The following is a 56,038-nucleotide window of genomic DNA, read 5'->3' as shown; positions in this document are numbered from 1 at the left end:
CGCGATGAAATCGACGAGAAAGATCATGTGCGGCACGAGCCCGACGGCGTTGAGCGCATATTCGAGATAAAGCGCGCGCAGCGTCGCGGTTGGCCTGGGATGCGCCTGCGCCGCTGGCGTCGGCGTATGTTCGGGCCAGCCGTTCCATGCGGCGAGCGTCAGCAGGCAAGACAGAATGCCAAGCCCGATCCACGCCTCCGTCAGCCCCTGCCGCAGCAATATCGGGACGAGCGTACCCGATGCGGCGATGCCGGCCCCGACCCCCATGAAGATCAGGCCGCCGGCGAAGCCGCGCCGCGCCGCAGGCACGAGCGGCAGGACGGTCGGTGCGGCGAGCACCATCAGCGCCCCGCCGCTGAGTCCCGCGATGAACCGCCAGACGAAAAACCAGAGAAACGAAACCGGATGCGCGCAGGCCAAGAAGGCCGCCGTCGCCAGCGTCATCATCAGCCGCAGGATGAGCGGGGCGGCGAAGCGCGCGGCGAGCGACCGACCGAGCAGGGCACCCGCGAGATATCCGGCGAGATTGGCGGCGCCGAGATAGGCCCCCGCCGAGGCTGCGAACCAATGCGCACTGATAATCGCCGGCAGCAGCGGCGTATAGGCGAACCGCGCCAACCCGATGCCAACGAGGCTGGCGCAAAAGGCCGAGAGCGTTGCCCGCCAGGGCAGCGCGCCGCGCGTGCGGCTGTTTTCGCGGCGGTCCTCTTCTGCGTGCATCAGGCCCTCTGAATCCCGGGTTGACGCGGGCGACCGTAGGCGCCTAGGCTTATCATTAGAAATGAATAGTTATGATAACTGCTATCTCATTTTGAGATAAGATGAGGCGCGGACGAGCGATGGATTTTGCCGACCTGAAAGTGTTCGAAGCCGTGTCGCGCCTCGGCAGCATGAACCGCGCGGCCGCCGAGCTTCATACCGTGCAATCCAATGTGACGGCGCGCGTCCGTGGTCTGGAGGAAGAGCTGGGCATCGCGCTCTTTCAGCGCCATGCGCGCGGCGTCACGATAACACCGGCCGGCCAGCGGCTGTTGCCCTTCGTCGGACGTATCGCCAAGCTCTTCGCCGATGCCGAAGCCGCGGCGAAAGACGAAGGCGTGCCAAACGGCGCGCTGCGTCTCGGCAGCATGGAGACGACGGCCGCGCTGCGCTTGTCGCCCGTACTCGGCCAATTCGCCAATACCTATCCCAAGGTCCGTCTCGTGCTGACGACCGGAACGACGTCGCGTCTCCTGGAGGACGTCATCGAAGGCCGGGTCGAAGGCGCCTTCGTTGCCGGCCCCGTCAGCCATCCCGATCTGCATCAGGAGGTGATCTTTCACGAGGAGCTTGTCCTGGTGACGGCGCGCAATGTCGCTACGCTCGGCGATTTGACGAAGATCGCTGATCTGCGGACGATCGTTTTCCAGCTCGGCTGCTCTTATCGCCAGCGGCTCGAAGCTGTTCTGGCGGATTTGGGAATAGCCGTCGCCAAGCCGATGGAATTCGGCTCGCTCGACACGATCATCAGTTGTGTTGCAGCCGGTGTCGGCGTGACGCTGTTGCCGAAGGGCGTGGTCGCGGCAGCTTCGCGGGAGGGCAGGGTCGGCGTGCATGAGCTGCCGCCAAAACGCGCGCTGGTCGAGACGCTGCTCGTGCGCCGTCGCGACGCCTATCTTTCAAGCGCGATGACGGCCTTTCTCGATCTTGCACGTTCGCACTATGGCGTGGCGCAAACTGATCGATCGCGCGGTGAATCTCCCGCCGACTTCAAGAAGATTGGGAAGAAGCCGGCGGGGTCGTTTTCTTGCTGATGCCACCAAGCTCGCCAGCAAGTCCGACAGACGATCCGCCGCGCGGCAGGATCGCTCTCGAATCTGCCGGCGTCGTCATCAGGTCAAATTGCTGGCGATCGCGTTGAACTTGGCCGACACGTTTGTGCCGAGGAGCCCCAGCGCACCGATGATCACGACGGCGATCAGACCGGCGATCAGGCCATATTCGATGGCCGTGGCGCCGGACTCGTCCTTGAAGAAGGATAAAGCGAGCTTTGTCATATTTAACGCACCTATGAAACGAAATGATTCAGGCTGCTCCGAGAGCGTGACTTTTATAAAGGAAATTTCTCTGCATCTTTCCTAATCCGCTGGGGCCAATAGTAGAAAATGCGGTGACCTTCTATTTACTTGCTGCATTATCTTTAAATACGCGCTCAAGAATGATTGAGCCGCTTAAGTGCACATTCATCCTGGCATTGCAGTCAGCGCCGAAGCATCAATGGCTTAAGCCAAACGGAAATTGTCTCGCGCCGGCATTTTGTGAACTGCTTTGCAATTGGTGTCACGCCCCGTGAGCGATGAGATAGCGGTGGCCAAGCGTCGATCTTGGTTAAAATCGCGGGCGTCTTGATACGTTCGTGCCCTACGCCGTTGCGCCCGAGTTTTTGGGACAATCGGTGCTCGATGATTTCAATCATCAAACCAATGAAGACTGAACGCAGGTCGCGCGGCCCGGTACGCGCGTCGCATATCCTTACGTTATCCATTCGATCTTTTTGCACCCGCAAGCGGCAGTATCGGCCTGCCTGTTTCGCCGCTAAATATAGCCGGGAAATCGAGAGGCAAGATTTGATTGAACATCCGGCGAGCGACTGTGCATACTGGGCTCTACGCCATCCCTAATCGCGAGGGTCGCGTTGCGTATTTGTGGCCTGGGCTCCGGGACGCGCCAAACCTCCCGGCAGGTATTGCGTTCAAGCAAAGGAGATTCGGCTGACCTGCCGCTTATGCGGCGGGCTCATTGTTGTGGTGCGGTGTTTTCAAGAAAAAGGAATTTGAGGATGCCTTCAGCATATCCAATCCCCCAGGAATTGAAGGTCGCTTTCGATCATGCGCTCAGCGCTTTCGATAATTGGTCTTATGGTGCCCCCGCTCCGGTCGTCACCATCGATAGAGACGCCTATACGATCGAAACAATCTCCGACTTTGTCATGAACTTTCGAGACAGCGCTCCGAAGGCGACTTACGATCATGTCGTCGAGCTCGCCAAAGCTTTTCGCAGTGGTCGGCAAGCTTCAACCGATGAATTTGCGGACCCGAAAGATTACACGTACCAAGAGATAGGACAGTGCCTGTTCAAGCTTTGCTCGGCGCGGCGCGATTATTTCCGCCAGGCGGTCCATAGCGGAATCTAGGTCCGGGGCGCCGGTGGCGTGAGTTCAGCCACAGCGACGAATCCATCGGTCACGTAGCGGTTGACGCGTCCGATGGACAGGTGCTCGGTCGGATTATACGACGCGACATTCGCGACGACGCCGCACTGCTGAAGCGCGGCGATGATGAAGTCGCGCTCCTCGTTGGTGTCGGCATCCGTCGCGTGAGTAATCTGGAAGCTGAGGCGGGTCAGCGAAAATCCGGTGTCCTTCGTTCCGGCGCCGACCCAGAGCACTGGTCTGTCCTCGAGCGGGCGCGGTGTCTTGATCCAGAAAGACGGCGTGTCCAGGGTCTCCTCGGCATATTTGAGGGATAATCCCCAAAAGCGAATGTGGTGCCGCTTGCGCGGGCTGTCGCCAATCGGCTGCTGGAAGCCGACATCCTGACCTCGGCCAAACAGGTAGAGCGTGCTGAAGGGAGCCTTCGGATAGGGCTCGTTCAGGACGAAGGCGCGGACCATTCGCCAGGAACTGACAAGATTGAGTGTATCGGCCTGCGACCAGCCTGCCGTTGCGAAAGCGCTCTGAAGCTGATGCAGCGTGCCGATCAGGGCGACGTTGACGGGATCGCCCGGCAATCCGTCGCCGGTGATCGTATAGCTCGGCACATGGCCTTGCTGAAGAATCCATGCTCCCATTCGGATGGCGCGCGGCAGGATCACATAGGCCGCAAGGCCGTAGGTGAAGGCGACGGCGAGCGCCACGGGAAGGTGCTGGTCGGCGCGCGTGAATATCACGAAGGCGATGAGCCAAACGACGGCGGCGCCAAGCGCCAAGACCAGGAAACGCCGTAAGAGAAGCTTGAAAAACCTCACCGTGACCTCCCGTTCTCGCGCGTAAATAAAGCTTAGAACACGCTGCGAACAAGAGGGCTAGCCGCCGGCGTCAAGGGCAGATTTGACGGACGAAGCTGGAGATCGGCGGCGAGCGCGCTGAGTCACGACGCCATCGCTGTCCGGCGAACTTTCCAATGGAATAGATGATAGCAGGGAACGGACGACGTGCGCGCTTGTTAAGGGGGCCTCGTGGCGTGAATCCGCCGGAGCGGCTGTTCGCACGGAGGCGACAAACGGAGGCATCAGGATGACGAAGCAACCCAAGGACCTCAACGTCCTGTTTTATGAGACGTTGAAGGATATCTACTACGCCGAGAAGCAGATTCTTCGCGCTCTTCCAAAGATGGCAAAAAGCGCCCAATCGCACGAGCTTCGCCAGGCTTTTGAGACGCATCGCGACCAGACGGAAGGCCATATCGAGCGCCTCGACCAGGTATTCGAGCTGATCGGCAAGCCGGCGCGCGGCAAGACCTGTGAAGCGATCAATGGAATCATCGAAGAGGGCAAGGAGATTATGGAAGATTTCGCCGAGTCCTCGGCTCTCGATCCGGGCCTGCTCTCGGCCGCACAGGCCGTTGAGCATTACGAGATCAGCCGCTACGGCACATTGAAGACATGGGCCAATGAACTTGGTCTCAAGACCATCGTCCCATTGTTGGATGCGACCCTGGCGGAGGAGAAAAAGACCGACGAACTGCTGTCGAAGATCGCGGCTCAATCCGTCAATCGTAAAGCCGCAGCCTGACAAGGATAGGGCGGCACCCTGTCCATCCGAGGTGTGCCGCCCATTCTTGCTTTGGTTTTAGCAGAAGCGCTTTCTCAACGTCACCGCACGAAGATAGTTCCCGATTTCAGGAATCTGCGGCGGTCCCGGCAAGCACCGGGTTGCCATCAACCAATGCGACATTGGCTGATCGTCCTATGAGCAGCGTTCACACCGCGCCGTAAAATTCACGATTGGCGCGGATACGCCGAACGGTGGCAGTCACGGCCGCCGCTGACGCGCGCGCGGCGAATTGCTTTTGATGTCGCGGCCAGTCGTTTTGTCCAGCTTCCCGCTAGATTATCTTGTCGCCAACAAACTATTGTTGCTGCTCGCGTCATACGCTATACTATCTAATGAAAGTTTTAAGCGTTTTTTGGACAAGTTGGATGAGTAAAGTTATCGACTCCAACAATCTGCCCCGCACCAAGGTTTGGGGTGAAAGCGACGCGGCTGTTCGTTGGCAGGGAGCGTTCGCTCTTTGCGGCGGAAACGGATCAACGGCGTCGTCGACCATAGTATACGAGATTGAGCCCGGTGGACGCCTCGGCTGGCATACGGATGCCACCGAAGAGACCCAATACATCATTTCGGGAACCGGCTTGTTATATTTGGAAGACGGCACGACGCACCCGGTTGCACCTGGCAGCGTGTTTGTGTTGCCGACGCCTCTGCGCCACGATCTTGAGAACACTGGCAACGAAACCCTTCGCGCGGTCGCCTTCTTCGCGGCCGCGATGTTCACGCAGACCTTCGATCAAGTGATGTTGCCGCCGAAAACCCACGTCCTCGGCACTCCGAACCGCGAAGGACAGGTCGCCTATTGATTGTCGGGCGAAGTCGCTCCTCATCTTCCGGGTTGGGCTGCGTCATTTCTTTAGGCTCGTGCGGCGGTTCTTGGCCTGCAATCTGACGCCAGCGCCCCGTCCTTGCCTTTGGGGATCTCTGCGGGTATTGGCGGCGATGCCGAAAATCGCCCTCGCTTCGATAATCTTGGCCGTCGCGCTAGCCGCGCCCGCTCAAGCCGCCCAGGAAAACTTTATCCCTCGGCTTCTCGTGGCCAGGCACAACTACCTCCAGGCAGTTGAAGTCTGCCTTCGGCGCGTTATCGCCGCCTCGCCGGTCGTGGGCGTGAGGCCCGAACATATTGCGAAGGCCGCGATCAAGACGTGTCGGGAGAAGGACTCTGCCGTTCGGGCGACGAGAAAGCGCGTGTATGGATTCCCGAGTGTAGACAACTTCATGGCCGGCGTTGATGACACGATATTCGCGTTCGGCGTAAAACTGGCAGACGCCCACATCGCAAGCTTGGGCCTTAAGTAGGCGCCTTCAACGCCACGCCTTGGCTGTCAGCTCCGCCAGGTGGCTCACCTGCGTGACGTCCGCGGAAGCTTCGAAATACCAGGCGCAAGTGCATCGCCTGCCAGCATCAGAATTTTTCAATCGAAGGACGCGCGACGATCACCTTGGTAACGTTGTAGCGCTTCATGCGTCGGTACAACGTTGCCCGGCTCATGCCAAGCGCCGCCGCTGTCTTGGCAATATCGAAGTTGTTGTTCTCGAGCTGCTTGAGGACGACGGACCGCTCCGCGGCGGCAATTGTCGAACCCGGCTGGCCCTCGCCCGGGGCATCGGCATTTTCATGCTTGACGGCGACGACATCAATATCACGTGCCGTGATGATCTGATTGCTGCATGACGCTGCGGCGACGTGGAGAACGAGGCCAAGCTCGCGAATGTTGCCCGGCCATGTGTAGTTCATCAGCAGTTGCAGGGCATCGTCGCTGAGGTGAAGCTGGGGATCGACTTCCTGCAAAAGCCGCTTGATCAACGCAGGCTTTTCGTGCCGGCTGCGCAACGGCGGCAGCTCCAACGTTGCGCCTCTGAGAATATAATAGAGATCGGATCGGAAAGATCCGTTCCGCACCTTGTCCTCGATGTCAGCGCGGCTGGCGCTGATGATTCGAGCGGGACGCCCTTTGCATTTGTCCACTTGCAAAGGGCGCTCTTCGAGTAAGAAATCGAGAAGCCGCGTTTGCGCAGATGAGGGTAGGGCCCCGAGGCAATCGAGAAAGAGTGTGCCGCTTTCCGCGGCACGCACTCTCTCTTCAAAGTCGTCGCACTTATCATTTTCGCAGTTCCGCATCGTGCCGGCAAAGGCCTCGCAGTCGAAGCGGATGAAAGGCTCGCCCGGCGCGGCGAGGTAAGCATGGAGCGCCCGAGCGAACCGTTCTTTTCCTGTGCCTGTTTCCCCGAATATGAGCGCCGGGATACCCTGGCGAACGCTGGAGACGACGCGACGGATAGAGTCGCTGGTCTGCGCGCCGCCGCCTGCAAGCGCCACGAGATCGCTCGGCGCGGGTTCCAGCGCGCCGGGGCGCGGGCGCGAACGCGGAAACTCGATTTGCGCGGACCGGTCGATGACCAGGGCAGATGATCCATCGACCTCGACGAGTTGCTGCTGCGCGTTCAGGGGGAAGTCGCGAAAGCCCGCCTCGACGATTTCGATGCCGCGCTGGATCCTATCGTCGTCGAGGCCCAGCAGCGTGCGCGCCAACCTGTTGGCGCCGACGAGCTGACGGTCCTTGTTGAATGCGATAAGCGCACACCCCTCGGGTGACTCCGCGATCGAAGCGATCCAGCAATTCTTGTAGGTGTGACGAAAAAGCTCGCTCTCGAGCCGTGCGGCCGTTTGATTCGTAGCCGCTTGGGCGAAGGCGATGACGAGCTCGTCAATACGCGAATCGCCCGAGGAAATGTCGAGGCCGCCGATGAGCCGCCCGACCGGATCGAAAATGGGTGTGACCGAGCAGGTCAGGCCGACATAGCTGGAGCGAAAATGCTCTTCGCGATGGACCGTAATTGGACGCCTTTCGGCGAGGCAGACGCCGACGCCGTTGGTGCCCTCGTTCTGCTCGCTCCAGATCGCGCCGGTGGCCAGACCCCACCTGCCAAATGGCGTGGTATCCCCGGCGGCCTTGGTGTTCAGCACGACACCTGTCGCATCCGTTAGCATGACGATGTAGCCGGCGGCCGCCACCTGGCGGCTGAGCTCCATCAGGGGCTGCTCGGCGATCGACAGAAGATAATCGAGAGGATCGCGCGCTTCGCGCAGCTCGAGGCTCGTCAGAATATGGATCGGCTCTTTCCGCTCAGGGTCGAGCCGATACACTTCGAGGCAGCGTTGCCAGGAAGTAGCGATGTCCTTGGCCCGGTGTCCGCGCGTGGCGAGCGCCAGAACCTGGCTTGCATGGTGCCTTTTGATTGAAGGCGAATTCATCAACCTGTTCCCGTCACGGGCCAAGGACATCAAGCCACTTCTCATATACTCCAATCCAGGGCGGTCGCCGTGGACATTGCTAGACCCTAAAAGAAAGGACGACGCAGGGCGTCGTCAAGTTGGAAAGAGGCTCCTGCGGGGGGACTTCCAGAATATTTGCAGCAGCCTCTTTCTTCGCACGCGCAGTCCGAGCTACGCTGAGCGATCGACAAAATCCTCGATAAGCGCATTGACCTCCGCCGCACGCTCCATGTGTGGCATATGTCCGCTCGCCTCAAGCGAGTGAAAGGCGATTTTGGTCGGCAGATATGCAACATCGGGCGGGGCCAAAATCTCGTCCTTCGCACCTGCAATAATCTGAACTGGCATCGGCAATTCCCCCAGCCGAGGCAGGAATATGACCGATTGTTTTGCATCGCGGAAATTGGCCGCAGCAATAGCTGACAGCGCGGCTTTGGCACCGTCGAGGCGTTTGAACTTGATGAACTCTTCGATCATGTCGCGGCTCACCAGGCTTTTGTTGACGAACAGCTTCTGCAGCACGGGCTCGAGCGTTTTGCGCCGATCCGCCTCCACCATCCCGGCAATGAAATCACCGTCGATCGTCTCGCTGAGCCCTGCGGGCGCGATCAGCGTCAACGAGGCGACCTGTGCCGGATTGGTCAGGCCCATTTGCAGAGCGATTGCCGCGCCCAGCGAATGCCCCACGAGATGGGCGCGGGCGACGGAAAGTTCCGCCAGCGTGTTGCTGACCGCGGCCGCGAGTTCGGCGATCGTCGCCGGGGCGTCTTTGCTGGAGCCGCCATGGCCAGGAAGGTCAATGGCGAGCGTGCGGTGATGCGCGGCGATTGCCGGCTGTGTGAACAGCCAATTGTTGAGATCGCCGCCGAAGCCGTGAATGAAAACGACCGGCGCTCCCTCCCCCGAGCCGAGGTCAAGATAGCGGATGCGCTGCCCGTTCGTCTCGATAGTCTTTGGTTCGGGCGCTGCCGGGGCGCCCGAATTATCCTGATCGACGCTGAATTCCGCCTGAAAGCGCGCGACGAATTCATCGATCTCGGCGTCCGCCGTTTTGGCGTCCGCGACCACGGCGATAAGCGCGCCGACCGGAAGGTCTTCATCCCGCTTGGCGATATGCCGCCGCAGAACGCCCTTCACCGGGCTTTCAAAGGCGTTGGTGATCTTTGTTGTTTCAATATCGACGAGATCGTCGCCGACATTGACCTCATCGCCTTCACGCTTCGACCAGCCGACGATCTTGCCCTCGGTCATCGAGAGCCCGAACTTCGGCATTGTGATAGCCGTAATTCCACTCATCACACGGTCTCCCGGACGCGATAGTTCATCGCGGCCTTCACCGCCTTTTCGATGCGGTCAGCGTTGGGGATGTATATGTCCTCAAGGTTCGGCGCGAACGGCACCGGCGTGTGCGGCGGGCTCACCATCTTGATTGGCGCCTTGAGAGCGCCGAAAGCCTCTTGCGCGACCAGCGCGGAGATGTCGGTCGCCATATTGCAGCGCGGGCTGGCTTCGTCGACGATGACCAGGCGCCCGGTTTGCTCCACGCATTCCAGAATCGTGTCGGTGTCCAGCGGCGACGTCGTGCGCGGATCGACCACGGTACAGGAAATGCCCTGTTTCTCGAGCCGGTCGGCCGCCTCGTTCGCGATCTTCACCATCCGGCCGAAAGCAACGATGGTTACGTCATCGCCTTCACGGGTCAGATTGGCTTCTCCGAAAGGGATCGTATACGGCTCGTCCGGCACGTCCTCGATATCGTCGTATTGCACCTTGTTCTCGAAGAAGATCACCGGATCGTTGTCGCGGATCGCTTGGATCAGGAGCCCCTTTGCGTCATAGGCGGAGGAGGGCAGCACGACCTTCAGCCCGGGTATGTGGGTGAAGATGGGATAGAGGCATTGGCTGTGCTGGCTCGCGGCGCGGAAGCCGGCGCCATACATCGTGCGGATGACGAGCGGTGTCTCGGCCTTGCCGCCGAACATGTAGCGGAATTTCGCCGCCTGATTGAAAATCTGGTCGAAGCAGACCCCCATGAAATCGACGAACATCAGCTCGGCGATCGGCCGCAGGCCGGTCGCGGCGGCGCCGGCGGCGGCGCCGACATAGGCGCTCTCGCTGAGCGGCGTGTCGAGTACGCGCTCGCGGCCGAATTCCGTGACGAGACCCTTGGTCACGCCGAGCACACCGCCCCAAGCGTCCTGATCACCGGGCGTGCCCGCGCCGCCAGCGACGTCCTCGCCCATAAGGATGACACGGGGGTCGCGCCGCATTTCCGAGGCGATCGCCTCGTTGATGGCCTGGCGATAACTTTTCTTGCTCATGATCTTGAACCCTCAATACGAAACATAAACATCGGCGAGCAGATCGGCTTCGGTCGGCAGCGGCGCCGCCTTCGCATGCACCACGGCATCGTCGATCAGCTTTTCAACCTCGCCATCGATGGCATCGAGTTCGTGTGCTTCGAGCAGAGACGCCTCGGTCACGCGATTTCTGAACCGCTTCAGGCAGTCGTGTTCCGCACGCAGACGGTCGACTTCGCCAGGCGCCCGGTAGGTCGTCGCATCGCCTTCGAAGTGCCCATAGTAGCGGCCCAATTTGAGATGCAGGAGGCTCGGGCCGCCGCCATTGCGCGCGTGCTCGATTGCCTCACGTGCCGCGTCATAGATGGCAAAGAAGTCATTGCCGTCGACGACGACGCCAGGGATACCAAAGCCTTCAGCCCGCTTGACCTGAGAGCCGCCGACCGCATAGCTCGCCGCCGTCGCTTCCGCGTAGCCGTTGTCCTCGCAGACAAAAAGAATCGGCAGATTCCAGATTTTCGCGAGATTGAGGCTTTCGAGCGTCGTGCCTTGGTTTGAGCCGCCGTCGCCATAGAAGGCGACAGCAACGCCGCGGTTGCCCAGAATCTTCGCGGTGAGCGCTGCGCCGCAGATGAGCGGCGGCCCGCCACCGACGATGCCGTTGGCACCGAGCATGCCTTTGGAGATTTCGGCGATGTGCATCGAACCGCCCTTGCCGCCACAGACACCATCCTTGCGGCCGTAAATCTCGCTCATCATCGGGAGCACATCGACGCCCTTCGCGATGCAATGGCCGTGGCCGCGATGCGTGCTCGCGAGCTTATCGACTTCGGTCAGGTGCATGCAGATGCCGACGGCGGAGGCTTCCTCGCCAGCGTAAAGATGAACGAAGCCAGGGATTTCCCCGGACGCGAATTCGAGATGCAGGCGCTCCTCGAAGGCCCGGATCGTTCGCATGGTGCGATACGCGGACAAAAGATCGCCGCGGCTGAGCTGCATGGCATTTCCCCCTGTTTGGACCGCGTTGCTGCGGCGCGAAATTTCAATAAGTATATGCATGTGATAAAAACGACGCAATACTTGTAGACTAGCGAAAAAGTACAATAGCTAAGAATAAAACCGTCTCAAATGTGAGACGTCGCGTCTCAAATGTGAGAACATGTGTCAGAACCGAGACCAGTGTATACTCGTTTATCATCACTGATACACTTAGTATGCCAGGCATTTGGACTATAAGTCGATTGACAATACACTGGACACTTGTAGCTTTTTGCCGGTTGCAAAGTGGTCAGCGCGATTTCCCTTGCGGGATTTTCACAGGCCGCCGCGCCCTCGAGGGGAACGGGGACGGTGGACTGGAGCGCGCCGACGAAAAAGATTTGTCTATTTCGGGGGAAAACAAAATGCTGAAGATTCGAGCCGTAAAGGCGAAGGCTGCGTCGTGGCCGGGCAATTCGCCGACCTCAAACAGCGCCAGCCGCCGCATCGGAAGAGCCAGTGTATTTGCCGCGGTAATGGCCGGGCTCCTCGCGTCGCACGGCGTGGCGAAAGCGGAAGACATTACCTTCGCGGTGATCGGACCGCACGAATATGACCTGCCGGTCAATTTCCAGCCGTTCAACGTCTTTGTTCAATACGGGGAGTTTCAATCCTCTTCGCAAGAGTTCAATTCGAACGGCAACGTGGTCTCCGGACCGAAACAGGACTTGCTGGTCGGTCTAAGCAAGTACGTCCACTTCTGGACTTTCTCGCAAATCCCGGGTGTCGGCTTCGCCTACGAAGTCATCGTGCCGGAGATCCGTATCGCGACCCAGGGCGCGCCTGCGGCCGATGGCATTGGCGATACGCTGACTGGCCCGGCCGTGTGGATCAAGCCGACGCCCGATTCGACGCTCGGCTTCCAATCCTTTTTCACCGCGCCGATCGGCACCGAGCAGGTCACCAACAATTACTTCTCGAACAATTCGAGCCTGTTCTACGACTATCAGGCCAAGTGGTGGGACATGACCGGCAATACGGGCGCGGTTTTCCGCACCGACCGGCGTGGTCCGGGACTCGACCCTATACGTGAAGGCACGACCTTCTTCTCCAACATCCGTATCGGCATCAAGATTCCGGGGCCTGTCGAGCCATTTGCCGCCGTCGACTATGGCGCGACATCCGGCAGCTACGATCTCGTAGCTCACACCCCGGTCGCCTATTCCAACAATCACGACCTCGCGGTTGGCGGCGGCGTCATGTTGAACATGCGAAAGGATATCAGTCTCACACTGCGCTATTCGCATAGCGTCGCCGGCCAGAACACTTACGAGACCAACGCCGGTTATCTCAAGTTCGTCTATCTGTTCTGAAAATCAGAGATCAGGCGAAAGCCCAAAACAAAAAAAGGAATGTCTTGGATGAAACGCTCATCGAAACACGCCATCGCGTTCGCGTTGGTAGGCGCCTTCCTGTCGCTGGAGGCGTCGGCGCTCAGGGCCGATTCACTCGCAGTAGGGAATGCGGACCCCGACAATTGGTCTCAATATCACCGGACCTGGAATGCGTGGCGCTATAGCCCGCTCGCCCAGATCAACGCCGGGAATGTCAAGCGCCTTAAGGTTGCCTGGCTGCATCAGGCGGGCGACATTACCAACGGCCTGTTGTCCACGCCGTTGGTCGAAAACGGTGTCATGTATTACATCGCGCCGAACAATAATGTCTTCGCGCTCGATGCGACAAATGGCAAGACGATCTGGCACTATCAGCCGAAGCTCAATCCGATTGCCAATGAGAGCTTCTACGCATTTCAGAGTCGCAACATCACCCTCGGCAAGGACTACGTCTATGTCGGCACGCTCGACGGACGGGTCGTCGCTGTCGACAAGAAGACCGGCAACGAGGTCTGGTCCACACAATTGACAGATCTCAAGACCTGTTACGGCTGCCTGTTCTCATCGACGCCAATGCTCGCCGGCAATGTCCTTATCGGCGGCACCACGGGTGGTGACCAGCCGATTGCCGGACGAATTTTCGGCGTGGATGCGACGACTGGAAAGCTTCTGTGGACGCTGCGTACCACCAAGGATGATCCGAAAAGCTGGCCGGGAGATACGTGGAAAGTTGGCGGTTCGGCGGCCTGGAATGTTGGAACCTATGACCCGGAGACTGACACGGCCTATATCGGTGTCGGCAATGCGGCGCCGGACTTCTTCTATAACGATCGTCATGGCGATAATCTCTATGCCGCGACGTTGCTCGCGCTCGATCCCAAGACTGGTTCCATCAAATGGCACCGTCAGGAGATTCCTGGCGATCACTACGATTATGACTCGACTTATGAAGCCGTCGTGATCGACGACGGCAAACGCGAAGATATCGTCCATCTGAATAAGAGCGGATTTGTCTTCGTCATGAACAAGGCGAACGGAAAGCTTGTCAACGTCTGGCCGATGGTCAAGCATTACAACTTCGCCAAGACAATCGATCCGAAGACCGGGGCGCTCATCGGCCAGGTCCTGGATTATCCCGAGGATAAGGAAACCACAGTTTGTCCCTACCTTCTTGGCGAACGCAGCTGGAATCCCGGCGCCTATAATCCCAAGACCAGGCTCTGGTACAATAATGCGATGGAAGTCTGCGAGGTTCTCAAGCCGGCGCGGCAGGACGTCTCGAAGATCGGTATCGCCGGCCTTTATCTTGGTGTCGAGAAGCTTGAAGCCGTGCCACCGCCCGGCGAAGCGGCGAGCGCACGTCTTGAAGCGCGCGATCCGTTGACCGGTAAGTTGGTTTGGGAAGTGCCCTATGCGTTGCCCGGCCTTGGCGGTGTGTTGACGACGGGCGGCGACCTCGTCTTCAACGGCGATCCCGAGGGTTTGGTGCATGCTTATAATGCCGGCACGGGCAAGGAGCTGTGGTCGTTCCAGACGGGCTCGGGTATCCGGGCGGGCATCATCAGCTACGCCGTCAATGGCCGCCAATATATTGCGGTTCCGAGCGGCTGGGGTTCTCTGGCACCAGGCTTCATGGCCAGCGTTTTCCCGCAGGCGGCAAAAATCCCGGGTGGCGCGACCATGGTCGTATTTACGCTCGACTCGGAAAAATGAGAAAAGACCCTGCGGTCCTCGCCGGCCGCAGGGATAATTTCGGGAGGAAAATGGAATGAGGTCCGGTTTTGTCCGGTTCGCGAGAACGTTGCTTGTGGTGTTCTTCGCGGCGAATGCGCTTGAGAGTTGTTTGCTGTCTCCTGCCCTGGCGCAGAGCGCCGAACCAGATCTCACCTCGCCCAAATTGATCGACGCCGGTCGCGTTCAGTTTGCGGAAAACTGCGTTTATTGCCACGGCGATTCGGGAAGCGGCGGTAAGGCCGGCCCGCTGGCGGGCCGCACCGATCTGACAGCGGATTACGTCTTCCAGACCATCACCAACGGCAAGCGGGTGGGATCGCTGGTGATGCCAACTTGGGGCCTTTCGCTCGATAAGCCGACGATCTGGTCGCTGACGGCTTACGTCATGTCGTTGCAGGCCAAGAAATGAGCCCGCTCCGGCGTCTGCTTCTCTGTGGGTTCGCGGCCTGTGTGCTGGCAACGCCAGCCAAAAGCCGTCCGTTGGAGGATATTCTCGCTTCCGGCACATTCGATATTTGTGTGCAGGAGGACAGCGCGCCATTTTCCGATCAGGCAAGCGGCACGGGCATTTTCATCGATCTCGGCCGCCTCATCGCCCAGCATCTCGGCGTCCAGCTGACCGAGACTTGGATCTTTTCGGCAGAATATGCGCGCAAAACATCTTGCGACGCGCTTCCGGCAGTCGCCGCCATCCCGGGCGACGATCCGCTGCGGCTGACGATACCTTATCTCAAAGTACGCACCGCGCTCGTCACGCGTGCGAGCGCGGCGCCCGTAAACACCTTTGCGGATATTGCGAACAGCCGCGTTGCGGTTCTGGCTAATTCCTATGCGCGGCACGACCTTAACAAGCGCGGTATCAACCTCTCCGTCGCGTTTCTGGAAAACAAGGACATTCTATCGGCCGTCGATCGCGGCGATGACAGCGCGGGCGTCGTCACACTCTTCAGTCTGGAATGGTATGTTCATCAGAACGATGCGCTGTTGCGCGCAAATTTCCAACCGCTTGGCGCGGTCTATGACTATGACGCGGCGATCGGGCTGCGGCACGCCGATCCGCCTCTGCTCAAGAAGATCAATATCATTTTGCAGACCGCGATGGGCGATGGCGCCTTGGCTGACATTTTTGAAAAATATGGCTTGCAGTATGAATCACCGAAATAATTGCGACGTTCAAGTCCCGCTGACTTTGTTGGGCATTTAGCATGGCGAATGCTTACGATGTGATTGTGATTGGCGGTGGGCCTGGCGGCTATGTGGCGGCGATCCGCGCGGCGCAATTGGGCCTGAAGACGGCGGTGGTGGAGCGCGAGCATCTCGGCGGCATCTGCCTCAACTGGGGCTGCATCCCGACCAAGGCGCTGCTGCGCTCGGCCGAGATTTATCATTACGCCCGGCACGCGAAGGATTACGGCCTCAGGATCGAGGGCAAGATCGGCTATGACGCCGAGGCGATCAAGGACCGTTCGCGCAAGATCTCGGCGCAGCTCAATGCCGGGGTCGGCTTCCTGCTGAAGAAGAACAAGGTCGATGTGATCTGGGGCGAGGCGCAATTGACCAAGCCCGGCGAGGTCCGGGTCGGCAAGCCGTCGAAGCCGGCGCATCAGCCGCAGGCGGCGCTGCCCAAGGGCGTATTGGGCGAGGGCACCTATCAGGCAAAACACATCATCGTCGCCACCGGAGCGCGGCCGCGCGTCCTGCCCGGGCTGGAGCCGGACGGCAAGCTCATCTGGACCTATTTCGAGGCGATGATGCCGGACGCGATCCCCAAAAGCCTGATCGTCGTCGGCTCGGGCGCCATCGGCGTCGAGTTCGCTTCGTTCTATCGCGACTTCGGCGCCGAGGTGACGCTGATCGAGGTTCTGCCGCGTATCCTGCCGGCCGAGGATGCCGAGATCGCGGCGCTGGCGCAGAAGAGGTTCGAGAAGCGCGGCATCAAGGTCCTCACCGGCACGAAGATCACCAAGGTCGAAAAGGGCGCCAACGGCGTCACCGCCCTTGCGGAAGATGCCAACGGCCAGCCGCAGACCTTGAAAGCCGAGCGGCTGATCTCCGCCGTTGGCGTCATCGGCAATGTCGAGACCCTCGGCCTCGAGGCGCTCGGGGTGAAGACCGAGCGCGGCATCATCGTCACGGACGGGCTCGGCCGCACCAATGTGGCGGGCGTCTATGCCATCGGCGATGTCGCCGGCCCGCCCATGCTGGCGCACAAGGCCGAGCATGAGGGCGTCATCTGCGTCGAGGCCATCGCCGGCCAGCATCCGCATCCGCTTGACCGCGACAGGGTCCCCGGCTGCACCTATTGCAATCCGCAGATCGCCTCGGTCGGCCTGACCGAGGAAAAGGCCAAGGCGGCGGGCTATCAGCTCAGGATCGGCCGGTTCCCGTTCATCGGCAATGGCAAGGCGATTGCCCTGGGGGAGCCCGAGGGCCTGACCAAGACGATCTTCGACGTGGCGACGGGGCGCCTCCTCGGCGCCCATATGATCGGCGCGGAAGTCACCGAACTCATTCAGGGTTTTGTCGTCGCCATGAACTGCGAGACGACCGAGGCGGAGCTGATCGGCACGATCTTCCCGCATCCGACCCTGTCGGAGACGATGCACGAGAGCGTGCTCGACGCTTACGGCCGCGCTATCCATATCTAGGCGGGCCGCTAGTCTTCGTTTGCGACCCAGCGGTCGCCGGCCTTGTGATAGTGTTTTTTGACCGCCGCCCAGGCAATGCGGAAAGCAGCCTCTTCCTGGCGCGGATCGTTCTCGTGTTCGGCATGGGCCGCGTTGAAGGCAGCCCGGAAGATATCCTGGGCGTGGGCTGGCAGATGATCACGGACTTGGGGCGGAAGATCTTCGTTGCTGGAATAAGGCAAGACCGGCTCCTGTCAGTCGGATTCAGTGAGTCCTGGGAAAACCAGGACGATATTTGGTGAAGACCATGACTTTAGCACCGCCCTTACCCTCCACCATCTCCGCGCGTCACCCGGAGAAAGCCCACCGGCCGGACCAGCCGGTGGCGAAGAAGCCGGACTGGATCCGCGTCAAGGCGCCGGGCTCGCCCGCCTGGCGCGAGACCGCCGCGATCGTCAAAGAGCACCGGCTCGTCACCGTCTGCGAGGAAGCCGGCTGCCCCAATATCGGCGAGTGCTGGGAGAAAAAGCACGCGACCTTCATGATCCTGGGGGATACCTGCACCCGCGCGTGCGCCTTCTGCAATGTCAGGACCGGGCTGCCGGGTGCGGTCAATCCGCGTGAGCCGGGGCAGGTGGCGGAGGCGGTCGCCAAACTCGGCCTCGCCCATGTCGTCGTCACCTCGGTCGACCGCGATGATCTCGACGACGGCGGGGCGCGGCACTTCGCGGCGGTGATCGGCGCCATCCGCACGGCCAGCCCGCACACGACGATCGAAGTGCTGACCCCGGATTTTCTGCGCAAGCCCGGCGCGCTGGAGATCGTCGTCGAAGCCAAGCCCGATGTCTTCAACCACAATCTCGAGACGGTGCCGTCGAAATATCCGAGCGTGCGGCCCGGGGCGCGTTACTTCCATTCGGTGCGGCTGCTGCAGCGGGCGAAGGAACTCGACCCGCAGCTCTTCACCAAGTCCGGCATCATGGTCGGCCTCGGCGAGACGCGCGACGAGATTTTGCAACTGATGGACGATCTGCGCAGCGCCGATGTCGATTTTCTCACCATCGGCCAATATCTGCAGCCGACGCGCAAGCATCATCCGGTGATCGCATTCCCGGCGCCGCAGGAGTTCAGCGCGCTGCAGGAGATCGCTCTCGCCAAGGGCTTCCTGCTCGCCTCAGCCTCGCCGCTCACCCGCTCCTCCTATCACGCCGCCGAGGACTTCGCTAAACTCAAAGCCAAACGCGCCAGCAAAACCTGATCAATCTTGCCGCAAGACAAACCGCGGCGCCGCTGTTACCGCTAATGCCTGCATCGCAAGGCTCACGACCAATTCCCGGACGTAGTTGTAGAGCGGCGTTTATATCGCTGCTGCGGCGCTCGGCAGGACACTCGCGGGTTGCGGCTCCCCGCCAAGTGAATTAACGCCAGCGCCACGGCAACTCGCGTTGAGGATTTTCTTGATCTCAGCGCGGCAGGAGCCGCAATTGGTGCCGGCCTGCGTCGCTTGCCCGACCGCCTCGACGCTGGCGCAGCCCTCCGCAATGGCGGCGGTAATCTGGTTGATGCCGACGCTGAAGCAGGAACAGACGGTCGCACCGCGATCCGTGCCTCCGGCGCCGGGCCGCCCGGCGATGATTGCCAGACGGCTGCGCGGCTGTGCGAAGTCGGCACGCAATTGATCGACCGCCCAATCGCGCGAAACGCGAACGGGCTCGGCGCCAAGAAACAAGGCGCCGGCGAGCCGGTCATCCGCGAAGAAAGCGAAGCGCTTTTGGCCCGTTGTCGCATCCTGGTAGAGTAGAATGTCGGCATCGATAGAGCATCCGAACAGCTCGGCGGCAAAGGCGCGCCAATCGCGCGCGGCGCTGGCAAAAGCGAATTCGACACGCCAGCCATCGCGGCATTTGGCGAGAGCCCAATAATCGGCATCGGATGCCGCGGGCTTTTCGCGCAGCACAGCGAAACCATAAAGCGCGGCGTCGAAACGCGAGAGCTGCACCGGAACGTGCTTGAACGCCGGCTGGCCCGAGACGGCATCGGTCGTGGATGGCACGACACAATTGATTCGCGCAGCGCTGGCGAATTGACCGTTCCAATGCATCGGCACGAAAACGCTGCCGCGTGCCTGTGTGGGCGTGATAAAGGCCCGCACGAGAACGGACCCGGCGCCGATAGAAAGACAAGCGATGTCGGCATCGCAGATGCCGAGACGACGCGCGTCTCTGGGGTGGATTTCCGCGAAGGGTTCCGCGAGATGTTGCGACAACCGCGGGCTTCTGCCGGTCCGCGTCATCGTATGCCAATGATCGCGCACGCGGCCGGTGTTGAGCACCAATGGGTAGGCGTCGCTCGTGCGTGTCTCGGGCTTCGGTAAGGTCGCGACGAAGCGTGCCTTGCTGTCCGCGGTGAAGAATTGGCCGTCAGCGAAAAACCGGCTCCGTTGCCTTGCCTGTCCAGAAGGCGAGGGCCATTGGAACGGCGCGAGCTTCTCAAATTGCGCAATATCGAGTCCGGCATAAGCGCCGATATCGAAATCGCGCGTACCTTCGTTTTCAAAGGCCGAAAGCGCCGCGTGCTCGGCGAATATTTCGGCGGCCGACGCGTAGGAGAAAGCCTTGCCGAAACCCATACGCTGCGCCACGTCGCAGACGATCTCCCAATCGGGCCGCGCCTCGCCCGGCGACGGCAAAAAAGGCCGCTGGCGCGAGACGCGCCGCTCGGAATTGGTGACGGTGCCATCCTTCTCGCCCCAGGCTGCCGCGGGCAATTTGATATGGGCAAGCCGCAGCGTATCGGTCTCCGAGACGACATCCGAGACGACGACAAAGGGGCAGGTTTTCAACGCCGCTTCGACAAGGCCGACCTCCGGCATCGAGACGACGGGATTCGTCCCCATGATCCAGATCGCCTTGACGCGTCCACCCGCCACGGCGCGGAACATCTCGACCGCTTTGAGGCCCGCCTGCGAAGCGATGCGCGGCGCCCCCCAGAAGCGTTGTACGCGATCACGATGTTCGGGATTCTCAATCTCCATATGGGCCGCCAGCATATTGGCGAGGCCGCCGACTTCGCGGCCGCCCATCGCATTGGGCTGACCTGTCACCGAAAACGGACCTGTGCCGGGTTTGCCGATCCGTCCCGTAGCGAGATGGCAATTGATGATGGCGTTGACCTTGTCGGTCCCGGCCGAGGATTGGTTGACGCCCTGGCTATAGACGGTCACGGCCTTTTCGGTGTGCGCGAAGAGCGTGTAGAAGGCTCTCAGTTCGTCGGCCGGAACGCCGGTTTGGTCTGCGATTTCATCGAGCGATAATGCTTTCGCCACGGCGACAGCGTCGTCAAAGCCGTTCGTATGCGCGGCGATGAAGGCACGGTCGAGCGCATCGTGATCGGCGAGCCAGGCGAGCAAACCCGTGAACAATGCGACATCGCCATCGGGACGCACGGCGAGGTGGATATCCGCAATATCGGCGGTCATCGTCCGGCGCGGATCGATGAGCACGATGCGCATCTGCGGCCGCTTCTGCTTCGCCGCGGCGATGCGCTGATAGAGTACGGGATGACACCAGGCGAGATTGGAGCCGACGAGAACGACCAGATCGCCCAGTTCGAGGTCTTCATAAGTCCCGGGCACCGTGTCCGCCCCGAAGGCCCGGCGGTGCCCGGCGACGGAGGAGGCCATGCAGAGCCGCGAATTGGTGTCGATATTGGCCGAGCCGATGAAGCCCTTCATCAGCTTGTTGGCGACATAATAATCCTCGTTGAGCAATTGGCCCGAGACATAGAAGGCAACGGAGTCCGGCCCATGTTCGGCGATCGTCCGTGAGAAGGTCGCGGCAACAAGATCGAGCGCCTCGTTCCAGTTCGCGCGGCGGCCGTTGATCTGTGGCGCAAGGAGTCTGTCTTCGAAGCCGACTGTTTCGCCGAGCGCCGAACCCTTGGAGCAGAGCCGGCCGAAATTCGCCGGGTGTTCGGTGTCGCCACGCACCGTCACTGTACCGTCGGCGTTCCGTGCCACGAGCACGCCGCAGCCAACGCCGCAATAGGGGCAGGTGGTTCTCGTTGCCGGGGCGTCCATCTACCCGGCCCGCCGCAACGCCCTTTCCAGCGCGAGGAAAAGTCTTTCACCCTCACGCCGGAGCGGGATCGTTGGCACGCTACCCTCGTCGGCCCCGAGCGCCTTGCCGGTCTCGAGCGAGATGACCCAATTGTGCAGCGGGCAAGTGACTGCGGTGCCGTGCACGATGCCCTGGCTCAGCGGGCCGCCCTTGTGCGGGCAGCGGTCCTCGGTCGCGAAGAATTGGTCGTCCATCGTACGGAAGACGGCGATCCGCCCTTGCGGTGTCTCGACGCAGCGCGCGCCGCGGCGCGGGATGTCGGTGGTGGAGCCGATTTCGATCCAGGTCATCTGTCACTCCGCCGCTACGAAATCGAGGACCGCCATAGGCTTGAATTCGTGCTTGTGCTTGCGCGACACGCGCTCCGACCAGGGATCGACCTGCGCGAATTGCTGCGAGAAGACGAAGCGATCGAAATAGGCCTTGCGCTTGCCGGTATCTTCCAGAGCCTGGCGGCGGATTTCAGCGATGCCGACGCGCTTTGTCCATTTGTAGATGCGCTCGAGATAGCGCGCCTGCTCGCGGTACATCTGCACGAGCGCAACGATGACCTCCAGGGCCTCGCCCTCGGTCCTGACGAGGCCGAGAACTTCGGTGCCCTTGATGTCGAGCCCCGCGGCGCCGGCGAAATGGATTTCGTAACCGGAATCGACGCAGATGACGCCGACATCCTTGCAAGTCGATTCGGCGCAATTGCGCGGGCAGCCGGAGACCGCCATCTTCACTTTCGCCGGCGTCCATGAGCCCCACATGAATTTCTCGATGCGGATGCCGAGCCCGGTCGAATCCTGCGTGCCGAAGCGGCACCATTCCGAGCCGACGCAAGTCTTCACCGTGCGGATGCCCTTCGCATAGGCGTGGCCGGAGACGAAGCCTGCCTTGCCGAGATCAGCCCAGACAGCGGGCAAATCCTCCTTCTTGACGCCGAGCATGTCGATGCGCTGGCCGCCGGTGACCTTCACGGTCGGGATGGCGAATTTGTCGACGACATCAGCGATAGCGCGCAATTCCGCCGCGCTGGTAACGCCGCCCCACATCCGCGGCACGACGGAATAGGTGCCGTCCTTCTGGATGTTGGCGTGGGCACGCTCGTTGATGAAGCGCGATTGATAATCGTCGGCATATTCGCCCGGCCATTCGCAGACGAGGTAATAGTTGAGCGCGGGCCGGCATTTGGCGCAGCCGCAGGAGGTCTTCCATTCGAGTTCCTGCATCAATGCCGGGATCGTCTTGAGGCCCTTGGCGCGGATGAGCCGGCGCACGTCGTCATGGCCGAGATCGGTGCAGCCGCACATCGGCTGGACCGCGGCGGGATTATAGGACTCGCCGAGGCTGAGCTTCAGCAATTGCTCGACAAGTCCGGTGCAGGAGCCGCAGGAGGCCGAGGCCTTGGTATGGGCGCGGACGTCGTCGAGCGAGGTCAGGCTCTTTTCAACGATGGCGCCGGTGATCTGGCTCTTGCACACGCCGTTGCAGCCGCAGATTTCTGCGTCATCCGGTAAGGCTGCAACGGCCGCCGTAGGGTCCAGCGGGGCACCTCCCTGATAGGCCTGGCCAAAGATGAGCGTTTCGCGCATCTCCGAAATATCGACGCTTTTCTTCTTGAGATCGGCGAACCAGGCGCCATCGCCCGTTTCGCCGAAGAGAACCGTGCCAATGATCCGGTTTTCCTTGATCACAAGGCGCTTGTAGATGCCGGCCGAGGCGTGGCGCAGCACGATCTCCTGACGATCTTCGCCATCGGCAAAATCGCCGACCGAGAAAAGGTCAATGCCGGTCACTTTCAATTTGGTCGGCGTGTCGTTGTGGACGAAGCCCGGCGCTTCGCGCCCGGCGAGCCGCGCCGCCAGCACGCGCGCCATCTCGTAGAGTGGTGCGACAAGGCCGTAGGTATGGCCCCCGACCTCAGCGCATTCTCCAAGCGCAAAAATGTCTGGATCGGAGGTCTGCATATGCGCATCGACGAGGATGCCGCGATTGACGTCGAGGCCCGCGCGCTTCGCCAGAGCTGCGTTGGGGCGGATGCCCGCGGCCATGACGACGAGCGTCGCGGGAATGATCGTGCCGTCCGCCAATTCGAGCGCCTCGACCTTGCCGGTGCCGTGGATCGCCTTGGTATTGGCCTGAGTGAAAATCTTGATGCCGCGCGCCTCGACTGCCTGCTGCAGCAGATAGCCCGCCGCCGGGTCGAGCTGGCGCTCCATCAGCGTCGGCATCAGATGCAGCACGGTCACATCCATGCCGTGCGATTTAAGCCCCGCCGCCGCCTCGAGGCCGAGCAAGCCGCCGCCGATGACGATGGCCCTGGCACGCGATTGCGCTGCGAGCAGCATGGCGTTGACGTCGTCGAGATCACGGAAGGTCAGGACGCCAGCGAGGTCATGGCCCGGAACCGGCAGGATGATCGGCGTCGAACCGGTCGCGATCACGAGCTTGTCGTAAGGTTCGGTCACGCCGTGGTCGGATGTGACCGTCTTCGCCGCGCGGTCGATCGCGACGATCTTGTGGCCCTTGTAGAGGGTGATGTCGTTCTTGATGTACCAGCCGTCGCCGTGGATGACGATCTGCTCATAGTCTTTTTCGCCCGAGAGCACGGGTGAGAGCATGATGCGATCATAATTGACGCGCGGCTCGGCGTTGAAGATCGTGATCTGATAGCGTCCCGGCGCTTCCTGAAGCAGATGCTCCAGCATCCGGCCGGGGGCCATGCCGTTGCCGACGACGACAAGCCGCGACATGGTTTGCGCAAACGCCGGCTGGGATTTTTCGTCTTGAAACATCTTCGGTCCGTCAGGCTTCGGAGGGAGAATGGGCGGCCTCGATCATCGCGCCGCTGAGCAGGCCATAGGCTGTGCCCCAGGCTTCGGCCGTCTCGGGTGTGAAGGCATCGCCCAACCCCTGCTTCAGCGTCCACAGAAGCGCCGCGCCGACCGGCTCGTAGTGCTGCGGCTTGACGCCGTAGTCCACGTGACGGGCGGCGAGCGTCTTCACGGCGGGCATGACGGCATCGAGCCGGTCGAGGCTGCGCACGACAGTGCCGAGCGTCGCCATCAGTTTTCTGCCCTGTTCGCTCATGTTGGTCTTGAACAGCGGCCGGACATCCGGCGCGATCTCGAAGAGGCGCTGGTAGAACAGCGCCGCCGCGGTATCGGCAATCGGTACGACCTTTTCAAAGCTCGTCTGGACGAGCACGATCTGTGCAGGCGTCATCTGCGATCTCCTCGATCAATGCTTGCCGGGAAAGCCGCCTAGACCGTGGAAGGTCATGAACAGCGAATAGGCGCTCACCGCGATGGCGATGACCATCTCGATCGTGAGGAAGGCGACCCCGTATTTGTACCAGGGCTCGTAGGCTTCCTGCGTGATGGATTGCGTGGGCATATGCATGGGAACCTCGTGGGTTTGGGGATCAGGCCTTGTCGATGGCAAGGGCGCTGGTGAAGATGCCGTGCTCCTCGGGGTGGCGCTCATAACGCGCCGCCCAGAAGTAGAAGAGGATGATCGGCACGAAGATGTAGAGGGCGACATAGAGATAGCCCATGTGGATATTCGGACCCGCCGCGAAGATCAGCGGATAGACGATGCCGCCCACGGTGGAGACGCCGCCGATGAAGCCCGCGGCGGCGCCGGGTCGATCCGGGAACAGTAAGGGCACGAGCGCGAATGTGCCGCCGGTTCCGAACGAGATGAAGATGCCGAGCGCGACCAGCGTGATGACCGAGAGGTGTAGCGATCCGGTCAGGCCCGCGAAGGTGAGCCCGCCCATCGCGAAAGTGATGAGGATCAGCGCGATGGCAAGCCAGTGCAGCCGTGGCGCGTAAGGCAGCGACTTGGCGATGAAGGGCAGCGGCGTCCAGCCCTTGCGCTGGAAGAGATCGGACATGAAGCCTGCGAACGGCCGGAACAGCGACGCGCAGAAGGATTCGACTGCGGCGAAGGTTCCGGCGGCGATTTGCAGACCCGCGACATTCTTGAATCCGAGCGCGAGGATCGCGTCATGGAAGCCATGGGTGAAATAGCCCGGCAGCCAGGCGTTCATCGCGATTTCGAGGCCGAAGGACATCGCATAGGCGAGCATCAGCGCCACGGCGATATAACGGCTCCAGACGAAGACCGTGCTGCGCAGATCGCTGCGGGCGCGGGCGGTGTCGCGCAGTTCGTTGCTCTTGGCGGCGCGGCCGCGCAGGAGATACCAGGCCGCGACGAACAGCGCGATTATGCCCAGCCAAAGAAAGGCCGCGTGATAATCGGTGCCGAAGAGGCGCGGCAGGACCAGCGCGCCCATGCCGGCGCCGACATTGCCGGTGCCCGCATAAAGACCTTCGGCGGTGCCGATTTCATTGGCGTTGAACCATTGCGCGACATGCTGGATGCCGACGACGAAGGAGACGCCGGCGATGGCGACGATCACCCGTTCGGTGAAGAGAAGCGTGTAATTCTCGGTGAATGCCGAAGCGATCGAGACAAGGCCGCAAACGGCGAGGATGACGGCGAATGTGCGCGGCGCGCCGAAACGGTCCGCGGCCCATCCGGCAAGGATGCGGCCGACCGGCGCCATCCAGATCGCCGAACTCGCCAGCAGGCCCAGCGCCTTAATGCTCAAATGATAATGCGCCGCGATGCTCGGGCTGAAAGCTGCGGTCGAAAACCACATCAGGAAGCACCAGAAGAAGCCCACGGTCGCGATGATGAGCTGCTCAATCTTATGCGTCTTCATCCTGTCTGATCCTCAGGTGCATATCGGGCAGGCGAGAGTGGCGCGCAGCACAAGCCGGGGCAGCGGGTAACGCCCACGCGCGAGATCATCACGGGTGTTGGCGGAAGAGCCGCTCTGAACAAGATGAGTTTCATCGGCATAGGCACGCGTCAGCGCTCAGCGCTGCCGGAATTTTTCCGGATTGCGAACCGCCATTAGCTCGCGAGAAACGTTGCTGATACGAAACTGTCCGCCGTTAGACAGGTCGCGATCGGCGGCAAAAGCCCGTGCCGATATCCACACGGTCGCAAGAGACGTGCCAGCACATTTGCAGAGCCAGGCACCCAAAACCGGAACGTGGAGTTCGGTTCGACGGCGGGCAAAACGCCCGGATGCTGAACAGCAGGCTCAAAGTTTGTGCAGTGCACTTTTGGCCGTTGTTGCGTCGATCACCGCGACATTCTCCGGGACGAAAATGCTGCCATCGCAGAAGCGATCGGCTGGCATGGCAATCGTCTCTGGCTGGGCGTCGAGCGTCCAGGGCGCGTCGTGGGCGCCCTCGGTTTTCCAGTCCGCAGTCGGCGCAGGGAGGCCCAGCGCTTGCGCGGCCGCGCGATGAAAATCCGGCCGGTAGACACGTTCGACGAGTTCACGCAGATCGGTCGCCGGATCAATGAGGCCCCAGCGGCGCATTTCGTTGAGAAACCAAAGCCCCTGCGAACGCCACGGGAAGGTCGCAGCGCCGCGATAGAAGACGCAGGCGCCATCGCCCATGACGCCACCTGGCAACGAGGCGAGGATCGCGTGGCTGTCGAGCGCGAAGTAGCGGCGGCGTGAGAGCAGCGCCGCGATATAGGAGGCGTTCTCTGGCGCGTCGCAGAATTGTGCCGCCCGCAAGAGCGCCCGCAGGCTGGCGGCGAGTGCTTCGGGATTTTCCTCCGCCCAGCGCGCGCGCACCGCGAAAACCTTCTCCGGCGCATTGGCCCAAATATCGTGCGAAGTCGCGATGGTGACGCCGGCACCGGCGCGTCGCGCCACCTCGCCCCAGGGCGCGCCAGCACAGAAGCCGGCGATCTGGCCGCTCGTCAGAGCTTCGACAGCCCGCGCCGGCGGGACGACAATCAGCTTGACGTCGCGTCCCGCTTCGATCCCGGCCGTCGCAAGCCAATAGCGCAAATAGAGATTATGCGTCGAAAAGGCATGGACGATGCCGAGCGCCGTAGGGCGGGCGCGCAGCACCGCCGCGAAGGCTTCGACGGTTGTAAGATTTTCCCGCACCGCGCGATCGTAGATCTCGCGCGCGAGGGAATTATTGAGCGTGATCGTGCTGCCGCGCGAATTGATTGCCGACGGGATCAGCAATGGCTGCATCGCGCCGCGCAGGCCGAGCTGCACGGCGAAGGCGAGCGGCGGCACGAGCACCGCGGCATCGAGAAAGCCGAAGGCGAGCTTGTCGGCGATGTTGGCCCAGGACGGTTCGACCGAAAGCTCCGTCTCGACCCCTTCGTCGGCGAAATAGCCGAACTCATGCGCCACCATCGCTGGCGCGCCATCGGTGAGATGCAGCAGGCCAATCCGCATTTTCGGCGCCGCGGCCTTGCGCGCGGCGGACAAAGAGACGATCTCGCTCATGGGCGTTTTTTCTCCGCCTGCGGCGCAGGCTCAATATCATGCTCGCGGACGAATTGTGCGACGACCTGCGCCAGCTTGCGGTTTTCGTCCATCGCCTTCTTTCGCAGCCAGCGATAGGCCTCGGGCTCCGTCATCTTGCGGTGTTTCATCAAGATCGCCTTGGCGCGCTCGATCGCCCGGCGCTCCTCCAGCAGCGTCTTGGCGGCCGAAAGCTCCGTTTCCACCTGACGGTAGCGGCGGAACAGCGCGATCGCCGAGGCCATGATCGGCTTCACATCCTGAAGCGCGACGCCGGAGAGATTGTAGGAGCAGACGCCCGCCGCGATCGCCTCCTCGACAAAGCCGATATCGCCGCTGTCGGCGAACATCACCACCGGCTTGACGGCCGAGACCGCGCGCACGTCCTCAAGCGCGTCGCGGTCGGGGAGCGCCATGTCGATGATGACGAGATCCGGCTTGGTGCTCTCCACGGCCTCGACGAGATTGGCGCCCTCCCGGGCTTGCAGAACCTCGGCGAACCCGGACTCGAGCAGCTTCTCCCGCAGCGCCTGGGCGCGGGCCTCGTCACTGTCGATGAGCAGAATTCTGAGTTGCACGACGTTATGATTCCCACAAATCCGCGGCTTTGCAAATGTGAGATCAATGGCCCACTGATCCGATGCAGGTCGGAAGCTGCGTGGGATCGGCTCGTCACCGATGAGGAGGAAATCTCCGGTCTGTCGTTTGTCGGGTTTCGGCGGCTCGCGACGTCACTGTACGTCCCTTAGGAAGTCGTCGGGAACGGGGAGATCGCATTCGCTGCGAGCACGCTCAACGATGTGTTCGGCAACGACGTCCAAATCCGCACGGACGACTTCTCAAGCTCAAATTCTCGGAAAAGATGCTCGACGCACGCGCCAATGTCGCGCACGTCGATGTTTTCGGAGACTTGCCCGCCTTCGCCCAACATTGGCATCGCTGGGAGCGGAGACCGTCGAGCGACAATCTGGATGAGAAAGCCCGACAGTCAGCATGAGGGGCTTGGCCGCGGCGGTTTTATTGCTCCAGGCGACGCTCCTGATCGCCTGAATCAATTCCTCGTCCGCTCGGCAAGAAAACGATCAGATCCTAAACCTGATCGCTTTCAGTAACCGTATCCGTTGTTGCAGAGGCCTGCGGCTATCTGGATCGGCCCGCAATAGCCACCGTATCCGCCGTATCCATATCCATGCCTGTAGCCGCCGCCGGCATATCGGCCGCCATGGCCGTGGTGACCGCCGGCAAAATGCCCGCCTGCATGACCACCGCCCATATGGCCGCCACCCATGTGACCGCCACCGCCGTGACCACCGCCACCATGGCCGCCGCCGCCGCGAGCATCTGCAATGGAAGGAGCCAAAGACAGCGCCAGCACCGCAGTACTCGCGAAAAGGATGTTTCTTATGGTTTGTCTCATGTCTATTTCCTCGAAAAGATAATAAGTTACGTAATAGCAATGGCCGAGAGACCCGTTCGTTCCTAAGTTATTGAAGAAGGGGCGAGGCCAAACGAAAAGGTGAAGCACTCTTTTTTGTGGAAGTGAGCCATTTTATACACTCGCGTCATCGCGACTGTACTGAATGCCCCAAATGGCAAGGAGGCAGGATGAACGTGCCGAAGCGTCCCCGCAAAAAATCCGGAGCGGAAAAACGGCGGTTTGACCCCGCGGTGTTTTTGGAGACCGCAGCCAAGGGCCGCGTCGTTGCCGCGCATCGCAAGCGTGAAATTCTTTTTGCGCAAGGCGATGATGCGGATGCGATTTTCTACATCCAAAAGGGCAAGGTCAAAGTCACCGTCGTCTCGAAGCACGGCAAGGAAGCTGTCGTCGCGATTTTGGGCGCAGACGAATTCGTCGGCGAGGGATGTTTGATCGGTCAGCCGAAGCGGCTGGCCACGGCGAGCGCAATGACCGATTGCGTAACGATGCGCGTAGAAAAAACGGAAATCATGCGCGTGCTTCGAGACGAGCCCACCTTTTCCCAGATGTTCGTCGCCCATATTCTGGCTCGGAATGCCCGGGTTGAAGAGGACCTTGTCGACCAGCTCTTCAACTCAACGGAGAAAAGGCTTGCCCGGCTGCTGTTGCTCCTGGCCAATTTCGGCAAGGAAGGACGGCCGGAGCCGGTGATCGCAAAGATCAGTCAGGAAACCCTCGCCGAGATGGTCGGCACGACGCGATCACGCGTCAGCCATTTCATGAACAAGTTCCGCAAGGCCGGCTTCATCGATTACAACGGCCATCTTGAAGTTCACAGTTCGTTGCTCAGCGTGGTGCTGGCGGATCACCCGCGGACTATTGAACCGCCGTGACAATCTTTGCCGCGCCTAATGTCCCCTCCACCCTGTGGGTGTCGAAGGGGCGTGCACGCTGGAAACTCCCGGAAGAGGGTTGTCACCGCGCGCCGGCTGCTGATGGTTTGCGACGGTCAATTGAGCGCTGATCAAAAGCGCCACAGTGATGGCGCTGAAGAAAAGCGCAAAGACGGCGCCTCGCAACCTATTGGCTCCGCCTGCGCCGATTTCAGTCGCCCGCGTTGGCGCACTGAAAGGCGTCGCACGCGGCAATAGCGCGATCAGGCGCGCCGCAGCCATTTCAGGGGCCGAATCTGCTGTCTGTTCGGCGGGAAGTGCTGCAATAAATGAGGCCAATCTCAGGGTTGCAGTTTCTCCGGGGAGGCGAGCCAATTGGGCAGCTTCCCGCCAGGGATCGACCCCAAGACGTGTCAGCACCGAAAGCACGCTGAGCAACATTCCATTTCTGTCCTCGCCTACAGGCGCGAACAGGAAGGTGTCAAATTCCGATCCCAGCGGGGAAAGCGATGAACACCGCGTCATTTTGTTCAGCAAGTATCACCGCCTGAGTTAAATCGACGAACGAGATTGGTGCAGCGGCTTCTGAGCCGCCGCATGCCTCTGGCATTATTCGGTGTGAACTTTATCGTGGCCTCGATCAGCGGCATGATTATGGCCGACATCGTGATCGTCGTGGCTTTTCAAATGATGCAGGCCTTCATCGCTCCCGTGGTGGTCGTGATGCATGCCGACCGCAACACCGTTTGGGCCCAGGATCACCGAATCCGCCATGGCACGCGCCGCGAAAAAGAAAGTGACAAAGGCTACTAGGAATAACGTCAGAAATTTTTTCATATCGCGTTCTTTCGAGATCGCCTGCGTGAAGCCGGGGCTTCAGATGAACGTTGCTCCTGGCATAATGGTTCGGACGAGTCTGAGCTAAATTAAACGCCTTCTTCTCGGCGTGGCAGCTTTCGTCACGGGTAGAAGGCCGCCACGCCAGCAAAGCGACGGGCTTTTTGCCAGGTTTGTACGCGTTAGTCATATCTTCGTTTATTTCGATCGTGAGCACTTTTGAACAGTCTCGGTTCAGGTGCCGTGCAATGGTCGCCCGTGGGGAATAGAGCGTGCTGCTCGAAGCCGCGCCGAGTCCCTCTCCAATCAGCTTTTTCGGCTTCATAAAAAGTCGGGAGTGAATGCTATGAGTAATACGCGGACAACGGAACGCCGTCTGTTGCAGCTCCCGTGGCTGCCCGCCATCAGAAACGCCAAGCGCGAACAGGCGCGGCATGATGCGTTGACGGACGAACTGCAGGCCGCTCTCGCCCGGGAAGCAGCCTTGCTCCGCGAGAAGAGCGCCCTGTTCCAACGTCAAGACATGCTCGCGCAGGAATTCGACCACCGTCTCATCAACAGTCTTCAATTGATTACAAGCCTGCTGTCCATGCAAAGCCGGGGAGCGTCAGCCGAAGCCGCCGCGCATTTGGACGCTGCGGCCCGCCGCGTCGCCGCCTTTGGCCGCGTGCATCGGCGTCTCCATGTCCTCGATCATCAAGAGAACGTGGAATTTAGGCAATATCTCCAGCAGCTATGCGAGGATCTCTCCGGCCTCCTGCGGGGGCAAACTGGTCACGTCATCCGCGTCGAAGGCGCGAAGTTGGAGATACCCACTCTGTTCGCGACGCCGCTGGGGTTTATCGTCGCCGAGCTGGTCACCAACTCGGCAAAATATGCCAAGAGCAATGTCGTCGTTCGGTTGGAAACCTCCCCGACGCTCGGCCATTCGCTCTCGGTGTTGGATAATGGGCCGGGGTTTCCGGCGGGGTTCGATCCTACAAAAAGCAACGGGCTTGGGATGAAGATCATTCTTTCGCTTGTTCAGCAGATCAACGGCACGTTGCGGATTACGCGTGGTGATGATGGCTGCGGAGCACGCTTTACCGTTACCTTCTGCGCACCGAGGTTCGGAGCAATCGAGACTTGAATTCGCCTCTGCGCTTTGGCGCAGATGACGAAGAGCGACGTAAAAATCCATCAGGAAAAAATAATAAAATTGAATCTTATCGGCGTTGTCGGGCCGAGCATGGTGGCGATGCTCGCGCCGCCATTCGAGCGCTGCTTGAGCAGATCTCGTATCTGGAATTGGCGCGCAACCGGGCTTCGGACCCTACTCAGCAACTTGGCGCGCGTATTTCCTTTCATTTTGACCAGCTATAATCAGGCTGACGACAGAACGTCGGAGCCAGGCGTAACGCGCGATACGTGGATCAACGTCTTCACGCGAGCACAAATGGAGAGCGTCTTTTGGCGGGCAGGGCTGCGCATTGAACAGCGGCGCGCTCTGGCAATGCAGACTTTGTGGCTTCTGCGGTCTCAGGCCATACAGAGCAGCGCTGTTTCCGGTTAAGCAGCGCACCGCCCTTTAAATTCCCGTTGTACCGCTCAGCAGACGGCCGCCTAAAGGCACCGAGCCGTTTTCCTCAGAAGCTTAATGGAACAAATCACACAGAAGACGCGGCGTAGTCCCGGCTATGAGTGCATCTCTGGCACCGCACTTACGCAACGTCGCCTTGTTAAAATCACAATGTTGTCAGTAATCGCCATGCCGCTGGTTAACCAAACCGGCGCAATTGCGCTGTTCCTATATGGGCAGGATTTAAAAAATGAAGTATAAATTTAGTAAATCTTCGCTGGATCAAGCGAAGAAGGAAAGCATTGAGGAAATCAAATCCAGAGAGATATCTGCAGTACGCGAGATCCTTGAGAAACTGTTGACAATCACTACTGGCTCGGTCGGTTTTCCGCGGGAGGATCTATCCGAAACAGCCGTCCAAGAAGGCGTCGAACTAACCAGAGAGTTTCTAAAGATCTTGAATCCGCAAGCAAGGCGTTTGGTCATAGAACTTGTGACGATAATCGCCGAATTGAGCGGGGACCGTTAGATTTCTCTCTCCACGCATGGCTGGGGAGAAATTATGCCTAACTCGAAATCGGAAATTTCTACGGCGAAGGATCGAAATATTTTGGAGGCGATCTATGCGCTTGAGGATGCGCGGATAGCAGCGGAACACGCCGATGATCGGACGTTGAGATATTTCATTGAGATGGCGCTTACTTATGCGAAGAACGCCGTTAAAACGGTGCAGGGGCCGATAGATCGCAGCAAGTAAGATACAGCCCTCTAGCGCGGCGATGATCGACGCGCGACCTTATCGCTCAAAACAAAGTCTCTCGGCCACGGCAACTTCTTGCCGTGGATCGAGGCCGAGTTTGGAATGAGCGAACAAAGCGCGCGCAACATGATGCATGTTGCAGAAACATTCGGTCAAAATCCAAAACGCGTTTTGGATTTGAGTCCCAAAGCCCTCTAACTGCTCGCCGCGCCAAGGATGCCAGAAAAAGCCGCCTTCGGGGCGGCCTTTTGTTGCTCTGGCTCGAAGCTGAATAGATCAGTCTTCGTGATGATGATGGTGGTGATGCCACCTGCCTGAATCGCGCCAATGATGATGCCAGCTGCCGTGGTGATGATGTTGAGACTGTAAGACGCCGTCGAATTCCGCTTTCTGTTTTTCGTCGAGGCTATTGTAAAAAGCGAGAATTTTTGGCGTTGTTGCCTTCAAGAATGCAACGCGGTTCTCAAGCAGACTCTGTATGAATGCCAGCCGTTTCTCCAACGTCGAAAGGTCCGGCTTGTTTGCGCACACATGGGCTTTGTTGTCAGCGCGAAGCTCATGGCGCGTGTCTTCAAGATCCTTGAATGCTGCTTTTTGTTTGTCCGTCAGATTCAAATGCTCTGCAACGTGGTCGACGTAATGTTGTTCCCGTTCGGCCGCCTTGGCTCTGTCGTTATCTTGGGAACAAACGTGTGAGAGCCATGCCTGATTTTCATTATCCGTTTCCTCCGCGGCAATGGCGTGGGTGGCACACCCCAGCACCAATGTGACGAGAAGCGATGAAAGCTTCAGTAGTTTCATGACGAGATTCCCTTGATCGATGGCGATCCGCGCAATGCTTATGCAGCTATCTGTGCCGGCGTGAATAGGCGCTGAACGCGATGAGCCATCACGATAATTTGCGGTGAGGCGTAAGACGCCCCAGCCCGCGGGCAGGTCGCGTTGGCGCAATTATTTTCGGGTCTTCAAAGGGCTCTTCGCGAGCATTGGACGGCTCATGACTTTATGAATGTTGCGGAGAAGTTCGCGGACAAATTAGAAAGTATTTCTAATTTAAAGCCGACTGCCCTCTACTTGCTCGCCGCGCCGTCGACGGCGGGGGTGATGAGGGAGGCTACAGTTCGCCCTTAAGTGCGCGCTCGAAATATTTATGAACGATTTTTTCCTGATTTTCGAGGAGCCATTCTATAGACGGTTCATTCGTCATGGCTTTATGAATGGCGCGCGCTGTCGCTTCACGGTGAATATCGAAAAGAATTTTATGGTCCAGCTTTTCGACGTCAACGACTGACGGATTCAGCCAGATCGATATAATGATGCCGATATCATTGACGTTCGCCTGAGGGATGTCGCCCTTACGCACGGCATCGAGAACGCCCATGGCTGTCGCATATTGGACGGTGCCCATGAGGATGTTCGTGTAGCGCGTATCTTTGACGGTCACTTTGCTCACGCACAGAGTGGCAGGTCGAACCATAACGTCCGTGTTGAGCAAGGCTAAGACGCGCGTGTGTCCGGCGACCTGATTCCCAAGCAAACTCGCGAAGGCTGATCCAAACGGACCGTCCAGATCGCCGATCACGATCTCCGGTTCGGCCGCCGTCCCTGGCGGGCCGCCTGCTACAAGTGCTTCTCCCACTCGAATTCCGATCTTCGTGCTCATGCTTGATCCCAAGACGGTTTCGGCATGCCGCCAAGGCATGCTGCTGATGATTGCATTTATAGAACACAGCGGTTTATTGCAAAGAAACAAATATTCCTATCAGGAGATCAGAGGCGTTCTGTCTCGATGGTACGACTAGCGTCCAGCGCGCGTAGCCGCCTTCAGCGCCACACCCGGCCCGGTCGCCGAGGCGCGCGACCAACTTGAAGTCGCGTTTGAGGTTGCCCGCGGCGACAATAGCGCGCCACAAGCCGAACAGCCGCCTCTAGAAGAGGCCGCCTGAGCTAGGCGGGCTTTTTGTTGTGTCGATCGCCCGAAAAGGCACCAAAATCGCGGTTAGGTCAGCCGTTATGGCAAGGCCAGAAAAGCGCAGCTAAGTTATTTATTTTGCTATGATTGTGGCGGAGAGGGAGGGATTCGAACCCCCGATAGGCTTGCACCTATGCCGCATTTCGAGTGCGGTGCATTCAACCGCTCTGCCACCTCTCCAGCACGCTGCGGTAGCCGGCGCAGATAACATGAGCGTTCCGGCCGTACAAGGCTGCTTCAATTCTCCGGGTCGGAGGCGAAAAGCCCGAATTGCTGCGGCGTCGCTGGCGCCTCCAGCCCAAGGTGGCGAAAGGCCTGCGCCGTCAGCATCCGGCCGCGCGGCGTGCGCTGCAGAAAGCCCTGCTGGATCAGATAGGGTTCGATAATGTCCTCGATCGCGTCACGCGGCTCGGAGAGCGCCGCTGCCAGCGTCTCGATCCCGACGGGGCCGCCGCCGAAGTTCGTCGCGATGAGGGAGAGATAGCGCCGGTCCATCGTATCGAGGCCGATGGCATCGACATCGAGCGCCCGCAGCGCCCGGTCGGCGATGGCGCGGGTGATGCCGCTTTTGGCACCTCCGACCTCGGCAAAATCGCGAACCCGGCGCAGCAGGCGTCCCGCGACCCGCGGCGTACCCCGCGCCCGCCTGGCGATCTCGTTGGCGCCGTCGTCGGTGATGGCGACGCCGAGCACATGCGCGCCGCGGCGGACGATGGTTTCGAGTTCCGGCACGGAATAGAAATCGAGCCGCACCGGGATGCCGAAGCGGTCGCGCAGCGGTGTGGTGAGGAGGCCCGCGCGGGTCGTCGCGCCGACGAGCGTGAATTTGGCGAGATCGATCTTCACCGAGCGCGCGCCGGGGCCGGTGCCGACCATGAGATCGAGCTGAAAATCCTCCATCGCCGGATAGAGGATTTCCTCGACGGCGGGGTTCAGCCGGTGGATTTCATCGATAAAGAGCACGTCGCGTTCTTCGAGCGCCGTCAATAGCGCGGCGAGATCGCCGCCCTTGGCGATCACCGGGCCGGAGGTCGAGCGGAAATTCACGCCCAATTCGCGCGCGACGATCTGCGCCAGCGTCGTCTTGCCGAGGCCGGGCGGCCCGACGAAGAGCACGTGGTCGAGCGGGTCACGCCGCGCCTTGGCGGCCTCGATGAAGATTTTGAGATTCTTGCGCGCGGCTTCCTGGCCGGTGAAATCGGCGAGCGTCAGGGGCCGCAGCGAGGCATCTTGATCCTCGGCGGCCGCTTCGGGTGCGATCAGGCGGCGCGGCTCATTCACGATCGATCCTCTCGAATCGCCACCCTATCACGCCGCGGGCCGAGAGCGGGATGAGGAAAAGCGCCAAGCGGTTTTCCGGCCACATCCCCCGCGCTAACCCGGCAGAGCCGTCTTTTTCGGCCAGCGGCAGAGGTCCGCGATCAGGCAGCGCCAGCATTGCGGCTTACGCGCCTGGCAGATGTAACGCCCGTGCAGGATCAGCCAATGATGCGCGTGCAGCTTATAGGCTTCGGGAATGATCTTCTCGAGCCCGTCCTCGACCTCGCGCACAGTCTTGCCAGGCGCCAGCGGAATACGGTTGGAGACGCGAAAGATATGCGTATCGACGGCGATGGTCGGCTCGCCGAAGGCGACATTGAGCACGACATTGGCGGTCTTGCGGCCGACGCCGGGCAGCGTCTCCAGAGCTTCCCGCGCGCGGGGCACCTTGCCGCCGAAATTCTCGATCAGGGCGCGCGAGAGGCCGATGACATTCTTGGCCTTGGTCCGGTAGAGGCCGATCGTCTTGATCAGCTCGCGCACGTTATCTTCGCCCAGCGCCAGCATTTTCTCCGGGCTGTCCGCCTTGGCGAAAAGTGCGGGCGTCGCCTTGTTGACGCCAGCGTCGGTCGCCTGCGCCGAAAGGACCACGGCGATGAGCAGGGTAAAGGGATTCTTGTAATGGAGTTCGGTGTTGGGATGCGGATTGGCTTCTGCGAAGCGGCGGAAGATCTCGGTGACGTCATCGGGCGGCACGGGTTTCGGCCAGCGGGCGGCCCGCGAGCCGGTGGTCGCCTTCACCGAAGGCGTTTTCCGGGTCGGAACCTTCGCGGCGGGTCTTCCCTTAACTCTTGGCTTAACTCTGGTGACGGACGCCATTTAGGCGTTATAAGGTTCGGGGACGTCCTGGAGAAGAGCGTGCCGCGATGAACGACGGCCCGGTCCACACAATCGAGGCCCGGGGCGGCAAGACGCCAGACCCCGCGCAGCAGCACATCTACGCCGTGCGCCTGCGCCCGTATCGTTCGCTCAGCCAGCGCAATTTCCGCATTCTGCTCTGCATCTTCTCGGCGATCAGCTTCGCGACGACGATCCCCTTTGTGATCATGGGCGCCTGGCCTGTCGCCGGCTTCATGGGTGTTGATGTGGCGATCTTCTATTTCGCCTTCCGCGCCAATTTCCGCGCCGCCCGCGCCTATGAGGATGTCGATGTGACGCCCATCGCGCTGTCGCTCGCCAAGGTTTCGCCGGAGGGCGCGCGGGCGGAATGGCAGTTCAATCCCTCCTGGGTCTATCTGCACAAGGAGACTCACGAGGAATATGGCGTGCAGAAAGTGGCGCTGGTGTCGCGCGGGCGCAGCGTCGAAGTGGGCAATTTCCTCGGCCCGGACGATAAGGCGCTTTTCGCGCAGGAACTCTCGCGCGCCTTGGCCGAGGCGCGTCGCGGCCCGCGTTTTTCGGACTGAGATTCAATAGCCGGGGCATACGTAGCTCGGCGGGCTCGCCCAGATGACGCGTGAGGGTGCCGGACAGTCGATGCCGCACGGCGTGCCGTTGACGTCACGCACGAAGTCCGAGACCGAATCATAGGTCCCGTCGGGCTGCTGGTAATGGCTCATCTTCAGGATCAGGCCGGGGCCGGTGACGACGCAGTGCTGCGAGTGGCGAAAATGGGCCAAGGCCGAGCCCGGCGCGGCGGCGAGAAGCGCGGCGGCAAAGAGGCAACGCGTGAAGCTTTGCATAGCGATCTCCTGGCGAATGAACGTGCCAATTTAGTCTTGTCGCGCAGATTCGTTGCCTAATAACCAATTTATATGAAGACGACGAACCAAAAGGGGCAGCAGAGCGAAGAATCCGCGTTCCAAGGCCCGCCCGGCCGTTCCGTAACCACGGTTTCGGTTGCGCCTTGCGCGGCGCGCGTCCGGCGCGATTCCCGGGCACGGAACCGGCAGCCACGACGGAGCTTTTCGGCCCCGCAAATCGTCGATTCTCGTAAAAACCCTGACTTGCGGCGAAAATTCATGTCCTTATATACGGGCCATCTTGCGCGCCCCTGCGGCGCTACCACATTGAGTTCTATCGGGGACCGGGCGGCCTTTACCCGTCCGCCCAAACGCCGGATTGCTTCGGGGTCCGGCTGGTCTTGCGGATCGAAAGGAAGAACGACATGGCTAAAGTTATCGGCATCGATCTTGGCACCACCAATTCGTGCGTGGCGGTGATGGAAGGGACGACGCCCAAGGTTATTGAGAATGCGGAAGGCGCGCGCACCACGCCCTCCATCGTCGCTTTCACGGATGATGGCGAGAGGCTCGTCGGCCAGCCGGCCAAGCGTCAGGCGGTCACCAATCCGGAGCGCACCTTCTTCGCGATCAAGCGGCTTATCGGCCGCACCTACGACGACCCCATGACCAAGAAGGACATGTCGCTCGTCCCCTACAAAATCATCAAGGCCGCGAATGGCGATGCCTGGGTACAGGCCGACGGCAAGCAATATTCGCCCTCGCAGATTTCCGCCTTCATCCTGCAGAAGATGAAGGAAACCGCCGAGGCCTATCTTGGCCAGCCGGTTTCGCAGGCTGTCATCACCGTTCCCGCCTATTTCAACGATGCCCAGCGCCAGGCGACAAAAGACGCCGGCAAGATCGCGGGCCTCGAAGTCCTGCGCATCATCAACGAGCCGACCGCAGCGGCACTCGCTTATGGTCTTGACAAAAAGGGCTCCGGCACGATCGCGGTCTATGACCTCGGTGGCGGTACGTTCGACGTATCGATTCTCGAAATCGGCGACGGTGTCTTCGAGGTCAAGTCGACCAACGGCGACACATTCCTCGGCGGCGAGGATTTCGACAACCGCATCGTCGATTACCTGAACGACGAGTTCAAGAAAGAGAGCGGCATCGACCTGAAGAAGGACAAGCTCGCTCTGCAGCGTCTGAAGGAAGCGGCGGAAAAGGCCAAAGTCGAACTCTCGTCGGCGACGCAGACGGAGATCAACCTCCCCTACATCACCGCCGATGCCTCGGGGCCGAAGCACTTCACCTTGAAGCTGACGCGCGCCAAGCTCGAAGCTCTGGTGGACGATCTCATCCAGAAGACGGTCGAGCCGTGCCGTAAGGCTTTGAAGGATGCCGGCCTCACCGCGGGCGACATTAACGAAGTCGTTCTCGTCGGCGGCATGACCCGCATGCCGAAGGTTCAGGAAGTCGTCAAAAACTTCTTCGGCAAGGAACCGCATAAGGGCGTCAATCCGGACGAAGTGGTCGCCATCGGCGCCGCGGTCCAGGCGGGCGTGCTGCAGGGCGACGTCAAGGACGTGCTGCTGCTCGACGTGACGCCGCTGTCGCTCGGCATCGAGACGCTCGGCGGTGTCTTCACCCGGCTGATCGACCGCAACACGACGATCCCGACGAAGAAAGGCCAGGTCTTCTCGACGGCTGAAGACAATCAGACGGCGGTGACGATCCGTGTCTTCCAGGGCGAGCGCGAGATGGCGGCCGACAACAAGCTGCTCGGCCAGTTCGATCTCGTCGGTATTCCGCCGGCGCCGCGCGGCGTGCCGCAGGTCGAAGTCACCTTCGACATCGACGCCAACGGCATCGTCAATGTGACGGCGAAGGACAAGGCGACCAACAAGGAACAGCAGATCCGCATCCAGGCGTCGGGCGGCTTGAGCGAATCCGACATCGACAAGATGGTCAAGGATGCCGAACTGCACGCGGCCGAGGACAAGACGCGGCGCGAATTGGTCGACGCCAAGAACCACGGCGAGGCTTTGATCCATACGGCGGAGAAATCGCTCAGCGAATATGGCGACAAGGTCTCGCAGGCCGACAAGAGCGCGGTGGAATCCGCGGTCGCGGGTGTGAAGAGCGCACTTGAGGGCGAGGATCTCGCCGCGATCAAGGCGCGGACCGAGGAACTCGTTCAGGCTTCGATGAAGCTCGGCGAGGCCCTTTACAAGGCGCAAAGCGAGGCGGGCTCCGCCCCCGGCGCGGACGCCGAAGGCGCGAAGGACGACGATGTCATCGACGCCGATTTCAAGGAAGTCGGCGACGACAAAAAATCGGCCTGATCGGCGTGCGCCGGATAGGACATAAAAAGGGGCCGGGCGGTTGCGCCTGGCCCTTTTGCGCGCCGCCTTTTTGCGTTTGTGCTCCGGTTGGCAAGCCTGGGGACGCTGCTTAAGTGTTGATGCGGGAGTAGCGGCGCCGACGAAGCCGCGATTTCCACGCCGAATCGCTTAAGTTACACGAGTAAATGCCGCGGGGGCGGCAGGGACCGATATGCAATGGGCAAGAACTGCTATTACGAAACGCTCGGCGTCACGCGGACGTGCACCGAAGTCGAATTGAAATCGGCTTTCCGCAAAGCCGCGATGCAATTTCATCCCGACCGCAATCCCGAGGACAAGACCTGCGAAGTCAAGTTCAAGGAAGTTAATGAGGCTTACCAGTGCCTCTCCGATCCGCAAAAGCGCGCCGCCTATGATCGCTTCGGCCATGCCGCCTTCGAGCAGGGCGGCGGCGCGAACGGCTTCGCGGGCGATGGTTTCGGCGCCTCGATGGCGGATATTTTCGACGATCTCTTCGGCGATGTGATGGGCCGCCGCGGCGGACGCGGCAACAGCGGCGCCACGCGCGGCTCGGATCTGCGCTACAATCTCGAAATCACGCTGGAAGAGGCGTTCGCCGGCAAAACGGCCAATCTCACCTTGCCGACATCGGTCGCCTGCACGGCCTGTTCCGGCTCGGGCGCCAAGCCCGGCGCCAAGCCCCGCGCGTGCACGACCTGCGGCGGCTACGGACGGGTGCGGGCGCAGCAAGGCTTCTTCTCGATCGAGCGCACCTGCCCGCATTGCCACGGGCAGGGCGAGGTCATCGACAATCCCTGCACGACCTGCTCGGGCAGCGGCCGCCTGACGCGCGAGCGCAGCCTCGCGGTCAACATTCCGGCGGGCGTCGAGGACGGCACGCGCATTCGTCTCGCGGGCGAGGGCGAGGCGGGCGTGCGCGGCGGGCCGCCCGGCGACCTTTACATCTTCATCGCCTCCAAGCCGCACCCCTTCTATCAGCGCGATGGCGCCGATCTCTTCTGCCGCGTGCCGATCTCGATGGTACAGGCGGCGCTTGGCGGCGAGATTGCCGTGCGCACGATCGACGGCGGCGAGACCAAGGTGAAAGTGCCGGAAGGCACGCAATCCGGCAAACAGTTCAAAGTGCGCGCCAAGGGCATGCCGGTGCTGCGCTCGCGTGACGTCGGCGACCTCTATATTCAGGTCAATGTCGAGACGCCGCAGAGTTTGACGAAGCGCCAGCGCGAACTTCTGGCCGAGTTCGAGTCCCTTTCCTCGAACAGCACGCATCCCGAATCGTCCGGCTTCTTCGCCAAGATGAAGGACTTTTTCGAGAATCTGGGCAATTAGGCCAAAGCGACAAATAAAAACCCCGCCGAGCATGGCTCGCGGGGTTCAAGGTTGACGGTGTGGGGGACCAGCACCGCCGTTATCAAAACCATATAGTGCGCCTGATATAATGATGTGCGGTGGCACACATGGGCTGCTGGACGCAGCGTTTGCGTCAAAAGACCACTCGCTTGCTTGACGCTGACGGCGCTCTCGGCGAATTTGCGCCGCGATCCAACTCTCGCCTCCGAGGCCCCCCTTGAGCCATCCTGCCACCGACGCGCCGAAGCCGCAGAGCCGCCGGGCCGATGCGGCGCAATTCCTGCGCACCTGGGCGGCCAATCCGCTGCTCCTCGGCGCGGTGACGCCCTCAGGTCCGGCCCTGGCCGCGGCGATGGCGCAGGAGATCGATCCGGCGCAGCCGGGCCCGGTCGTCGAGCTTGGCCCCGGCACGGGCGTGATGACGCAGGCGCTGCTTGCGCGCGGCATCGCCCCGGAGCGGCTGTTCCTCATCGAATATGAGCCGGGCTTCTGCGAATTGCTGCGGGCGCGCTTTCCGGGCGTCACCATCATCCAGGGTGACGCTTATGATCTGCGCGGCACCTTGGGCGCGCGGCTGAGCGCGGCGCCCATCGCCGTTATCTCCAGCCTGCCGCTCATCACCCGGCCCGAACCGCAGCGTGCCGCGCTGCTGGCGGAAGCTTTCGGCATGATGGCGCCGGGAAGCCCCTTCGTGCAATTCTCCTACAGCCTGTTCTCGCCGGCGCCGCGCAAACTGCTGGCGCCGCATACGCTCAAAATCTCGCCCTGGGTCTGGCGCAATGTGCCGCCCGCACGGGTCTGGGTCTATCGCGCCGCTGGAGCCGCCGCATGAGCGTGAGCAAGCCCTCTGACCGGCTGATCGTCGCGCTCGATTTTTCCGACGTTGCGCAGGCGCGCGCTCTGGTCGCGGCGCTCGGCGACAGCGTCTCGTTCTACAAGATCGGCATGGAGCTCGCCTATGGCGGCAGCTCGGCCGATAATGGTTTCGCGCTTGCCGATGAACTGGCCGCGAAGGGAAAGAAAATCTTTCTCGATCTCAAATTGCACGACATCCCCAATACGGTGCAGCGCGCGACGGCGCAGATCGCGCGCCGGGGTGTCGATTTTCTCACGGTTCACGCTTTTCCGCAGACCATGGCGGCGGCCAAGGCCGGCGCGGCCGGCAGCCATCTCAAGCTGCTCGCCGTGACCGTGCTCACCTCTTACGACGACGACGATCTGGCGGCGGCCGGGTATCGTTTCCCGGTTCGCGATCTCGTGCCCCATCGCGCCCAGCAGGCCGTCGCGCTCGGGATCGACGGGCTGGTTGCCGCCGCGTCCGAGGCGGCGGAATTGCGCCGCGCGCTTGGGCCGGAGATCATTCTGGTGACGCCGGGTATCCGCCCGGCCGGCGGCGCGGCCGGGGATCAAAAGCGCGTGGCAACGCCCGCGGCGGCGATCGCGGCGGGGGCGGATTATCTGGTGGTGGGGAGGCCGATTACGGAGGCGGCCGATCCGCGGGCCGCGGCCGAGGCGATCCAGCACGAAATCGCCACGGCGCGGGGATAATGGCTACGCGGAACGCTACGCAAAAACTGGGAACGCGACTGCAACTCAAACGCAACGCCGCAATATGTGACAAGGGCGAGCGCAAGCGAACGTACATCCGGCTCGCCTGCCCGGCGCTCTGCCGGAATGCTTCCCTAGTCGAGCGAAACCTATCGCGGCTCTATGACCTGCCCGTGACAGGGTGGGTTCAGGAGCGAACTTTTCATTCCGCCGCGCCCGCCGTATAGACGCCCTGGCGCATGGGAGATTTTTTATGAGCGATATGCGGCTCATCGTAGCCGGGGCGGCGGGTCGCATGGGCTGTGCGGTCATCGAACTGATCGCCAAGACGCCAGGCGTCAGCCTTGCCGCCGCGCTTGAAGGGCCGAAAAGCCCGGCGCTGGGCCAAGACGCGGGCATCTATGCCGGCGCCGGGGGACTCGGCATCGCGATTTCCAGCGATCCCCTGACTGCCGCGCTCGATGCCGACGGCATCATCGATTTCTCGACGCCTCACGCCAGCATCGAACTCGCGGCTCTGGCGGCGCAGGCGCGCATCGTCCACGTGATCGGCACGACGGGGCTTTCGGCCGGCGATCGCGAAAAGATCGCGGCGGCGGCAAATCACGCGGCTATTGTCCAATCGGGCAATATGAGTCTCGGCATCAATTTGCTAGCCAGCCTCGTCGAGAAGGTCGCGCAGGCGCTCGGCCCGGAATTCGATATCGAAATCGTCGAGATGCACCATCGGATGAAAGTCGACGCGCCGTCCGGCACCGCTTTGCTTCTTGGCGAGGCGGCGGCGCGCGGCCGCGCCGTTTCCCTCGCCGAACAGTCGGTGCGCAGCCGTGACGGCCATACCGGCGCGCGGGCCGAGGGCGCCATCGGCTTTGCGACCTTGCGCGGCGGCACGGTGGTTGGCGACCATTCGGTGATCTTCGCCGGCCCGGGCGAGCGGCTGGAACTGACCCACAAGGCCGAGGATCGGACCATTTTCGCGCGCGGCGCGTTGCGTGCGGCGCTCTGGGCGCGCGGGCGCAAGCCCGGCCTTTATGCGATGGCCGACGTGCTCGGCGTGAAATAGGAATGTCCATGCAACGGCTTCTCGTTCTCGTGCGGCACGGCCAGAGCGAATGGAATCTCAAAAACCTCTTCACCGGCTGGAAAGATCCGGGGCTGACGGAGCTTGGCGTTGCCGAGGCGCGCGGCGCCGGCCGGGCGCTGAAAGCGGCGGGTCTGGGCTTCGATACGGCCTATACGTCCGAGCTTGGCCGCGCCCAGAGGACCCTGACGCTGATCCTCGATGAACTCGGTGTGCCCAATCTGCCGACGACGCGCGATATCGCTCTCAACGAGCGCGACTATGGCGATCTCTCCGGCCTCAACAGGGACGAGGCAAAGGCACGATGGGGCGCGGAGCAGGTGCATCTCTGGCGGCGCTCCTACGATGTGCAGCCGCCGGGCGGCGAAAGCCTCAAGGATACGATCGCGCGCGTGCTGCCCTATTATTGTCAGGAGATCCTGCCGCGGGTGCTGCGAGGCGAGCGCACGATCGTCACCGCGCACGGCAATTCGCTGCGCGCGCTCGTCATGGTGCTCGACAGATTGACGCGCGACACGATTCTCGGCGCTGAAATCGCGACCGGAGCGGCGCTTGTTTACCATCTCAATGCGGATTCAACCGTGGAATCCAAAGTGGTTCTGCAACCGCAGCTTTGACGGCTGCATTGCGTATGTTCCCCGATTGCGCGGGCGGTGGCCTGTCCTAATGTTGCTTGCGACTCGCGAGGAAGCATCATGCTGAAATTCACCGGCGCCCATGAATGGCTCAAGCTCGATGGCGATGTCGCCGTCGTCGGTATCACCCGCCACGCCGCCGGGCAGATCGGCGATCTCGTCTTCGTCGAACTGCCCAAGATCGGCGCGGCTCTGAAGACGGGCGAGCGCGCCGTCGTTCTCGAATCGATCAAGGCGACCGCCGAAATCCGCGCGCCGGTCGCTGGCGAAGTCATCGAAATCAACGAGGATGTCGTCGCCCATCCGCCGCACATCGCGGCCGATCCGCAAGGCGAGGGCTGGCTCTACCGCCTGCGCGTCGACGATGTGGCGGCGGTGAACGCGCTGATGGACGAAGCCGCCTATCGGCATTTTCTCGGCGCGGCCGCCTGAAGCGGATGACGCTTTTCAAGGGAGCGCGCGAGACTTTCGCCGATGGGCTCATCTATGCGCCCGGCTATCTCGACATCCGCGAACAGGACGCTTTGCTGGCCGCGGTCGAGGCGGCGATCGAGGTGGCGCCGCTGTTCCAGCCGCGGATGCCGCGCACGGGCACGCCGTTTTCGGTGAAGATGACGAATTGCGGTGCGCTGGGCTGGGTCTCGGATCAGGAACGCGGCTATCGCTACCAGGCGGAGCATCCCGAAACCGGGCGCTCCTGGCCGGCCATCCCCGTGCTGGCGCTGCGCGCGTGGGAGGAACTCGGCGATTATCCGCACGCCCCCGAGGCCTGCCTTATCAATGTCTACGGGCCAGAGGCGCGCATGGGGCTGCATCAGGACCGTGGTGAGGCGGATTTGACGGCGCCCGTCGTCTCCCTTTCGCTCGGCGCCTCCTGCATCTTCCGCTGGGGCCCAACGCGGAGCGGCAAGACGCAATCTTTGGAGCTTGCGTCGGGCGATGCGCTGGTCCTCGCCGGGCCGGCGCGCCTCGCCTATCATGGCGTCGCGCGAATTCTGGCCGCCACGTCCGCTTTGCTTGACGGCGATCGTATCAATCTCACGCTACGGCGCGTGACGAAGCCTAAAAGATAATTCGGCGCGATCCGGCGACATCCGGATCGCGCCGCGAGGCACTCAATGACGCTAACCTCAATGATGCAGGAACAGCGCGAGAAGAATGATGACCGGGATCGGGATACCGATCAGCCAGAGAAGCAATCCTTTTCCGAGACCCATGATCTGTCCTCCTTTTTGAAGGTGTCGGACCAACGGGATCGGAGCTTTTCGGTTCCGTGAGGAACCTCACAACCTTCAACGGAACTTTTGCGCAGAGGGCGCGTTTTGCGGGCCGGTCGCCGCTAACATGAGTGCCGCCATGAAGGATATTTTCGCGAAATTCGCCGCGGCCTGCGCGCATGTTGCAGGCCATCCGCTCGCCTTCGGCATCTCCGCGGCGCTGATCGTCGTCTGGGCGATTGTCGGCCCCTATTTTCATTATTCCGATACATGGCAGCTCGTCGCCAACACCGCGACAAGTATCATCACCTTTCTCATGGTCTTCCTGATCCAGAATTCGCAGAACCGCGACGGTGCGGCAATCCAGACGAAGCTCGATGAACTGATCCGTGCCGGCGACGCAGAAAACCGCTTCGTCGGCATCGACTCCCTGACCGAGGATGAAGTCAACGAACTCCGCGCGGTCTGCGCCGCACGCGCAAAAACTTAAAGACCGCGCCGTGTGGACATGGCCGCTAGCCGCCGATCGCAGCAGCGTAGTCCGGAAGCCGCAGCGAACTGTGGACGCGCCGGCGTTTCTCGGCGCGCGACGCGGCCTCTCCCGGCAACCGCGCCGCGCTGAGCGCCCGGTTGCGGGCTTCGAGTTCCTCGGGCGTGCGCGGCAGAAGGAAGCCGCCGCCGCCGGTCGCCAATGCCTGGTTCGCTTCGACGAAGGGCCGGATGATGCGCTCATAGGACGCGAAGGCTTCGGCCGGCTCCGCATGCGTCGCCAACTCCCCGGCCAGCACATAGGCGCCGACCAACGCCAGGCTGGAGCCCTGTCCCGACAGGAAAGAGGGGGCGTGCGCTGCATCGCCAACCAGCACCACGCGACCCGAAGACCAGCGCGGCATGTGGATCTGGCTAACCGTATCGAAGTAGAGATCGTCCGCGCGCTGCATCGCCTCGACCATGCGCGGGACCTGCCAGCCGGCGCCGGCGAAAACGTCTGCCGTTCGCCGGCGTTGTTGATTGGCGTCCGGATGCCCGTGGAACGGGGGCTCCTGCGCGGCGAAGGTCAGAAAGGCATGGAGCGTGTCGCTGTGACCAACCGCATAGACCCCCGCCATACGGCCGGGCTCCGCCCAGATGACGCCTTCATGCGCCAGGCCGGTGTCATTGGGCAGGGAGAAGAGGTTGAAGCAATAGCCGAGATAATGGTTGAACGGCGCCTCCGGCCCAAACACCAGATCACGCGTGTTCGAATGCAGACCGTCGGCGCCAACAACGATGTCGAACCGCCCTTCTGCGCCGCTCTTGAAGCGCACGTTCACTCCGGCCCCGTCGTCCTCCAGCGCCGCGATTGAATCATTGAACCGATAGCGAATCGCTCCGTGCCGCGTCAGGTCGTAAAGCAGCGAGGCCAAAGCGCCCCGCGGCAGCTCGATGTCGCGGCCGGAGACGCCGCCCGTCAAGGCTTCGGGCTGGATGATTCCGATCGGCGCGCCATCGGCGTCGAGGAAGGTCAGTTTGCGCGCGTCGATATGCGCCGCCTGGAGTTGCGCCAGCAGCCCCATCCGCTCGACCACGTCGATCGCCGTGCCGCGGATGTCGATCGGATAACCGCCACCACGGATGGCGCCGGCCCGCTCGACCACGCTAACATCGAACCCGTATCGGTCGAGCCAATAAGCGAGGGTGGGTCCGGCAATGCTCGCGCCGGAAATCAGGGCGGTTCGGCGTGAAGGCTGGGGCGTAGCGGACATTCTATTTCCTCATCTAGATAAGATGCGTATATGTATCTAAATGAGGACGCCGAATGGTGCAATAGGATGCGCGGATGAATCTAAAGACTGAAGTCATGAACGAGACCAGAACCGGGCGGCGGCGCGGGGCGGCGCTCGAGGACGCGATTCTCGACGCGGCATGGGACGAATTGGTGGAGCGTGGCTATTCGGGCCTGACGCTGGAGGGAGCGGCCAAGCGGGCCGGCACAAGCCGGCCGGTGCTGAACCGCCGGTGGCCAAGCCGCCTCGATTTGGCCGCCGCCGCACTTGCGCGGTACATCACGTCGAATCCGGTGTCGGTGCCGGACCTCGGCGCGGTGCGCGACGAGCTAATCCTTTTGCTGCGTCAACTCTCGGATCGGGGCGCGCCCGCGCTGATCCGGCTTATGCTGGAGATGAGCGAGGATCTCGCCGCGGCCGGGTCGAGTTTCTCTTGGCTCAGGTCCCGCGTCGGCGACCGCAGCCTGGTCGAGAATATTCTCAAGCGCGGTGTCGAACGCGGCGAGATCGATCCTGCCAGGCTCACACCTCGTATCGCCTCACTGGCAACAGATCTGGCGCGCCACGAGGCTATCATGCGGCTCGACCGAATTCCGGACGCCGTCATCAATGAGATCGTGGACGAGATTTTCCTTCCGCTGGTTTCCCCGGGGCGGCGCTAGCCGGAAGCGGCCCTCAGCTGGCGCAGTCAGCCAGCAGTTTTGGCACCGCCGCGCGAAATGCCGACCTTGGCCGGCCGCAGCATGCGCTCGCCAATCGTGTAGCCGTCCTCGACGACCTTGACGACCGTGCCGTTGGGGAGTGATTCGTCCGGCACTTCATAAAGCGCCTCGTGCAGATTGGGGTCGAACTTGCTGCCGAGCGGCTCCATCTTCTTGGCGCCGTGGCGCGCAAGCCGGGAGATGAAATCGCGCTCGGTCACTTCGATGCCGCTGATGAGGGTCTTCACGGCCGGGTCGGCACTTTTGCGCAATTCGTCGGGAATATTTTCGACCGTACGGCGCAGATTATCGGCAAAGCTCAGCATGTCGCGGGCGAAGCTCGAAACGCCGTAGAGCTTGGCATCGGCCACTTCCTTGTCGGTGCGGCGGCGCAGGTTTTCACTCTCGGCGAGCGTGCGCAGAAGCCTGTCCTTCAGCTCCCCATTCTCGCGCTGGAGGGTCTGCAAGACGGCAAACGGGTCCGGCGTGTTTTCGGCCGTCGGGCCGTCCGTGGCCGTTGTATTCGATTCGGGCAATGTTTCGTCGGGCATGGTCGATCCGCGGCTCGTCATGTGTCGTTTGGAGAATTACAGCCGATATCAGGGTTTGGGCCTCGAAAATCAAGCCACAGCGGGGCTTTTGCCGGCCGCGCCGGCCTTTGTGGCCGCCTGGCCGGGGAAGGCTGTGAGCAATTTCTGCCGGATCGCGGCCCTGCGGCCGCTCGTCGTGATCTTCGCGCCGGTGAGATCGGTGACATAGAAAACGTCCGCCGCCTTCTCGCCGAAGGTCACGATATGCGCCGAGGCGATGTTGAGGTTCAACTGCGAGAGAATATCGGTGATCGCATAGAGCAGGCCGGGCCGGTCGCGGCCGGAGACTTCGATGACGGTGTAGCGGTTCGACAATTCATTATCGATCGAGACCTGCGCCGGCACGTCGAAGGGCGTGTCTTTCGCTGCTGCCGCGTGCTTGGCGGCGAGGATCTCGGCGAGACGAATTTGCCCGCGCAAGGCCTGCTCGATGGCGAGTGCGATCCGCTCGCCGCGACGGATCTCGTCCTCGTCGCGCTCGAAGGTGCGGGAGATGAAGAACGTGTCGACGGCAAGCCCGTCGTTGCTGGTGAAAATCTGCGCGTCGACGATATTGGCGCCGGTCGCGGCGCAGGACCCGGCGACGATCGCGAGCAGGCGCGGATGGTCGATCGCGATCAGCGTGATCTCGGTCACGGCGCGGAAGGCGTCTGTCCGGATGTCGATAATCGGATCGGGCAAGTCGATCTCGGTCTGGTTGAGAAGCTGTGCGTGGCGGATTTTGCGCGGCAGGTCGACGCGCAGCCAATAGGCTTGCGAATGGCGCGCGGCATAGGCCTCGAAATCGGCGTCCGTCCAGTTCGGCAATTGCGCGCGCAATTCGGCTTTGGCCTTTTGAATGCGCTCGGTCCGCTCGGTCTTGGTATGCCCGCCGCCGAGCACGATCTGCGTCTCGAGAAAGAGCGTGCGCAGCAATTCGCCCTTCCAGCCGTTCCACACGCCGGGGCCGACCGCCTGAATGTCGCAGACGGTGAGGACGAAGAGCATTTTGAGCCGCTCGATGGTCTGCACGCGCGCGGCAAAGGTTTCGATCGTGCGCTGGTCGGCGAGGTCGCGCCGCTGCGCCGTATCGGACATGACAAGATGATTCTCGATCAGCCAGGCGACGGTTTCCGTCTCCGCCGGCGTCAGGCCGAGCCGCGGGCAAAGGTGTCGCGCAACGGCGGCGCCGGCGATCGAATGGTCCTCTGTCCGCCCTTTGGCGATGTCATGCAGGAACACCGCGACGCAGAGCACGCGCCGCTTCTCGATCGAGGCCATGATCGTGTTGGTCAGCGGCAGGTCGTCGCGATGGCGTTGCGCGTCGATGTCGGCAAGATAGCCGACGGCGCGCAGCAGATGCTCGTCCACCGTGTAATGATGATACATGTTGAATTGCATCATCGCGACGATGCGGCCGAACGGCGGAATGAACCGGCCAAGCACGCCCGCCTCGTTCATCAGCCGCAGCACGACCTCCGGCGAATTGCGCGAGGAGAGTACGTCGAGGAAGAGCTGGTTCGCCTCCGGATCGTCACGCAAATTGGAGTCGATCAGGTGCAGCCGCGAGATGGCGAGATGCATCAGGTCAGGATGCAGCGCGACGCCATAGCGGTCGGCGAGCCAGAACATCCGGATCATGTTGACCGGATCGTGGTCGAGCACGTCGGGACGCCCGGCCTTCAGACGACCGTTCTCGATGAGAAAGCCGAATTCCTTGATCAGCTTGTCCTGGCGCCGCACGCGGATATGGAAGCGGTCGAGGACTGCAGCGGGCTTGGCGTGGCGCTCTTCCAGCGCCGCGCTCAGCACGGCGGTAAGGTCGCCGACCTCCTTGGCGATCAGGAAGTAATGCTTCATGAAACGCTCGACGCCGGAGAGGCCGCCGCGTCCGGCATAGCCGAGCCGCTCGGCGATTGGCCGCTGCAAATCGAAGCTCAGGATTTCCTCGGCGCGGCCGGTGATGAAGTGCAGATGGCAGCGCACCCGCCACAAGAATTCTTCGCAGCGGCAGAAGAGGCGGTATTCGCGCCGCGTGAACAGGCCGGCATCGACGAGATCGGACGCCTGACGCACGCGATAGACATATTTGGCGATCCAGAACAGCGAATTGAGATCGCGCAGGCCACCCTTGCCCTCTTTGACATTAGGCTCGACGAGATAGCGCGACTGGCCCGCCTTGGAGATGCGGGTGTCGCGCTCTTCGAGCTTGGCGACGACGAATTCACGCGGGCTGCGGTGGACGATCTCCTTGTCGAAGCGCCGGCACATGTCGTCGAAGAGCTTCTCGTCGCCGAGAATGAAGCGTGCTTCGAGCAAAGCGGTGCGGATGGTCATGTCGCGCCGCGATTGAACGAGACATTCCTCGACGCAGCGCGTCGAATGGCCGACCTTCTGCTTCAGGTCCCAGAGCAGATAAAGCATCGACTCCGTGACATGTTTGCCCCAGGCGTCTTCGGCGGAGGGCAACAGGAACAGAAGATCGATGTCGGAGCCCGGCGCGAGCGTTGCGCGGCCATAGCCGCCGACCGCGGCGACGACGAGACACGGCGCGTTCGGATCGGGCGCTGGATAGAGATAAGTGACCGAAAAATCGTACAACGCGCGGATCAGTTCGTCTTCGAGCTTGGAGAGATTGGTGGCGCAGGCGAGGCCTCCGCCGGAGGCGAACAAAACCTCCTGCGCGCGCTCCCGGCCGCTATCGAGTCCGGCGCGAAACAGTTCGAGCGCCTGTCTGCGCAAGGCGTCGCCGGCGAGGCCCTCGGCATGCGCCTTGGCGATCTCCGCGCCGATTTTGGCGCGATCGAACAATTGCGCCAGGGGGATCGCCGTGGCCTGGCGGCGCGGCTTCTCCAGGGGCGGGACGAGATCGCTGAGGCTCATGCGCGGGTTTCCTGCCGCCTTCCGCGGAGCTTGGCTTCGATCGCGTCCCAGAGGATCGCGGCGACATCCGGGCCGCCGGTCTTGGCGATGGCGCGGATTCCCGTCGGCGAGGTGACGTTGATTTCCGTCAGATAGCCATCGATCACATCAATCCCCACGAACAACAGGCCGCGGCGTTTCAGCTCCGGCCCGAGGGCAGCGCAAATCGCCTTTTCGCGGGCGGTGAGTTCGGTCGCCAGCGCCGCGCCGCCGCGTACCATATTGGCACGAATGTCATTTTCCGCCGGCACCCGGTTCACCGCGCCGGCGGCGATGCCGTCGGCCAGGATAATGCGTTTATCGCCCTTTGCGATCTGCGGCAAAAACTCTTGCGCCACCCAGGGTTCCTTGAAAGTGGCGGCGAACAGGTCGTAGAGCGAGCCGAAATTGGGGTCCTTCCGGCCGAGTTTGAACACCGCCGCGCCGCCATGCCCATAAAGCGGCTTGATGACGATCTCGCCATGCTCCTCAAGAAAGGCGGCGATGGCCGCCTTGTCGCGGCTGATCAGGGTCGCCGGCATGAATTCCGCGAATTCCATCACGAACAGCTTTTCCGGCGCGTTCCGCACCGCGGCCGGATCGTTCACAACCAGCACGCGCGGCGGCAAATGCTCAAGCAGATGGGTCGAGGTGATGTAGCCAAGATCGAACGGCGGGTCCTGCCGCAAAAGCACGACATCGACCTCGGCAAGCTCCAGAAGCTGCGGTTTTTGCAGGCTAAAATAATCGCCAGGCCGGTCCCGCACGGAGATTTTCGCCGCCTTGGCGGTGATGCCGCGGGCGCTCCAGATCAGCTCATCGGGCGTGTAATGGTAGAGCGTATGGCCACGCTTTTCCGCCTCCAGCATCAGGGCGAAGGTCGAATCCCCGGCGAAATTGATCTTCTCGATCGGGTCCATCTGGACCGCGACGGCGAGGGACATGACGGCTCCTTTGGCGGCTGCCGGTCTTAGCGCGCTTTCCGGCCGGAGGGAATTACGCTCCGGCGCCCGGGAATAGCAAAAATCTGGGCTGGCGGAACCTCTGCGTTAACTTCCCATGAAGCGGGCAAGCATATTGTCACCAAAAATGCGGCAGAGGCGAATACATGGGCAATCTTTCCATTGGCCGAAGCTTGGTTCTGAGGCAATTCCTTTACATCGGCCTTCTGGTGGTTCTCAGCGTGGTCGCTTATTGGGCCTCGACCCAGCTGCGCGACCTGGCACGAGTCGTCGTCACCGCCGACCCGGCCACGGCGCATATTGCGGCGGAGCAACTCTACCAATCGGCGACGACGCTGAGCCGCGATCTGCTCTATGGTTCGGCGCTCGGCTGCCTGCTCGTCCTGCTGATCTCGACGCCGATCGCCTATTTCACCATCGCCAAGCCCGTCGATGTCCTAGCCAGGCAGATGTCGGCGCTCGCCGCCGGCAATTTCGATATCGCCATCGAGGGCACCGAGCGCAAGGACGAGATCGGCATCACCTCGCGGGCGCTGAGCATCCTGCGCGATGCGGTGCGCAAGAACAATGAACTCGCGGCCGAAATTCGCGACCGCGAAAACCGCGAGCAGCGCCTCGTCCGCGAGGCGGCCATTCGCGCCAAAGTGCAGAAGTTTTCCGCCGAGCTAGCGTCCAGCGTTGCGCGTCTCACCGGGATGACGAAGCACATGGCGAGCGCCTCGCAAGAGATGATCGAAGGCGCGCGCAATGCCGCTGAGGGCTCCTCGCACGCCAAGGTCGCCTCCTCCAACGCCGCCGGCGATGTTTCTTCCGTCGCCGTCGCCTCCGAGGAATTGCTGGCCTCGATCGAGGAAATCAGCCGCCAGGTCGTCCAGTCGACGACCGTCGTCAAGCGCGCGGTCTCCGAAAGCATCGAGACATCGAGCGGCATGGCCCGCCTGACCGAGGCGGCTCGCCGCGTCGGCGATATCGTCAGCCTCATTTCGCGAATCGCGGCGCAGACCAATTTGCTCGCCCTCAACGCCACGATCGAGGCGGCCCGTGCCGGTGAGGCCGGTCGCGGCTTCGCGGTCGTCGCGCAGGAAGTGAAGACGCTCGCCACCCAGACGGCCCGGGCGACGCAAGATATTTCCGGCCAGATCGCGGATATGCAGGCGGCGACCGAAAGCTCGGTCACCGCGATCGATACGATCCAGACCAAGATCGGCGAGATCGAGCAGATTTCCGCGATCATCGCCTCGGCGGTACAGGAGCAGGGCGCCTCGACGCAGGAGATCGCCCGCAACGTCCGCTCCGCCGCCTCCGGAACATCCGCGACTTCCACCTATGTGGAGGATGTCGCCAAGGCCGCGGCCCTCAACAGCCAGAATGCCGAATCCATGGTTCGACTGGCGAGCGAACTCGACGAACTCGCGGCGCGTGTGCTGGCCGACGTGCGTGCCTTTGGCGAGACGTTGCACGAGGCCGCCTAGCGCGCCCGATTTTCATTTGACTTGGTCCGCGATCCCCGCGAACTAGGCGCATGAAAATCAGCCTGATCCAGATGAATTCCGGCCAGGACAAGACGGCAAATATCGCCGCCGCTTCGGCCCTCATCGAGCAAGCTGTGGCGGAGGAGCGGCCGGACTGGATCGGCCTGCCGGAATGTTTCGATTTTCTCGGCGGCCAGCGCGCCGATAAGCAGGAGGCGGCCGAAATCCTCGGCGAGGGGCCGGCCTATCGCGCCATGCAGGACCTGGCGCGCCGGCATCGCATCTTCATCCATGCCGGCTCGATCCTCGAAAAAGTCCCCGGCGAGAGCCGCATCCATAATACAACCGTAGTCTTCGATCGCGACGGCAACGAGATCGCCCGCTATCGCAAGATCCATATATTCGACATCACCGCGCCGGACGGCACGCAATACCGCGAAAGCGCGTCGTTCAAGCCCGGCGAGGCTGTCGTGACCTATAAGGCGGAGGACTTCACCTTCGGCTGCGCGATTTGTTACGATCTGCGCTTCCCCTATCTATTCGCCGCTTTGGCGGAGAAGGGCGCCGATGTCATCGCGTTGCCCGCGGCCTTCACGCTGCTCACCGGCAAGGATCATTGGGAGGTTCTCTGCCGCGCCCGCGCCATCGAGACCGAGACCTATTTTTGCGCGCCCGCCCAGACCGGGCTGCATCAGGTCGGCAATGAGTCCCGCGCGACCTATGGTCATTCGCTCGTCGTCGACCCGTGGGGGCATGTGATCGCCCGTGCCTCCGACGGCGTCGGCATCGTCTCGGCGCGGATCGCGCGCCAGCGCGTCGAGAAAGTGCGCGCGCAAATTCCCGTCGCCGAGCATAAAGTCAAATTGAGATAAGTCAGAAAAGGGGAGCGCGTGCGCCGTCTTTGGTATCATCGGCAACCGGGTGTTGAGCGCGCGCAGAAGAAGCCGCGGACCGGCATCCGCGCCCTCCTCAACATCATCGGTCCCGGCTTCATTACCGGCGCCGCGGATGACGATCCCTCTGGTATCGCGACCTATTCGCAGACCGGCGCGCAATTTGGCTTCGGCCAGCTCTGGACTGCACTTTATCAGGTGCCGCTGCTGCTCGCGGTGCAGGAATGCTGCGGCCGCATCGGCGCCGTCACCGGCAAGGGACTCGCCGGCGTCATCAAGGAGCATTACAGCCGCAAGATCCTGCTGGCGATCGTGCTCCTGGTCCTGGTGGCGAATATCATCAATATCGGCGCCGATATCGGTGCCGTCGCGGCGTCGGCGCGGCTCGTCTATCCGGCGCCGTTCTGGCTCTATGCGATCGGCACGGCCGCCGTGGTGACGTCGCTTGAAATCTGGCTCACCTATCCAGCCTACGCGAACATCCTCAAATGGCTGGCTCTGGCGCTGCTCTCCTATGTCGCGACGGCGCTCATGGTGGCCAATGATTGGCACGCGATTCTACG

At 61.6% G+C, this 56,038-nt stretch carries 58 protein-coding genes and 1 tRNA gene (2 of these 59 only partly in view); 31 read left to right on the top strand and 28 right to left on the bottom strand.

All coding sequences use genetic code 11. From position 1 onward, the window contains the following. Window positions 1–720, bottom strand: the 5' portion of a protein-coding gene (locus CWB41_RS04305) for a YbfB/YjiJ family MFS transporter (RefSeq protein WP_115835414.1). The gene continues 522 nt to the left of window position 1, outside the view; the window shows 720 of its 1,242 coding nt (coding positions 1–720); its start codon is at window positions 718–720; the stop codon falls past the left edge of the window. A 119-nt stretch (window positions 721–839) separates the two neighbouring features. Between CWB41_RS04305 and CWB41_RS04300 the strand changes: the two genes are divergently transcribed. Then, window positions 840–1,793, top strand: a complete 954-nt coding sequence (locus CWB41_RS04300; RefSeq protein ID WP_115835415.1) for a LysR family transcriptional regulator — start codon at window positions 840–842, stop codon at window positions 1,791–1,793. 78 nt (window positions 1,794–1,871) lie between these two features. On the opposite strand, the gene CWB41_RS04295 is transcribed toward CWB41_RS04300, so the two are convergent. Then, window positions 1,872–2,036, bottom strand: coding sequence for a Flp family type IVb pilin (locus CWB41_RS04295; RefSeq protein ID WP_115835416.1), 165 nt, complete (start codon window positions 2,034–2,036; stop codon window positions 1,872–1,874). A gap of 638 nt (window positions 2,037–2,674) precedes the next feature. Here CWB41_RS04295 and CWB41_RS04290 point away from each other — a divergent pair. Further along, the gene (locus CWB41_RS04290) at window positions 2,675–3,172 is read left to right on the top strand and encodes a hypothetical protein (protein WP_129396396.1); all 498 of its coding nucleotides are present in this window, start codon (window positions 2,675–2,677) and stop codon (window positions 3,170–3,172) included. Here CWB41_RS04290 and CWB41_RS04285 read toward each other — a convergent pair. Next, window positions 3,169–4,005, bottom strand: a complete 837-nt coding sequence (locus CWB41_RS04285; protein ID WP_115835418.1) for an LssY C-terminal domain-containing protein — start codon at window positions 4,003–4,005, stop codon at window positions 3,169–3,171. The genes CWB41_RS04290 and CWB41_RS04285 overlap by 4 nt on opposite strands. Before the next feature lie 268 nt (window positions 4,006–4,273). On the opposite strand from CWB41_RS04285, the gene CWB41_RS04280 reads away from it, so the two are divergent. The 3 genes from CWB41_RS04280 to CWB41_RS04270 all read left to right on the top strand — a co-directional run bounded on the left by CWB41_RS04280 (window position 4,274) and on the right by CWB41_RS04270 (window position 6,112). Next, window positions 4,274–4,771: a YciE/YciF ferroxidase family protein gene (locus tag CWB41_RS04280; protein WP_115835419.1), complete on the top strand. Its 498-nt coding sequence runs from the start codon at window positions 4,274–4,276 to the stop codon at window positions 4,769–4,771. A 407-nt stretch (window positions 4,772–5,178) separates the two neighbouring features. After that, a complete protein-coding gene (locus tag CWB41_RS04275) occupies window positions 5,179–5,616 on the top strand; it encodes a cupin domain-containing protein (protein ID WP_115835420.1) in 438 nt (145 codons plus the stop codon). A gap of 136 nt (window positions 5,617–5,752) precedes the next feature. After that, window positions 5,753–6,112 carry a hypothetical protein gene (locus CWB41_RS04270; RefSeq protein ID WP_129396395.1) on the top strand — a complete coding sequence of 120 codons (360 nt, stop codon included), beginning with the start codon at window positions 5,753–5,755 and terminating at the stop codon, window positions 6,110–6,112. Window positions 6,113–6,218: 106 nt separating this feature from the next. Here CWB41_RS04270 and CWB41_RS04265 read toward each other — a convergent pair whose 3' ends face one another. From CWB41_RS04265 to CWB41_RS04250, 4 genes are all read right to left on the bottom strand, one after another. After that, window positions 6,219–8,069: a sigma-54-dependent Fis family transcriptional regulator gene (locus tag CWB41_RS04265; protein ID WP_165203988.1), complete on the bottom strand. Its 1,851-nt coding sequence runs from the start codon at window positions 8,067–8,069 to the stop codon at window positions 6,219–6,221. A gap of 192 nt (window positions 8,070–8,261) precedes the next feature. Continuing rightward, window positions 8,262–9,386, bottom strand: a complete 1,125-nt coding sequence (locus CWB41_RS04260; protein WP_115835423.1) for an acetoin dehydrogenase dihydrolipoyllysine-residue acetyltransferase subunit — start codon at window positions 9,384–9,386, stop codon at window positions 8,262–8,264. Next, window positions 9,386–10,411 (bottom strand): alpha-ketoacid dehydrogenase subunit beta, encoded by a 1,026-nt coding sequence (locus CWB41_RS04255; RefSeq protein WP_115835424.1) that lies wholly within the window; start codon window positions 10,409–10,411, stop codon window positions 9,386–9,388. The genes CWB41_RS04260 and CWB41_RS04255 overlap by 1 nt, the downstream gene beginning before the upstream one ends. A gap of 12 nt (window positions 10,412–10,423) precedes the next feature. Next, window positions 10,424–11,389 carry a thiamine pyrophosphate-dependent dehydrogenase E1 component subunit alpha gene (locus CWB41_RS04250; RefSeq protein WP_115835528.1) on the bottom strand — a complete coding sequence of 322 codons (966 nt, stop codon included), beginning with the start codon at window positions 11,387–11,389 and terminating at the stop codon, window positions 10,424–10,426. A 404-nt stretch (window positions 11,390–11,793) separates the two neighbouring features. Between CWB41_RS04250 and CWB41_RS04245 the strand changes: the two genes are divergently transcribed. The 5 genes from CWB41_RS04245 to lpdA all read left to right on the top strand — a co-directional run bounded on the left by CWB41_RS04245 (window position 11,794) and on the right by lpdA (window position 17,144). After that, a complete protein-coding gene (locus CWB41_RS04245; protein WP_165203985.1) occupies window positions 11,794–12,741 on the top strand; it encodes a transporter in 948 nt (315 codons plus the stop codon). Window positions 12,742–12,789: 48 nt separating this feature from the next. Beyond that, window positions 12,790–14,475 (top strand): pyrroloquinoline quinone-dependent dehydrogenase, encoded by a 1,686-nt coding sequence (locus CWB41_RS04240; protein WP_181902941.1) that lies wholly within the window; start codon window positions 12,790–12,792, stop codon window positions 14,473–14,475. Window positions 14,476–14,569: 94 nt separating this feature from the next. Continuing rightward, window positions 14,570–14,905, top strand: coding sequence for a c-type cytochrome (locus CWB41_RS04235; protein ID WP_165203982.1), 336 nt, complete (start codon window positions 14,570–14,572; stop codon window positions 14,903–14,905). Then, window positions 14,902–15,660 (top strand): substrate-binding periplasmic protein, encoded by a 759-nt coding sequence (locus tag CWB41_RS04230; protein WP_115835428.1) that lies wholly within the window; start codon window positions 14,902–14,904, stop codon window positions 15,658–15,660. The genes CWB41_RS04235 and CWB41_RS04230 overlap by 4 nt, the downstream gene beginning before the upstream one ends. Window positions 15,661–15,701: 41 nt before the next feature. Beyond that, window positions 15,702–17,144 (top strand): dihydrolipoyl dehydrogenase, encoded by a 1,443-nt coding sequence (lpdA, locus tag CWB41_RS04225; RefSeq protein WP_129396394.1) that lies wholly within the window; start codon window positions 15,702–15,704, stop codon window positions 17,142–17,144. Window positions 17,145–17,152: 8 nt separating this feature from the next. Here the strand turns inward: lpdA and CWB41_RS04220 are convergent, their stop codons facing one another. Continuing rightward, window positions 17,153–17,365, bottom strand: a complete 213-nt coding sequence (locus CWB41_RS04220) for a ChaB family protein (protein WP_115837966.1) — start codon at window positions 17,363–17,365, stop codon at window positions 17,153–17,155. A gap of 65 nt (window positions 17,366–17,430) precedes the next feature. On the opposite strand from CWB41_RS04220, the gene lipA reads away from it, so the two are divergent. Beyond that, complete coding sequence (lipA, locus tag CWB41_RS04215; RefSeq protein WP_115837968.1) at window positions 17,431–18,381, top strand: lipoyl synthase; 951 nt, start codon at window positions 17,431–17,433, stop codon at window positions 18,379–18,381. Window positions 18,382–18,480: 99 nt separating this feature from the next. On the opposite strand, the gene CWB41_RS04210 is transcribed toward lipA, so the two are convergent. From CWB41_RS04210 to CWB41_RS04175, 9 genes are all read right to left on the bottom strand, one after another. Next, on the bottom strand, window positions 18,481–21,201 hold the full coding sequence (locus CWB41_RS04210; RefSeq protein ID WP_115837148.1) for a nitrate reductase: 2,721 nt from the start codon (window positions 21,199–21,201) through the stop codon (window positions 18,481–18,483). Continuing rightward, window positions 21,202–21,531: a nitrite reductase small subunit NirD gene (gene nirD / locus CWB41_RS04205; RefSeq protein WP_115837149.1), complete on the bottom strand. Its 330-nt coding sequence runs from the start codon at window positions 21,529–21,531 to the stop codon at window positions 21,202–21,204. A gap of 3 nt (window positions 21,532–21,534) precedes the next feature. Beyond that, on the bottom strand, window positions 21,535–23,979 hold the full coding sequence (nirB, locus tag CWB41_RS04200) for a nitrite reductase large subunit NirB (RefSeq protein WP_115837388.1): 2,445 nt from the start codon (window positions 23,977–23,979) through the stop codon (window positions 21,535–21,537). A 52-nt stretch (window positions 23,980–24,031) separates the two neighbouring features. Further along, entirely contained in the window at window positions 24,032–24,451 is a 420-nt protein-coding gene (locus tag CWB41_RS04195; RefSeq protein WP_115837150.1) for a globin family protein, read from the bottom strand. A 15-nt stretch (window positions 24,452–24,466) separates the two neighbouring features. Further along, window positions 24,467–24,628 carry a hypothetical protein gene (locus CWB41_RS16120; RefSeq protein WP_165203979.1) on the bottom strand — a complete coding sequence of 54 codons (162 nt, stop codon included), beginning with the start codon at window positions 24,626–24,628 and terminating at the stop codon, window positions 24,467–24,469. A 22-nt stretch (window positions 24,629–24,650) separates the two neighbouring features. Continuing rightward, window positions 24,651–25,958 (bottom strand): MFS transporter, encoded by a 1,308-nt coding sequence (locus tag CWB41_RS04190; protein ID WP_115837151.1) that lies wholly within the window; start codon window positions 25,956–25,958, stop codon window positions 24,651–24,653. 387 nt (window positions 25,959–26,345) lie between these two features. Beyond that, complete coding sequence (locus CWB41_RS04185) at window positions 26,346–27,569, bottom strand: CmpA/NrtA family ABC transporter substrate-binding protein (protein WP_115837152.1); 1,224 nt, start codon at window positions 27,567–27,569, stop codon at window positions 26,346–26,348. Continuing rightward, window positions 27,566–28,165 carry an ANTAR domain-containing response regulator gene (locus CWB41_RS04180; RefSeq protein ID WP_115837153.1) on the bottom strand — a complete coding sequence of 200 codons (600 nt, stop codon included), beginning with the start codon at window positions 28,163–28,165 and terminating at the stop codon, window positions 27,566–27,568. The genes CWB41_RS04185 and CWB41_RS04180 overlap by 4 nt, the downstream gene beginning before the upstream one ends. Window positions 28,166–28,727: 562 nt before the next feature. After that, window positions 28,728–28,934 carry a hypothetical protein gene (locus CWB41_RS04175; RefSeq protein WP_165203976.1) on the bottom strand — a complete coding sequence of 69 codons (207 nt, stop codon included), beginning with the start codon at window positions 28,932–28,934 and terminating at the stop codon, window positions 28,728–28,730. Window positions 28,935–29,192: 258 nt separating this feature from the next. On the opposite strand from CWB41_RS04175, the gene CWB41_RS04170 reads away from it, so the two are divergent. Continuing rightward, window positions 29,193–29,897, top strand: a complete 705-nt coding sequence (locus CWB41_RS04170) for a Crp/Fnr family transcriptional regulator (RefSeq protein ID WP_115837155.1) — start codon at window positions 29,193–29,195, stop codon at window positions 29,895–29,897. 15 nt (window positions 29,898–29,912) lie between these two features. Here the strand turns inward: CWB41_RS04170 and CWB41_RS04165 are convergent, their stop codons facing one another. Beyond that, window positions 29,913–30,434: a hypothetical protein gene (locus CWB41_RS04165; RefSeq protein ID WP_129396393.1), complete on the bottom strand. Its 522-nt coding sequence runs from the start codon at window positions 30,432–30,434 to the stop codon at window positions 29,913–29,915. A gap of 33 nt (window positions 30,435–30,467) precedes the next feature. Between CWB41_RS04165 and CWB41_RS04160 the strand changes: the two genes are divergently transcribed. From CWB41_RS04160 to CWB41_RS04145, 5 genes are all read left to right on the top strand, one after another. Next, window positions 30,468–30,710: a hypothetical protein gene (locus CWB41_RS04160; protein WP_115837156.1), complete on the top strand. Its 243-nt coding sequence runs from the start codon at window positions 30,468–30,470 to the stop codon at window positions 30,708–30,710. Between the two features lie 370 nt (window positions 30,711–31,080). After that, complete coding sequence (locus CWB41_RS04155) at window positions 31,081–31,863, top strand: sensor histidine kinase (RefSeq protein ID WP_115837157.1); 783 nt, start codon at window positions 31,081–31,083, stop codon at window positions 31,861–31,863. Further along, window positions 31,860–32,096, top strand: a complete 237-nt coding sequence (locus CWB41_RS04150) for a hypothetical protein (RefSeq protein ID WP_129396392.1) — start codon at window positions 31,860–31,862, stop codon at window positions 32,094–32,096. Before CWB41_RS04155 ends, CWB41_RS04150 begins: the two co-directional genes overlap by 4 nt. A gap of 274 nt (window positions 32,097–32,370) precedes the next feature. Then, a complete protein-coding gene (locus CWB41_RS16115; RefSeq protein WP_147301475.1) occupies window positions 32,371–32,553 on the top strand; it encodes a hypothetical protein in 183 nt (60 codons plus the stop codon). After that, complete coding sequence (locus CWB41_RS04145; RefSeq protein WP_115837159.1) at window positions 32,543–32,821, top strand: hypothetical protein; 279 nt, start codon at window positions 32,543–32,545, stop codon at window positions 32,819–32,821. The genes CWB41_RS16115 and CWB41_RS04145 overlap by 11 nt, the downstream gene beginning before the upstream one ends. Before the next feature lie 507 nt (window positions 32,822–33,328). Here CWB41_RS04145 and CWB41_RS04135 read toward each other — a convergent pair. The 5 genes from CWB41_RS04135 to nth all read right to left on the bottom strand — a co-directional run bounded on the left by CWB41_RS04135 (window position 33,329) and on the right by nth (window position 37,085). After that, window positions 33,329–34,003, bottom strand: a complete 675-nt coding sequence (locus CWB41_RS04135; RefSeq protein WP_129396391.1) for a Spy/CpxP family protein refolding chaperone — start codon at window positions 34,001–34,003, stop codon at window positions 33,329–33,331. Window positions 34,004–34,166: 163 nt separating this feature from the next. Then, window positions 34,167–34,715 (bottom strand): formaldehyde-activating enzyme, encoded by a 549-nt coding sequence (gene fae, locus CWB41_RS04130; RefSeq protein WP_115837389.1) that lies wholly within the window; start codon window positions 34,713–34,715, stop codon window positions 34,167–34,169. 399 nt (window positions 34,716–35,114) lie between these two features. Continuing rightward, window positions 35,115–35,204 (bottom strand) — tRNA-Ser (locus CWB41_RS04125). A gap of 57 nt (window positions 35,205–35,261) precedes the next feature. Then, entirely contained in the window at window positions 35,262–36,308 is a 1,047-nt protein-coding gene (gene ruvB / locus CWB41_RS04120; RefSeq protein ID WP_115837163.1) for a Holliday junction branch migration DNA helicase RuvB, read from the bottom strand. 90 nt (window positions 36,309–36,398) lie between these two features. After that, entirely contained in the window at window positions 36,399–37,085 is a 687-nt protein-coding gene (gene nth / locus CWB41_RS04115; protein WP_342633313.1) for an endonuclease III, read from the bottom strand. A 125-nt stretch (window positions 37,086–37,210) separates the two neighbouring features. On the opposite strand from nth, the gene CWB41_RS04110 reads away from it, so the two are divergent. Then, entirely contained in the window at window positions 37,211–37,750 is a 540-nt protein-coding gene (locus CWB41_RS04110) for a DUF2244 domain-containing protein (RefSeq protein ID WP_115837165.1), read from the top strand. 3 nt (window positions 37,751–37,753) lie between these two features. On the opposite strand, the gene CWB41_RS04105 is transcribed toward CWB41_RS04110, so the two are convergent. Beyond that, entirely contained in the window at window positions 37,754–38,026 is a 273-nt protein-coding gene (locus CWB41_RS04105; RefSeq protein ID WP_115837166.1) for a hypothetical protein, read from the bottom strand. A 425-nt stretch (window positions 38,027–38,451) separates the two neighbouring features. Here CWB41_RS04105 and dnaK point away from each other — a divergent pair, with 425 nt between their 5' ends. The 9 genes from dnaK (at window position 38,452) to CWB41_RS04060 (ending at window position 46,701) form a co-directional block, all read left to right on the top strand. After that, window positions 38,452–40,359, top strand: coding sequence for a molecular chaperone DnaK (dnaK, locus tag CWB41_RS04100; protein WP_115837390.1), 1,908 nt, complete (start codon window positions 38,452–38,454; stop codon window positions 40,357–40,359). 216 nt (window positions 40,360–40,575) lie between these two features. Continuing rightward, window positions 40,576–41,709, top strand: coding sequence for a molecular chaperone DnaJ (gene dnaJ, locus CWB41_RS04095; RefSeq protein WP_115837167.1), 1,134 nt, complete (start codon window positions 40,576–40,578; stop codon window positions 41,707–41,709). A gap of 238 nt (window positions 41,710–41,947) precedes the next feature. Further along, window positions 41,948–42,562 (top strand): class I SAM-dependent methyltransferase, encoded by a 615-nt coding sequence (locus CWB41_RS04090; RefSeq protein WP_245411316.1) that lies wholly within the window; start codon window positions 41,948–41,950, stop codon window positions 42,560–42,562. Continuing rightward, on the top strand, window positions 42,559–43,278 hold the full coding sequence (gene pyrF, locus CWB41_RS04085; RefSeq protein ID WP_115837168.1) for an orotidine-5'-phosphate decarboxylase: 720 nt from the start codon (window positions 42,559–42,561) through the stop codon (window positions 43,276–43,278). The genes CWB41_RS04090 and pyrF overlap by 4 nt, the downstream gene beginning before the upstream one ends. Window positions 43,279–43,531: 253 nt before the next feature. After that, window positions 43,532–44,341, top strand: coding sequence for a 4-hydroxy-tetrahydrodipicolinate reductase (gene dapB, locus CWB41_RS04080; protein WP_115837169.1), 810 nt, complete (start codon window positions 43,532–43,534; stop codon window positions 44,339–44,341). An 8-nt stretch (window positions 44,342–44,349) separates the two neighbouring features. After that, window positions 44,350–44,976, top strand: a complete 627-nt coding sequence (locus CWB41_RS04075; protein WP_115837392.1) for a 2,3-bisphosphoglycerate-dependent phosphoglycerate mutase — start codon at window positions 44,350–44,352, stop codon at window positions 44,974–44,976. A 78-nt stretch (window positions 44,977–45,054) separates the two neighbouring features. Continuing rightward, a complete protein-coding gene (gcvH, locus tag CWB41_RS04070; RefSeq protein WP_115837170.1) occupies window positions 45,055–45,426 on the top strand; it encodes a glycine cleavage system protein GcvH in 372 nt (123 codons plus the stop codon). Window positions 45,427–45,431: 5 nt separating this feature from the next. Then, complete coding sequence (locus tag CWB41_RS04065; protein WP_115837171.1) at window positions 45,432–46,067, top strand: alpha-ketoglutarate-dependent dioxygenase AlkB; 636 nt, start codon at window positions 45,432–45,434, stop codon at window positions 46,065–46,067. 283 nt (window positions 46,068–46,350) lie between these two features. Further along, window positions 46,351–46,701, top strand: a complete 351-nt coding sequence (locus tag CWB41_RS04060; protein ID WP_115837172.1) for a low affinity iron permease family protein — start codon at window positions 46,351–46,353, stop codon at window positions 46,699–46,701. Between the two features lie 25 nt (window positions 46,702–46,726). Here CWB41_RS04060 and CWB41_RS04055 read toward each other — a convergent pair whose 3' ends face one another. Then, window positions 46,727–47,956: an FAD-dependent monooxygenase gene (locus CWB41_RS04055; protein WP_115837173.1), complete on the bottom strand. Its 1,230-nt coding sequence runs from the start codon at window positions 47,954–47,956 to the stop codon at window positions 46,727–46,729. 74 nt (window positions 47,957–48,030) lie between these two features. Here CWB41_RS04055 and CWB41_RS04050 point away from each other — a divergent pair, with 74 nt between their 5' ends. Continuing rightward, window positions 48,031–48,639: a TetR/AcrR family transcriptional regulator gene (locus CWB41_RS04050; RefSeq protein WP_207206628.1), complete on the top strand. Its 609-nt coding sequence runs from the start codon at window positions 48,031–48,033 to the stop codon at window positions 48,637–48,639. A gap of 26 nt (window positions 48,640–48,665) precedes the next feature. Here CWB41_RS04050 and grpE read toward each other — a convergent pair whose 3' ends face one another. From grpE to gshB, 3 genes are read right to left on the bottom strand one after another with little or no spacing between them, the layout of a single operon-like run. Continuing rightward, window positions 48,666–49,250 (bottom strand): nucleotide exchange factor GrpE, encoded by a 585-nt coding sequence (grpE, locus tag CWB41_RS04045; protein WP_425373462.1) that lies wholly within the window; start codon window positions 49,248–49,250, stop codon window positions 48,666–48,668. Window positions 49,251–49,298: 48 nt separating this feature from the next. Then, the gene (locus CWB41_RS04040; protein WP_115837174.1) at window positions 49,299–52,130 is read right to left on the bottom strand and encodes a [protein-PII] uridylyltransferase; all 2,832 of its coding nucleotides are present in this window, start codon (window positions 52,128–52,130) and stop codon (window positions 49,299–49,301) included. Beyond that, window positions 52,127–53,092: a glutathione synthase gene (gshB, locus tag CWB41_RS04035; RefSeq protein ID WP_115837175.1), complete on the bottom strand. Its 966-nt coding sequence runs from the start codon at window positions 53,090–53,092 to the stop codon at window positions 52,127–52,129. The genes CWB41_RS04040 and gshB overlap by 4 nt, the downstream gene beginning before the upstream one ends. A 164-nt stretch (window positions 53,093–53,256) precedes the next feature. Here gshB and CWB41_RS04030 point away from each other — a divergent pair, with 164 nt between their 5' ends. The 3 genes in view from CWB41_RS04030 to CWB41_RS04020 are tightly spaced (at most 50 nt apart) and all read left to right on the top strand, a layout consistent with a single transcriptional unit that may run on beyond the window. Beyond that, a complete protein-coding gene (locus CWB41_RS04030) occupies window positions 53,257–54,582 on the top strand; it encodes a methyl-accepting chemotaxis protein (protein WP_115837176.1) in 1,326 nt (441 codons plus the stop codon). A 50-nt stretch (window positions 54,583–54,632) separates the two neighbouring features. Next, window positions 54,633–55,454, top strand: a complete 822-nt coding sequence (locus CWB41_RS04025; protein ID WP_115837177.1) for a carbon-nitrogen hydrolase family protein — start codon at window positions 54,633–54,635, stop codon at window positions 55,452–55,454. An 18-nt stretch (window positions 55,455–55,472) separates the two neighbouring features. Next, window positions 55,473–56,038: the start of an NRAMP family divalent metal transporter gene (locus tag CWB41_RS04020; protein ID WP_207206627.1), read on the top strand. 775 nt of this gene lie beyond the right edge of the window; the window shows 566 of its 1,341 coding nt (coding positions 1–566); its start codon is at window positions 55,473–55,475; the stop codon falls past the right edge of the window.

The organism is Methylovirgula ligni, assembly GCF_004135935.1.
Classification (GTDB): domain Bacteria; phylum Pseudomonadota; class Alphaproteobacteria; order Rhizobiales; family Beijerinckiaceae; genus Methylovirgula; species Methylovirgula ligni.
Note: the sequence above shows the minus strand (reverse complement) of the source record. Positions and strands in the feature narration are given on the sequence as shown.

Coding starts and splice junctions, on each gene's coding strand:
- dnaJ (WP_115837167.1), top strand. CDS start 40,576: ATGGGCAAGAACTGCTATTACGAAACGCTCGGCGTCACGCGGACGTGC.
- CWB41_RS04040 (WP_115837174.1), bottom strand. CDS start 52,130: ATGAGCCTCAGCGATCTCGTCCCGCCCCTGGAGAAGCCGCGCCGCCAG.
- CWB41_RS04050 (WP_207206628.1), top strand. CDS start 48,031: ATGAATCTAAAGACTGAAGTCATGAACGAGACCAGAACCGGGCGGCGG.
- CWB41_RS04195 (WP_115837150.1), bottom strand. CDS start 24,451: ATGACGCCTGCACAGATCGTGCTCGTCCAGACGAGCTTTGAAAAGGTC.
- CWB41_RS04190 (WP_115837151.1), bottom strand. CDS start 25,958: ATGAAGACGCATAAGATTGAGCAGCTCATCATCGCGACCGTGGGCTTC.
- CWB41_RS04245 (WP_165203985.1), top strand. CDS start 11,794: ATGCTGAAGATTCGAGCCGTAAAGGCGAAGGCTGCGTCGTGGCCGGGC.
- grpE (WP_425373462.1), bottom strand. CDS start 49,250: ATGACGAGCCGCGGATCGACCATGCCCGACGAAACATTGCCCGAATCG.
- CWB41_RS04110 (WP_115837165.1), top strand. CDS start 37,211: ATGAACGACGGCCCGGTCCACACAATCGAGGCCCGGGGCGGCAAGACG.
- CWB41_RS04250 (WP_115835528.1), bottom strand. CDS start 11,389: ATGCAGCTCAGCCGCGGCGATCTTTTGTCCGCGTATCGCACCATGCGA.
- CWB41_RS04300 (WP_115835415.1), top strand. CDS start 840: ATGGATTTTGCCGACCTGAAAGTGTTCGAAGCCGTGTCGCGCCTCGGC.
- CWB41_RS16115 (WP_147301475.1), top strand. CDS start 32,371: ATGGAACAAATCACACAGAAGACGCGGCGTAGTCCCGGCTATGAGTGC.
- CWB41_RS04230 (WP_115835428.1), top strand. CDS start 14,902: ATGAGCCCGCTCCGGCGTCTGCTTCTCTGTGGGTTCGCGGCCTGTGTG.
- CWB41_RS04030 (WP_115837176.1), top strand. CDS start 53,257: ATGGGCAATCTTTCCATTGGCCGAAGCTTGGTTCTGAGGCAATTCCTT.
- CWB41_RS04280 (WP_115835419.1), top strand. CDS start 4,274: ATGACGAAGCAACCCAAGGACCTCAACGTCCTGTTTTATGAGACGTTG.
- CWB41_RS04270 (WP_129396395.1), top strand. CDS start 5,753: ATGCCGAAAATCGCCCTCGCTTCGATAATCTTGGCCGTCGCGCTAGCC.
- CWB41_RS04260 (WP_115835423.1), bottom strand. CDS start 9,386: ATGAGTGGAATTACGGCTATCACAATGCCGAAGTTCGGGCTCTCGATG.
- CWB41_RS04210 (WP_115837148.1), bottom strand. CDS start 21,201: ATGGACGCCCCGGCAACGAGAACCACCTGCCCCTATTGCGGCGTTGGC.
- CWB41_RS16120 (WP_165203979.1), bottom strand. CDS start 24,628: ATGCATATGCCCACGCAATCCATCACGCAGGAAGCCTACGAGCCCTGG.
- fae (WP_115837389.1), bottom strand. CDS start 34,715: ATGAGCACGAAGATCGGAATTCGAGTGGGAGAAGCACTTGTAGCAGGC.
- nirD (WP_115837149.1), bottom strand. CDS start 21,531: ATGACCTGGATCGAAATCGGCTCCACCACCGACATCCCGCGCCGCGGC.
- CWB41_RS04105 (WP_115837166.1), bottom strand. CDS start 38,026: ATGCAAAGCTTCACGCGTTGCCTCTTTGCCGCCGCGCTTCTCGCCGCC.
- pyrF (WP_115837168.1), top strand. CDS start 42,559: ATGAGCGTGAGCAAGCCCTCTGACCGGCTGATCGTCGCGCTCGATTTT.
- gcvH (WP_115837170.1), top strand. CDS start 45,055: ATGCTGAAATTCACCGGCGCCCATGAATGGCTCAAGCTCGATGGCGAT.
- CWB41_RS04155 (WP_115837157.1), top strand. CDS start 31,081: ATGAGTAATACGCGGACAACGGAACGCCGTCTGTTGCAGCTCCCGTGG.
- CWB41_RS04060 (WP_115837172.1), top strand. CDS start 46,351: ATGAAGGATATTTTCGCGAAATTCGCCGCGGCCTGCGCGCATGTTGCA.
- CWB41_RS04275 (WP_115835420.1), top strand. CDS start 5,179: ATGAGTAAAGTTATCGACTCCAACAATCTGCCCCGCACCAAGGTTTGG.
- CWB41_RS04185 (WP_115837152.1), bottom strand. CDS start 27,569: ATGAGCGAGATCGTCTCTTTGTCCGCCGCGCGCAAGGCCGCGGCGCCG.
- CWB41_RS04065 (WP_115837171.1), top strand. CDS start 45,432: ATGACGCTTTTCAAGGGAGCGCGCGAGACTTTCGCCGATGGGCTCATC.
- dnaK (WP_115837390.1), top strand. CDS start 38,452: ATGGCTAAAGTTATCGGCATCGATCTTGGCACCACCAATTCGTGCGTG.
- CWB41_RS04255 (WP_115835424.1), bottom strand. CDS start 10,411: ATGAGCAAGAAAAGTTATCGCCAGGCCATCAACGAGGCGATCGCCTCG.
- dapB (WP_115837169.1), top strand. CDS start 43,532: ATGAGCGATATGCGGCTCATCGTAGCCGGGGCGGCGGGTCGCATGGGC.
- lpdA (WP_129396394.1), top strand. CDS start 15,702: ATGGCGAATGCTTACGATGTGATTGTGATTGGCGGTGGGCCTGGCGGC.
- CWB41_RS04025 (WP_115837177.1), top strand. CDS start 54,633: ATGAAAATCAGCCTGATCCAGATGAATTCCGGCCAGGACAAGACGGCA.
- nirB (WP_115837388.1), bottom strand. CDS start 23,979: ATGTCGCGGCTTGTCGTCGTCGGCAACGGCATGGCCCCCGGCCGGATG.
- CWB41_RS04295 (WP_115835416.1), bottom strand. CDS start 2,036: ATGACAAAGCTCGCTTTATCCTTCTTCAAGGACGAGTCCGGCGCCACG.
- CWB41_RS04075 (WP_115837392.1), top strand. CDS start 44,350: ATGCAACGGCTTCTCGTTCTCGTGCGGCACGGCCAGAGCGAATGGAAT.
- lipA (WP_115837968.1), top strand. CDS start 17,431: ATGACTTTAGCACCGCCCTTACCCTCCACCATCTCCGCGCGTCACCCG.
- gshB (WP_115837175.1), bottom strand. CDS start 53,092: ATGTCCCTCGCCGTCGCGGTCCAGATGGACCCGATCGAGAAGATCAAT.
- CWB41_RS04240 (WP_181902941.1), top strand. CDS start 12,790: ATGAAACGCTCATCGAAACACGCCATCGCGTTCGCGTTGGTAGGCGCC.
- CWB41_RS04170 (WP_115837155.1), top strand. CDS start 29,193: ATGAACGTGCCGAAGCGTCCCCGCAAAAAATCCGGAGCGGAAAAACGG.
- CWB41_RS04055 (WP_115837173.1), bottom strand. CDS start 47,956: ATGTCCGCTACGCCCCAGCCTTCACGCCGAACCGCCCTGATTTCCGGC.
- CWB41_RS04265 (WP_165203988.1), bottom strand. CDS start 8,069: ATGAATTCGCCTTCAATCAAAAGGCACCATGCAAGCCAGGTTCTGGCG.
- CWB41_RS04145 (WP_115837159.1), top strand. CDS start 32,543: ATGAAGTATAAATTTAGTAAATCTTCGCTGGATCAAGCGAAGAAGGAA.